The organism is Cylindrospermopsis raciborskii Cr2010 (genome assembly GCF_003367075.2).
In the GTDB taxonomy this organism is placed as follows: domain Bacteria; phylum Cyanobacteriota; class Cyanobacteriia; order Cyanobacteriales; family Nostocaceae; genus Raphidiopsis; species Raphidiopsis raciborskii.
Genome location: NZ_CP065936.1, coordinates 1,728,742 through 1,786,412, shown reverse-complemented (window position 1 = coordinate 1,786,412; position 57,671 = coordinate 1,728,742). Strand labels below are relative to the sequence as shown.

At 40.1% G+C, this 57,671-nt stretch carries 54 protein-coding genes and 2 tRNA genes (1 of these 56 running past the window's edge); 20 read left to right on the top strand and 36 right to left on the bottom strand.

All coding sequences use genetic code 11. The features are described 5' to 3' along the window. On the top strand, window positions 1-295 hold the 3' portion of the coding sequence (locus tag C6N34_RS08125; protein WP_181406981.1) for a rhodanese-like domain-containing protein. 245 nt of this gene lie to the left of the window's left edge; the window shows 295 of its 540 coding nt (coding positions 246-540); its start codon lies beyond the left edge, outside the window; it ends in the stop codon at window positions 293-295. Between the two features lie 70 nt (window positions 296-365). Further along, window positions 366-1,328 carry a sulfite exporter TauE/SafE family protein gene (locus C6N34_RS08120; protein WP_236107484.1) on the top strand — a complete coding sequence of 321 codons (963 nt, stop codon included), beginning with the start codon at window positions 366-368 and terminating at the stop codon, window positions 1,326-1,328. On the opposite strand, the gene C6N34_RS08115 is transcribed toward C6N34_RS08120, so the two are convergent. Continuing rightward, entirely contained in the window at window positions 1,301-1,867 is a 567-nt protein-coding gene (locus C6N34_RS08115) for a DUF1634 domain-containing protein (protein WP_115539293.1), read from the bottom strand. The two genes, C6N34_RS08120 and C6N34_RS08115, sit on opposite strands and share 28 nt — an antisense overlap. Before the next feature lie 4 nt (window positions 1,868-1,871). Then, window positions 1,872-2,708 carry a sulfite exporter TauE/SafE family protein gene (locus tag C6N34_RS08110; protein ID WP_115539314.1) on the bottom strand — a complete coding sequence of 279 codons (837 nt, stop codon included), beginning with the start codon at window positions 2,706-2,708 and terminating at the stop codon, window positions 1,872-1,874. 655 nt (window positions 2,709-3,363) lie between these two features. Here C6N34_RS08110 and C6N34_RS08105 point away from each other — a divergent pair. Then, window positions 3,364-4,152: a sulfite exporter TauE/SafE family protein gene (locus C6N34_RS08105; protein WP_115539292.1), complete on the top strand. Its 789-nt coding sequence runs from the start codon at window positions 3,364-3,366 to the stop codon at window positions 4,150-4,152. An 8-nt stretch (window positions 4,153-4,160) separates the two neighbouring features. On the opposite strand, the gene C6N34_RS08100 is transcribed toward C6N34_RS08105, so the two are convergent. Continuing rightward, complete coding sequence (locus C6N34_RS08100; RefSeq protein WP_115539291.1) at window positions 4,161-6,023, bottom strand: ABC transporter ATP-binding protein; 1,863 nt, start codon at window positions 6,021-6,023, stop codon at window positions 4,161-4,163. A 28-nt stretch (window positions 6,024-6,051) separates the two neighbouring features. On the opposite strand from C6N34_RS08100, the gene C6N34_RS08095 reads away from it, so the two are divergent. Further along, window positions 6,052-6,474, top strand: a complete 423-nt coding sequence (locus tag C6N34_RS08095; RefSeq protein WP_181884055.1) for a trypsin-like peptidase domain-containing protein — start codon at window positions 6,052-6,054, stop codon at window positions 6,472-6,474. 97 nt (window positions 6,475-6,571) lie between these two features. Further along, window positions 6,572-7,009, top strand: a complete 438-nt coding sequence (locus C6N34_RS08090) for a peroxiredoxin (RefSeq protein WP_115539289.1) — start codon at window positions 6,572-6,574, stop codon at window positions 7,007-7,009. Window positions 7,010-7,094: 85 nt separating this feature from the next. Here C6N34_RS08090 and C6N34_RS08085 read toward each other — a convergent pair. The 5 genes from C6N34_RS08085 to petM form a co-directional block, all read right to left on the bottom strand. Beyond that, window positions 7,095-7,178: transfer RNA gene (locus C6N34_RS08085), tRNA-Leu, on the bottom strand. A gap of 71 nt (window positions 7,179-7,249) precedes the next feature. Beyond that, window positions 7,250-7,936, bottom strand: a complete 687-nt coding sequence (nblR, locus tag C6N34_RS08080; protein ID WP_057179059.1) for a response regulator transcription factor NblR — start codon at window positions 7,934-7,936, stop codon at window positions 7,250-7,252. A gap of 47 nt (window positions 7,937-7,983) precedes the next feature. Continuing rightward, window positions 7,984-8,901 carry an NAD(+) kinase gene (locus C6N34_RS08075; RefSeq protein ID WP_006276012.1) on the bottom strand — a complete coding sequence of 306 codons (918 nt, stop codon included), beginning with the start codon at window positions 8,899-8,901 and terminating at the stop codon, window positions 7,984-7,986. 83 nt (window positions 8,902-8,984) lie between these two features. Then, the gene (locus tag C6N34_RS08070; RefSeq protein WP_057179058.1) at window positions 8,985-9,980 is read right to left on the bottom strand and encodes an SDR family oxidoreductase; all 996 of its coding nucleotides are present in this window, start codon (window positions 9,978-9,980) and stop codon (window positions 8,985-8,987) included. A 138-nt stretch (window positions 9,981-10,118) separates the two neighbouring features. Next, window positions 10,119-10,223 (bottom strand): cytochrome b6-f complex subunit PetM, encoded by a 105-nt coding sequence (gene petM, locus C6N34_RS08065; RefSeq protein ID WP_040008135.1) that lies wholly within the window; start codon window positions 10,221-10,223, stop codon window positions 10,119-10,121. A gap of 231 nt (window positions 10,224-10,454) precedes the next feature. Here petM and C6N34_RS08060 point away from each other — a divergent pair. Next, a tRNA-Pro gene (locus C6N34_RS08060) sits at window positions 10,455-10,528 on the top strand. Between the two features lie 31 nt (window positions 10,529-10,559). Here C6N34_RS08060 and C6N34_RS08055 read toward each other — a convergent pair. Then, the gene (locus C6N34_RS08055; RefSeq protein WP_006276008.1) at window positions 10,560-11,078 is read right to left on the bottom strand and encodes a GNAT family N-acetyltransferase; all 519 of its coding nucleotides are present in this window, start codon (window positions 11,076-11,078) and stop codon (window positions 10,560-10,562) included. 286 nt (window positions 11,079-11,364) lie between these two features. On the opposite strand from C6N34_RS08055, the gene C6N34_RS08050 reads away from it, so the two are divergent. Beyond that, entirely contained in the window at window positions 11,365-12,225 is an 861-nt protein-coding gene (locus tag C6N34_RS08050; protein WP_057179057.1) for an alpha/beta fold hydrolase, read from the top strand. On the opposite strand, the gene tsaD is transcribed toward C6N34_RS08050, so the two are convergent. Continuing rightward, on the bottom strand, window positions 12,222-13,265 hold the full coding sequence (gene tsaD / locus C6N34_RS08045; protein ID WP_115539288.1) for a tRNA (adenosine(37)-N6)-threonylcarbamoyltransferase complex transferase subunit TsaD: 1,044 nt from the start codon (window positions 13,263-13,265) through the stop codon (window positions 12,222-12,224). The two genes, C6N34_RS08050 and tsaD, sit on opposite strands and share 4 nt — an antisense overlap. A 340-nt stretch (window positions 13,266-13,605) precedes the next feature. Between tsaD and C6N34_RS08040 the strand changes: the two genes are divergently transcribed. The 3 genes from C6N34_RS08040 to C6N34_RS08030 all read left to right on the top strand — a co-directional run bounded on the left by C6N34_RS08040 (window position 13,606) and on the right by C6N34_RS08030 (window position 14,941). Beyond that, entirely contained in the window at window positions 13,606-14,100 is a 495-nt protein-coding gene (locus C6N34_RS08040) for a photosystem I reaction center protein PsaF, subunit III (RefSeq protein WP_009341979.1), read from the top strand. 40 nt (window positions 14,101-14,140) lie between these two features. Then, window positions 14,141-14,290 carry a photosystem I reaction center subunit IX gene (gene psaJ / locus C6N34_RS08035; protein WP_006276004.1) on the top strand — a complete coding sequence of 50 codons (150 nt, stop codon included), beginning with the start codon at window positions 14,141-14,143 and terminating at the stop codon, window positions 14,288-14,290. Window positions 14,291-14,419: 129 nt separating this feature from the next. Then, complete coding sequence (locus tag C6N34_RS08030) at window positions 14,420-14,941, top strand: photosystem I reaction center subunit XI (RefSeq protein WP_006276003.1); 522 nt, start codon at window positions 14,420-14,422, stop codon at window positions 14,939-14,941. 97 nt (window positions 14,942-15,038) lie between these two features. Here the strand turns inward: C6N34_RS08030 and gmk are convergent, their stop codons facing one another. From gmk to C6N34_RS08015, 3 genes are all read right to left on the bottom strand, one after another. Beyond that, window positions 15,039-15,644 (bottom strand): guanylate kinase, encoded by a 606-nt coding sequence (gmk, locus tag C6N34_RS08025; protein ID WP_115539287.1) that lies wholly within the window; start codon window positions 15,642-15,644, stop codon window positions 15,039-15,041. A 21-nt stretch (window positions 15,645-15,665) separates the two neighbouring features. Further along, window positions 15,666-15,932 (bottom strand): extracellular matrix/biofilm regulator RemA, encoded by a 267-nt coding sequence (gene remA, locus C6N34_RS08020; protein ID WP_006276001.1) that lies wholly within the window; start codon window positions 15,930-15,932, stop codon window positions 15,666-15,668. 254 nt (window positions 15,933-16,186) lie between these two features. Further along, a complete protein-coding gene (locus C6N34_RS08015; RefSeq protein ID WP_006276000.1) occupies window positions 16,187-16,837 on the bottom strand; it encodes an LON peptidase substrate-binding domain-containing protein in 651 nt (216 codons plus the stop codon). A 173-nt stretch (window positions 16,838-17,010) separates the two neighbouring features. Between C6N34_RS08015 and C6N34_RS08010 the strand changes: the two genes are divergently transcribed. Next, window positions 17,011-17,703 (top strand): IS1 family transposase, encoded by a 693-nt coding sequence (locus C6N34_RS08010; RefSeq protein ID WP_141302948.1) that lies wholly within the window; start codon window positions 17,011-17,013, stop codon window positions 17,701-17,703. An 87-nt stretch (window positions 17,704-17,790) separates the two neighbouring features. On the opposite strand, the gene rpsJ is transcribed toward C6N34_RS08010, so the two are convergent. From rpsJ to C6N34_RS07970, 8 genes are all read right to left on the bottom strand, one after another. Then, on the bottom strand, window positions 17,791-18,108 hold the full coding sequence (gene rpsJ, locus C6N34_RS08005) for a 30S ribosomal protein S10 (RefSeq protein ID WP_009341974.1): 318 nt from the start codon (window positions 18,106-18,108) through the stop codon (window positions 17,791-17,793). A 114-nt stretch (window positions 18,109-18,222) separates the two neighbouring features. Further along, entirely contained in the window at window positions 18,223-19,452 is a 1,230-nt protein-coding gene (tuf, locus tag C6N34_RS08000; RefSeq protein WP_115538209.1) for an elongation factor Tu, read from the bottom strand. 18 nt (window positions 19,453-19,470) lie between these two features. Continuing rightward, on the bottom strand, window positions 19,471-21,549 hold the full coding sequence (gene fusA, locus C6N34_RS07995) for an elongation factor G (RefSeq protein ID WP_006275997.1): 2,079 nt from the start codon (window positions 21,547-21,549) through the stop codon (window positions 19,471-19,473). A gap of 143 nt (window positions 21,550-21,692) precedes the next feature. Next, the gene (gene rpsG, locus C6N34_RS07990; RefSeq protein WP_040008105.1) at window positions 21,693-22,163 is read right to left on the bottom strand and encodes a 30S ribosomal protein S7; all 471 of its coding nucleotides are present in this window, start codon (window positions 22,161-22,163) and stop codon (window positions 21,693-21,695) included. A 155-nt stretch (window positions 22,164-22,318) separates the two neighbouring features. Continuing rightward, the gene (gene rpsL, locus C6N34_RS07985; RefSeq protein ID WP_006275995.1) at window positions 22,319-22,702 is read right to left on the bottom strand and encodes a 30S ribosomal protein S12; all 384 of its coding nucleotides are present in this window, start codon (window positions 22,700-22,702) and stop codon (window positions 22,319-22,321) included. A 102-nt stretch (window positions 22,703-22,804) separates the two neighbouring features. Then, entirely contained in the window at window positions 22,805-23,131 is a 327-nt protein-coding gene (locus C6N34_RS07980; RefSeq protein WP_006275994.1) for a HesB/IscA family protein, read from the bottom strand. Between the two features lie 55 nt (window positions 23,132-23,186). Continuing rightward, window positions 23,187-23,606: a cupin domain-containing protein gene (locus C6N34_RS07975; protein WP_006275993.1), complete on the bottom strand. Its 420-nt coding sequence runs from the start codon at window positions 23,604-23,606 to the stop codon at window positions 23,187-23,189. A gap of 125 nt (window positions 23,607-23,731) precedes the next feature. Continuing rightward, entirely contained in the window at window positions 23,732-25,573 is a 1,842-nt protein-coding gene (locus C6N34_RS07970; protein WP_115538208.1) for a phosphodiester glycosidase family protein, read from the bottom strand. 406 nt (window positions 25,574-25,979) lie between these two features. On the opposite strand from C6N34_RS07970, the gene C6N34_RS07965 reads away from it, so the two are divergent. Further along, a complete protein-coding gene (locus tag C6N34_RS07965; RefSeq protein ID WP_115538207.1) occupies window positions 25,980-30,620 on the top strand; it encodes a glutamate synthase-related protein in 4,641 nt (1,546 codons plus the stop codon). 38 nt (window positions 30,621-30,658) lie between these two features. Here the strand turns inward: C6N34_RS07965 and C6N34_RS07960 are convergent, their stop codons facing one another. From C6N34_RS07960 to C6N34_RS07950, 3 genes are all read right to left on the bottom strand, one after another. Beyond that, on the bottom strand, window positions 30,659-31,564 hold the full coding sequence (locus tag C6N34_RS07960) for a polysaccharide deacetylase family protein (RefSeq protein WP_057179051.1): 906 nt from the start codon (window positions 31,562-31,564) through the stop codon (window positions 30,659-30,661). A gap of 269 nt (window positions 31,565-31,833) precedes the next feature. Next, window positions 31,834-32,202: a DMT family transporter gene (locus tag C6N34_RS07955; protein ID WP_057179050.1), complete on the bottom strand. Its 369-nt coding sequence runs from the start codon at window positions 32,200-32,202 to the stop codon at window positions 31,834-31,836. Between the two features lie 44 nt (window positions 32,203-32,246). Beyond that, window positions 32,247-33,197 (bottom strand): glycosyltransferase family 2 protein, encoded by a 951-nt coding sequence (locus C6N34_RS07950; protein WP_057179068.1) that lies wholly within the window; start codon window positions 33,195-33,197, stop codon window positions 32,247-32,249. Between the two features lie 53 nt (window positions 33,198-33,250). Here C6N34_RS07950 and C6N34_RS07945 point away from each other — a divergent pair, with 53 nt between their 5' ends. Then, window positions 33,251-35,791 (top strand): hypothetical protein, encoded by a 2,541-nt coding sequence (locus C6N34_RS07945; protein ID WP_115538205.1) that lies wholly within the window; start codon window positions 33,251-33,253, stop codon window positions 35,789-35,791. 176 nt (window positions 35,792-35,967) lie between these two features. On the opposite strand, the gene C6N34_RS07940 is transcribed toward C6N34_RS07945, so the two are convergent. Further along, entirely contained in the window at window positions 35,968-37,638 is a 1,671-nt protein-coding gene (locus tag C6N34_RS07940; RefSeq protein ID WP_057179048.1) for an ArnT family glycosyltransferase, read from the bottom strand. Window positions 37,639-37,802: 164 nt separating this feature from the next. Here C6N34_RS07940 and C6N34_RS07935 point away from each other — a divergent pair, with 164 nt between their 5' ends. Next, window positions 37,803-39,410 carry an ArnT family glycosyltransferase gene (locus C6N34_RS07935; RefSeq protein WP_236107482.1) on the top strand — a complete coding sequence of 536 codons (1,608 nt, stop codon included), beginning with the start codon at window positions 37,803-37,805 and terminating at the stop codon, window positions 39,408-39,410. Further along, window positions 39,407-40,669: a hypothetical protein gene (locus C6N34_RS07930; protein ID WP_147290737.1), complete on the top strand. Its 1,263-nt coding sequence runs from the start codon at window positions 39,407-39,409 to the stop codon at window positions 40,667-40,669. Before C6N34_RS07935 ends, C6N34_RS07930 begins: the two co-directional genes overlap by 4 nt. Window positions 40,670-40,677: 8 nt before the next feature. On the opposite strand, the gene C6N34_RS07925 is transcribed toward C6N34_RS07930, so the two are convergent. Further along, complete coding sequence (locus C6N34_RS07925; RefSeq protein WP_057179045.1) at window positions 40,678-42,231, bottom strand: hypothetical protein; 1,554 nt, start codon at window positions 42,229-42,231, stop codon at window positions 40,678-40,680. A 54-nt stretch (window positions 42,232-42,285) separates the two neighbouring features. Beyond that, entirely contained in the window at window positions 42,286-43,629 is a 1,344-nt protein-coding gene (locus C6N34_RS07920) for a mannosyltransferase family protein (RefSeq protein WP_235529021.1), read from the bottom strand. Between the two features lie 440 nt (window positions 43,630-44,069). Here C6N34_RS07920 and dxr point away from each other — a divergent pair, with 440 nt between their 5' ends. Beyond that, window positions 44,070-45,260, top strand: coding sequence for a 1-deoxy-D-xylulose-5-phosphate reductoisomerase (gene dxr, locus C6N34_RS07915; RefSeq protein WP_057179044.1), 1,191 nt, complete (start codon window positions 44,070-44,072; stop codon window positions 45,258-45,260). A gap of 82 nt (window positions 45,261-45,342) precedes the next feature. Here the strand turns inward: dxr and C6N34_RS07910 are convergent, their stop codons facing one another. The 5 genes from C6N34_RS07910 to C6N34_RS07890 all read right to left on the bottom strand — a co-directional run bounded on the left by C6N34_RS07910 (window position 45,343) and on the right by C6N34_RS07890 (window position 48,965). Next, on the bottom strand, window positions 45,343-45,840 hold the full coding sequence (locus C6N34_RS07910) for an acyl-CoA thioesterase (RefSeq protein WP_115538203.1): 498 nt from the start codon (window positions 45,838-45,840) through the stop codon (window positions 45,343-45,345). Window positions 45,841-45,858: 18 nt separating this feature from the next. Continuing rightward, window positions 45,859-46,200: a DUF1815 family protein gene (locus C6N34_RS07905; protein ID WP_006275977.1), complete on the bottom strand. Its 342-nt coding sequence runs from the start codon at window positions 46,198-46,200 to the stop codon at window positions 45,859-45,861. A 262-nt stretch (window positions 46,201-46,462) separates the two neighbouring features. Further along, a complete protein-coding gene (locus C6N34_RS07900; RefSeq protein WP_057179042.1) occupies window positions 46,463-46,678 on the bottom strand; it encodes a DUF2839 domain-containing protein in 216 nt (71 codons plus the stop codon). Between the two features lie 100 nt (window positions 46,679-46,778). Beyond that, the gene (locus tag C6N34_RS07895; protein ID WP_115538210.1) at window positions 46,779-48,341 is read right to left on the bottom strand and encodes a helicase C-terminal domain-containing protein; all 1,563 of its coding nucleotides are present in this window, start codon (window positions 48,339-48,341) and stop codon (window positions 46,779-46,781) included. A gap of 27 nt (window positions 48,342-48,368) precedes the next feature. Then, on the bottom strand, window positions 48,369-48,965 hold the full coding sequence (locus C6N34_RS07890; RefSeq protein ID WP_006275974.1) for a hypothetical protein: 597 nt from the start codon (window positions 48,963-48,965) through the stop codon (window positions 48,369-48,371). A 126-nt stretch (window positions 48,966-49,091) separates the two neighbouring features. On the opposite strand from C6N34_RS07890, the gene C6N34_RS07885 reads away from it, so the two are divergent. Next, window positions 49,092-49,715, top strand: a complete 624-nt coding sequence (locus C6N34_RS07885) for an RNA polymerase sigma factor (protein ID WP_057179041.1) — start codon at window positions 49,092-49,094, stop codon at window positions 49,713-49,715. A gap of 22 nt (window positions 49,716-49,737) precedes the next feature. On the opposite strand, the gene C6N34_RS07880 is transcribed toward C6N34_RS07885, so the two are convergent. Next, complete coding sequence (locus tag C6N34_RS07880) at window positions 49,738-51,156, bottom strand: sensor histidine kinase (protein ID WP_115538202.1); 1,419 nt, start codon at window positions 51,154-51,156, stop codon at window positions 49,738-49,740. Window positions 51,157-51,321: 165 nt separating this feature from the next. On the opposite strand from C6N34_RS07880, the gene ppk1 reads away from it, so the two are divergent. Then, window positions 51,322-53,517 (top strand): polyphosphate kinase 1, encoded by a 2,196-nt coding sequence (gene ppk1 / locus C6N34_RS07875; protein WP_115538201.1) that lies wholly within the window; start codon window positions 51,322-51,324, stop codon window positions 53,515-53,517. A gap of 66 nt (window positions 53,518-53,583) precedes the next feature. Here ppk1 and C6N34_RS07870 read toward each other — a convergent pair whose 3' ends face one another. After that, window positions 53,584-53,766: a hypothetical protein gene (locus C6N34_RS07870; protein ID WP_006275970.1), complete on the bottom strand. Its 183-nt coding sequence runs from the start codon at window positions 53,764-53,766 to the stop codon at window positions 53,584-53,586. A gap of 227 nt (window positions 53,767-53,993) precedes the next feature. On the opposite strand from C6N34_RS07870, the gene C6N34_RS07865 reads away from it, so the two are divergent. Next, the gene (locus C6N34_RS07865; RefSeq protein ID WP_057179038.1) at window positions 53,994-54,548 is read left to right on the top strand and encodes a DUF2854 domain-containing protein; all 555 of its coding nucleotides are present in this window, start codon (window positions 53,994-53,996) and stop codon (window positions 54,546-54,548) included. Window positions 54,549-54,566: 18 nt separating this feature from the next. Here C6N34_RS07865 and C6N34_RS07860 read toward each other — a convergent pair whose 3' ends face one another. Together C6N34_RS07860 and C6N34_RS07855 are read right to left on the bottom strand one after the other, a co-directional pair. Then, a complete protein-coding gene (locus C6N34_RS07860; RefSeq protein WP_040008099.1) occupies window positions 54,567-54,827 on the bottom strand; it encodes a chlororespiratory reduction protein 7 in 261 nt (86 codons plus the stop codon). Window positions 54,828-54,864: 37 nt separating this feature from the next. Then, window positions 54,865-56,070, bottom strand: a complete 1,206-nt coding sequence (locus C6N34_RS07855; protein ID WP_177169538.1) for a histidine kinase — start codon at window positions 56,068-56,070, stop codon at window positions 54,865-54,867. Window positions 56,071-56,286: 216 nt separating this feature from the next. Here C6N34_RS07855 and C6N34_RS07850 point away from each other — a divergent pair, with 216 nt between their 5' ends. After that, entirely contained in the window at window positions 56,287-57,648 is a 1,362-nt protein-coding gene (locus C6N34_RS07850; RefSeq protein ID WP_057179037.1) for an S-layer homology domain-containing protein, read from the top strand. Window positions 57,649-57,671: the final 23 nt, after the last annotated feature.

The window sequence follows — 57,671 nt, the reverse complement described above, 5'->3', positions numbered from 1 at the left end:
ATTAATAGAATTTGGATTTAGGGATTTCAGTCAATTGGAGGGAGGAATTAGTGCTTGGAAAAAGTCAGGGTATGTAACTAATAGGAATAAAAATGCTCCTATAAGTATAATGAGACAAGTGCAAATAGTGGCAGGAACTTTGGTAGTTGCTGGGACAGTTTTAGGAGTTTTGGTTTCTCCTTGGTTTTTAATTTTAAGTGGTTTTGTAGGGAGTGGTTTGGTATTTGCTGGGTTAACTAATACTTGTGCCATGGCTATGCTATTGAAGAAATTGCCCTATAACCAAAGAGGTTGAAAATACTAAGACTCCCTACAGGGGGTCTGTTTTTAAAAATTGGTGGATTGCAAGTGGGGTATAAGAAACTATGATGTGGATCTTAGGACATATTTTGGCGACTGGAATAGGTATTAGCTTAGGGTTAATAGGTGGTGGTGGTTCAGTTTTAGCCCTACCGGTTTTAGTGTATGTGATGGGGGTGCCAACCAAGTCAGCAATTGCCATGACCTTAATCATTGTTGGTACGGTCAGCTTGATTGGATTAATTCCTCACTGGAAAAATCGAAATATCAATTTTCGTAAGGCGTTTATTTTTGGCTCCGCTACCATGTTAGGTGCTTTTTTAGGTGCTAAAATTGCAGGTTTACCATTTATTACTGACAATTTACAAATGCTGCTTTTTGCAATTGTGATGTTGATAGCAGCATTCCTTATGATCAGAAGAAGTAGGCAAAATCCAGATAAATCATCCGTAAAATACCAAAAGGATTTACAAGCAAGAAAGGATAGATCTTTCGATTTAGATCGGGGTTATCCACCACAGGATGAAGATATTTGTCAAGATGATGTTTACGAGCATATTTACCAACCCCCAGTTTGCAAGTATTGCTGGTTATGGTTGTTAACCGAGGGGTTGGGAGTGGGAACATTAACTGGGTTGATAGGGGTTGGAGGCGGTTTTGCCATTGTCCCTGCTTTAGTAATTTTAGGTAAAACACCCATGAAAGAAGCCATTGGTACTTCTTTGTTAATTTTAGTAGCTAATGCAATGGCAGGTTTTTTGGGTTATTTGGGACGTGTGAATTTGGATTGGAATTTAATAGGTAGTTTTATTCTTGCTGCTAGTTTAGGTAGCTTTTTTGGTGGTTATCTGTCTGGGTTCATTGATGGAAGAAAATTACAGAAGTATTTTGGTTATTTTTTAATAGCTGTTGCTGCTTTTGTACTGTTTCAAAATCAGACTGCTGCTACAGGTAAAAAAACTGCCACTGGTCTAATAAAAAGTGCAAGTATTTCTCCGTATTACAAAGAAGCACTTACCAAACTATAACTAATAGTAGCAAGTACCAGGAAGGTCATCACCACGTAAGTAAATTTTCTCTGGAACATAAAAACCAAAAAGGAAATAACCACTCGCAAAATAGGGACAGAGATCAAGATTAGAAGTCCTAGTTGAATTATCCCCCTTCCACTACCAGAAAAAATCGCATTTATCACACCCACTGGTGAACAAAACTGGGATGGTGTACCTCTAAATGTGTTATACTCAGCAGGTTCAAAACCATGACGGATTAAATATAACATCCCTCCCGCAAACACAACAGTGCTAGCAATTAACACACCATGTCCGAGTAAATTACTCAGGATGTTTTCTAGTTGTTGTTCAGATTGCGACTTATTTGGATGGTAAAAACTAGTAATTTCACCAGAAAAGTTAGTATTATTTATACTGTTACTTTGATCCAGCTGCTGTTGCTCTAATTGTTCAATATCAGAATCGGTTTCTTCTGGAATCAGAACCAGTCCCATTAATTCGATTTCTATTTCCGCTGATGAAGTCCATCTAAAACCAGAATTTAATTTATACATGTTATTATACTCCCCCTGTTAAACCGTTATAGACCATTTTTAGTGCCATCACTACTAAGATGATACTGAAGATAATTCTGAGGGTTTGAGTTTTGGCACCAATTAAAATTCTGGCCCCTAAAAAAGCACCCGGTAAAACTCCCAACAGTACGGGCATAGACAAGCCTGGCTCAATATATCCCCTACTTAGATATATGCCAGCAGAAGCTGCTGCTGTTACACCAATCATAAAATTGCTAGTGGTAGTGGAAACTTTAAAGGGTAAACCCATTGCTTGATCCATGGCTAAAACTTTAAATGCTCCAGACCCAATACCTAGTAAACCAGAAAGAATTCCTGCTAGTAACATAATGCTAAAACCAGCAGGTAGGGAGTTTACTTGATAAGACATTACACCATCATTTATGGGGTAAGTACCATTTAATTGGAGGTATTCAGCTAGGGGATCTGATTTGACAACCTCAACACATTCCGTTTTTGGTCTTTGGGATAAATATGCTGAATAAATTAGCACAAATGCTAAAACGATAGTGAGGAATTTAACTGAAACAATGGTAGCTATGGATGCACCAACAACCGCACCAATAGTACTAGCAACCTCTAAAAACATTCCTAGTCGAATATTAGTAAATCCCTTTCTAATATATGTCGATGCTGAACCTAAGGATGTAGCAATAACTGAAACCAAGGAAGCACCAATAGCGTAACGAATATCAACCCCAAAAACGGAAGTTAATAGCGGAACTATGACAACACCCCCTCCTAAACCGGTTAAGGAACCTACTAAACCAGCACTAAAGGATCCCATCCAAACTAATGCAGAAAATGCCAATATACTCAAGTTTTCCCCCATTTGTTGATTAATAGTTGCTGATTAGTGGTTAATATGTTTATGTTGGAAAGTAATTGGATAAGTTCAACAGACCAAGACTGTTTTTCCTGATCACAATAAAACTTGTTATTAGGATATATGGGTTACACTGTGTTACGGTTTATCCTACATTATTTTTTTTGATTATGCAAGTCTTTTCCAATATTTTAACAATTTATTGATCATTGTTAAGACACTCAATAACGTGGGATTGGGGGGAAATTAGCTATTATAACCATCCCCAACTCAGGTTATCCCAGAACTCCTCTCCAGTAATCACTTTTACCCAAATAAATCCATATTAAGAAATGTATACCTTGGTGAATTTTCAATAATTATTTAATCATCACCAATTTGATAGTTTTTGCTTGATTACTTTAATAAATAATCACCCAAAAGAGTAGTTTATATTTTCACTTCTGGGGAAAATCACCACTGAAATATCCACACAACCCAGACTTGGAAAAACAAGAAAATAATCCTTCTCACCTCTTGACATCCGAGGTTTAACCGTGATTAAATACGGTAATCCAGTCGAGTTTTAGTAATTTACTGGGACTTGAAAGATGTATGTTAGGATACTAATGCACCATATACTATTATTTTGATGTAGATGAGGGGAAGGATGGACTACTTACTGCTACCAGTTTTCAGCTTTTTTATTGGCACCATTGTGGGTTTGACAGGAGTAGGAGGCGCATCCCTGGTTACTCCCATGTTGATTTTCGTTTTTCAAGTTCCACCTTCTATTACTATCAGTTCAGATGTTGTAGCTGCTACGCTAATGAAGGTAGTGGGTGGGGTTAAACATTGGCAACAAAAAACCCTAGACATGGAAGTGGTTAAATGGTTAGCCATGGGTAGTGTTTCTGGATCGCTGGTAGGTGTAGGTGTTTTACATCAACTTAGAACTAATGGGTATGAGATGGATAGTCTCTTATTGAAGTTATTAGGAATAATGATTTTGATAGTGACACTAACAGCATTAGCACAAATGGTAATAATCACACTGTTCCCCCAGCTCAATTTGCCCGAACCCCCTAAATTAAATGTTAAAACCGATCAAGGTCGTTTTTTAACCTTGTTAATCGGGGTCTTTTTAGGATTCTGTGTCGGTATGACTAGTGTTTCATCTGGTTCTATGTTCGCATTGGTATTAGTTACTTTGTTTAGCTTAGATGCACAAAATTTGGTAGGCACAGATATTACCCAAGCAGCAATCCTATTAATATTTACATCCTTGGGTCACTTGACCTTGGGAACGGTGGATTGGAGTTTAGTATTACCAATATGGATAGGTTCAGTCCCAGGGGTGGTACTGGGTTCAAAACTTTGCCAAATTACTCCACAACGTCCACTTAAGTTAATTATCTACAGCATTTTGGTGATGGTTAGTTGGAAGTTAGTAGTTTAATTCAATTGCTAGTAGTTAATATTTCCTTGGGGAATGGCGGCTATTAGTTTTTTTGTGTATTCTTCCCTAGGTTGACGATAAATACTCTCAGACGTACCAACCTCCACAATTTTACCTTCATTCATGACCAAAATGCGATCGCTCATAAATTTAACCACACTTAAATCATGGGAAATGAAAATATAAGTTAATTGAAATTCCTGTTGTAATTCCTTCAAGAGATTTAAGACCTGAGCTTGAACGGAGACATCGAGAGCGGAAACCGACTCATCGCAAATAATAAATTTAGGATTTAGTGCCAAAGAACGGGCTATACAAATACGCTGACGTTGACCACCAGAGAATTGATGGGGATAGCGATTCATATCATTTGCACTTAATCCCACTCGCTCTAAAAGTTGGACAACTATGTCCTGACGCTGTTGTTTGGTTTTCCCTAGGGAATGAATTAACAATGGTTCCATAATTGCTTCACCAATTTTTATTCTTGGGTCGAGGGAACTAAAAGGGTTTTGAAAAATTATTTGCATCTGTTTTCTCAGAGTCTGTAATTGAGTTCCTGCAAAATTAGTGATGTTTTGTCCTTCAAATATAATTTTTCCCGCCATGGGTTGAATTAATCTGATCAAGGTTCTACCCAAAGTAGTTTTACCGCAACCCGATTCTCCCACTAAACCTAAAGTTTCTCCTGGATAGACATCAAAGGAAACACCATTGACAGCTATATTATATCGTTTGTTACCGCCCAACAAACCGCGAACAGGAAAGCCCACCTTGAGGTTGTGAATTTGCAAAAGTGGGGATTTTCTGGTTAAATCATCTATTCGTGTTTCAATTTCTGCTGGGGTAATTTGTCGAGGGATATTCGGTTCTTTTGACTTAATAATCAGCTCTCCATTGGGATATCTTTGTACTATCATGTAGTCAGAAACCGTCAGCAATTTTTGTGGTCGCTGGTTAAGAGTGGGACGACAAGCTACTAAACCTTTAGTGTATGGGTGCTGGGGATGGGTGAAAATTTGTGATGCCAAACCACATTCGACAATTTTACCTTTATACATCACTGCTACTTGATCGGCAATTTCAGCAACTAGTCCTAAATCATGACTGATGAAAATCATAGCCATATTACGACTTTTTTGGAGTTCTCTCATCAGTTCCATAATTGTCGCTTGGACTGTTACATCCAAAGCAGTTGTTGGTTCATCAGCAATTAACAAAGATGGATTACAACAAATTGCCATGGCAATCATGACCCTTTGCAACTGACCCCCTGACAACTCATGGGGGTAGCGTTCTAGCATGGCCATTTTATATTCTTTCACTAGTTGTGCTAATTGATAATCACTGGGTAGTGGCTTTTTGGGATGGGTTTGATGCCAGTTTTCTAAATACTGCTGTTTAATGTTTTCATCCTTGGGTAATAGCTTTACTTCCTGTAATCGGGCGATCGCAATTCTTTTAGCTTCAGCTAGGGTGACATTTTGATGGCGCTCAATTGCTTCTGTTAACTGAAAACCAATGTTATAAACCGGATTGAGGGAAGTCATTGGTTCTTGAAAAATCATTGCCATATCCCCACCACGGTAAAGCTGGATTTCCCGTGAGGGTAGAGCTAATAAATCTAGGGGTTGGGCATTTTTTTGATTGCGGAATAAAATTTGTCCTCCAGTTACCTGACCGGGGTATGGTAATAAACCCATAATTGCCAGAGCTGTGACTGATTTACCACTACCGGACTCACCAACTATTCCCAGGGTTTGACCTTGGAGTACATCAAAACTAATGCCATCGATAGCTTGTACCTGAGCACCATCCCCGGAAAATTCTACTCGCAAATTCTGAACTTCCAGACAATTCCTATGGTACATTTTCCTTCCTCACTGCTAAATGTTATTTATGTGGATTATCTATCGTAGCAATAATGGGTCTGGAGTAATAATTGCCCGGGAGGGAAATACTTACACTGTTCTAACCAGCGCTCATGTAGTTTGCAAAATACCGCAAAAGATTAGTAGTAGCAAGAATAACAAAAACACGTGTACAAAAGAGAATTATACAGTAATTGCCGCTAGTGGACGGGAATATCCCTTAGACAATAGCAGTATAAAATTAGGAGAAGGGGTAGATTTAGCCACAGTAAAATTTAATAGTGGGGAAAACCATCCAGTTGCAACATTTGAGATTTCCCCTGAATTTGCCTCAGCATACTATGAGCGGCGATTTTCTTGTGAATTGGGAGATGAAAATGGAGCTGGTTTTGACTTTCAAAGGGCCTCTGATTTACAAGTTTCACGTCCCAGAATCCTTCCTAAGGATTGATAATAGTGTTTATAAAGATATATAATGGGGTTCAATCTCGCTATACCTCTTGAGGTACAGTAAAATTCAAACTATTCTCACACAGGAAAGGTCAAGTATGGCATTATCAGTTGGTACAAAAGCACCTGCATTTACCACCAAAGATACAAACGGCAACACAGTGTCACTATCTGATTTTGCCGGTAAAACCGTAGTTCTATATTTTTATCCCAAAGATGACACTCCTGGATGCACCAAACAAGCTTGCAGTTTTCGGGATGCTCAAAGTGACTACCAAGGGAAAGATATAGTAGTTCTAGGAGTAAGTGCTGATGATGTGACTTCCCATCAAGCATTCACCACAAAATATAAGCTCAATTTTCCCCTGTTAGCTGATACTGATAAATCTTTAATAAAAGCTTACGATGTAGATGGTGGCGGTTATGCTAAACGCGTTACTTACATCATAGATCCAAATGGCAAGATTGCTCATGTTGACACCACAGTTAATACTTCCACTCATGCTAGTGATGTTTTAGCAGCCATTGGTCTCTAAGCTTTCTCTAAGTTCTTTTAAGCAAGCTGCGCCAGTGTATGCCGGCGTGGCTTGCTCTCCTGGGAAGCATTTTTATTTTCTTTAATGGGCAGAAGGAGAATCGAACTCCTATGACCGCAAGGTCGCCACATTTTGAGTGTGGTGCGTCTACCAGTTTCGCCATCCGCCCTTCTTCAGCAACTTTCCTATTATAGCTTAGTTTTTTGTTTTGGCAATAGGCTAAACAAAATTTTTTTCTAGCTAGGACTCCCTTAATACATATCCCACACCTCGCACTGTTTGAATCAAACGCTTTTGTCCATTTTCTTCGATTTTCAATCGTAAGTAGCGAATGTATACTTCAATCACATTTGACTCACCGACAAAGTCATAACCCCAAACATTTTCCAAAATTTGTTCCCGGGTTAAAACTTCCCGGGGATGTTCCATAAAGAACTTTAATAGTTCAAATTCCTTCATTGTTAAATCAATGGCTTTATTGTTATAGATAGCGCGACGAGTACCAATATCTAAGGCTAGATCTACAAAGCGTAACTGTTCACTACTTTCAACATCTGGTTTTAGATATAGACGAATGAGCTTGGAAAATTCCTCGGAACGGTAAGGCTTAAGAATATAATCATCTGCACCCGCTTCTAGGCAAGCAACACGGTCATCCATCGCATCTCTGGCCATTAATATCAGAACTGGCTTAGTATTGCCAGTGGCACGGAGGTTCTTACAAAAAGATAATCCAGACTCTCCTGGCAACATTCTGTCTACAACTATTAAAGCCGGTTGTAAATCTCGACATTTATGCAAACCGCTATTAGCATCAGTAGCTATAATAGCCTCATATCCAGCCTCTTGAAGATCAAAGCCCAATTGACTAGCTAGAGTTTCATCAGGTTCAATCACCAGAACACGGGAGCCATGAGAAGGCGTCATATTGATTTTTCCAATATAAGGGTTTACTGCTGGATAATGATCAAAAGTTATGGCAACTCCACCGAACTTGGTTTAGCAATATGGGGTAGTCCCCAACCCAATTTCTCCCGTAAAATTCGGAAAAACTCTGGTGGTTGTAAGCGTATAAACCTAGCCTTGTATTCCGAGCGGCGTAAATATACCCGATCCTCGGACAAGACAAAACACCCACCATTACCATCAACGACCATCACCAATCGAGGGATGTTAACCGGGTAAATATTTACTGGTTCATGATCGGGAAACACTAAAGCTCTTGAAGCTAGAGAATGGGGACAAATAGGAACCAACTGCAGTACGGGCACGCCCGGGGCAATCACCGGACCGCCAGCGCTTAAAGAGTAGGCTGTTGAACCTGTAGGAGTAGAAACAATTACACCATCTGCGGCAATATCCACAGCTGCATGACGACCTATTTCAATTTCAAAATGGCACATCGAGGTTAGTGGTTCTCGATGCAATACCATTTCATTTAAACAAAGCGCTTCCCACAGAACTGAGTCTCCCCTCCAGACTTGAACATTCAGCATGGCTCGGTCTTCGATTTCATAGTGACCCTCCATCACCTGCTCCATAGCTGTGGGCAGCTGATTCAGATAGGTCTCCGTCAAAAATCCCATGTGACCTGTGTTTACAGTTAACAATGGTACACCGGAGGGAGCAACTTGACGGGAAGCTGCTAAAACTGTCCCGTCTCCACCTAATACCACTGCAAACCGCATATCTGAGTCAAATCCGGGAGGTGTAAGACCTGATATGGGAGTGTGGCATACGGGACTATCAGGGTTGGAGTAGCCCAATATACCACCAATACTTGCTGTCATACACACATCCCAACCAGCGGCGGTCAGCTGGTCTTTGAGTTCGATAGCGACTCGACCCGCTATCGGTTTTACGTCATTGTAGATAATGCCTGCTTTTGGCACATTAAAACATCCAGGTTTGGGCGCTGCTTGATATTTAGTTATCCTGACACATTTTGGAATAATATAGTCACCGATTGGGAATTTTATTGACTATTAACTTTTGTAGACTGCTTGAAAGGGGTTTTTTTGTCTTTTTTCTTCTCTTTTGCTTTTTGGTAGTCTAACTCTTTTAGCTTTTTCATAATCCTACTAAAATACTCCTGTAAGTAAACTTCTACAGTAGTAATTTGTTGTTTATCTAGTCCAAATGCTGTGTATACTTCGTCCATAGAAGCATTGAGAGGTTTACCACTGGCTAGAACTTCTGAAAAGGCCAGTCTATCAGCCACATTCCACCCCCACTGAAAAAATCGTAGCAGACCCTGAACACCCCGTAGCAGTCCTAAGGGCATTCGTGTGATTTTGGCATCTTTTCCTGACAGGCGCTCACAAATATCAATTATTTCTTCTGCACTCCAAGCACGAGTCCCAACTAGAGGAAAGGTTTGTTTCTCAGTGTCTGGTACAGTCAGAGCCCGAATTGCAAACTTAGCAATATCTTGGGTATCCATATAAGCTACCGGTGAGGACTCACCAGTTACCCACACTGGCTGATTTTCCAAAATAGGAATGCCATATTGACCAATCAACCCTTGCATAAAACCAGCTAGTCTTAAAATTGTATAGTTTAAGCCAGATTCAACTATGAACAACTCTGTACAGCGCTTAATTTCCATCAAGGGGACATTAGGATATTTTTCAGCATCCAAAATTGAGAAGAAAATAAACCGCTCTATACCAGCAGACTTAGCAGCTTGAACTAATGCTACTTTACCTTCCCAGTCCACTTGTTTAATAGTTAATGAATCTGTGGCACGAGAAGTGGAAGCGTCTATTACCTGCGTTACGCCTTCTAAAGCACCCACTAAGGTTTCTGGATAACACAAGTCCCCTTTCACCAGTTCGGCGCCCCACTCTTTCAGAAATGCTGCTTTTTTCAGACTTCTTACTAAACAGCGGACTTTGTAACCCTCATCTACAGCACGACGAACAACTTGTCTGCCAAGAGTGCCAGTAGCACCAACAACTAGTAATGTCATTATGGTCGTTATAAATTTTTATGTTTTGTGATAAAAATTTTAACAGAGTTCAGGTATAGAAATAAAACTTTACATTTTTCACATTTTTGTGGTTGGGATCCCCCACCTTCAGGTGGGGAGTTACCCATTTTTTTGAATCTATTCTCCTGCTCCCTGAATTTTCAGCAGTAGGGCACCGATAGCCCAACCAGCGAAAATCAGTCCGAAGGACAAAATGCCTGCATTTAAAATTTCCCCGCCCATTTGCTGTGATTCTCCTTGTTTTGAATTAGCGTATTTTGTTTGAAACATCTGGGAACTATCCCACAGACTGCCATTGAAAGTTTAACAAATTGTGGAGGTGCAACATGCTCCTTCGACCACTAACTTTCAAAAAAAGTGCAGTTGCTGTTGACAAAACAAAAAAAATAAGTTAGTTTGTATATGGTGTTATATGGTGCGTAAAACTTCCGCCCCACATAAAAGTCCACTTATCGGGATGTAGCGCAGCTTGGTAGCGCGCCTGCTTTGGGAGCAGGATGCCGCAGGTTCAAATCCTGTCATCCCGACTTTTTACATGACCTCCCTTTCCCAGGATCATTAAGGATACCAGAACATCCCCTTAATCCCCTCTGGGTCTGGGATAAACCCCATAGTGCGGTAGAAATCGACCACATGGGCATCAGCAAAAAGAGTCACATTACTAATTTCCTCGTTTCTGAGTTTTTTGAGAACAAATTTCATCAATGCCTTACCCAAACCTTGATTTTGGAAGTCTGGATGAACTACCACATCCCAAATAGTGGCATTAAAAGCATGATCTGACGTAGCACGAGCAAAACCAATTAACCGCTTTTTGCTCCCTCCTATTTGCCACATGGAGGCTACGAGGAAGCTATGGTCAATGGCTCTTTTCACTTTTCTTAGGGGACGGCGCGACCAACCAACCGCATCACAGAGTTCTTCCAGTTCGTATAGATCAATATCTCGTTCAGTGCTGAAGACAATGGTATCGCCACTGACGCTAGAATTACGTCCCCGTGCATACTCATCAAATGTGCCGGTTTTAGTTGTCGCTACAGAGTTGGAATTAGTAAACCAAGTTTTCCAAAAACCCATGCCAATGCGGTTCGGGTAACACGAATAAGTTGTTGATATTTGACAGTGCTTACTAATCCAGAAAAACGCTTATACCATTTAATTTCTGCTCAAGAACCACAGGGGGTAAGTTGAATAGAGGTCAGAAAGGGTAATCGTGATTCTGGATCAGATTTTTCACACACTTTTAACTTTAGCACTTTCTGTTCCTTCCAGTTCCAGATTTTATAGTTGGGCATAGAACAGGTTAAAATAGTCTAGGAAACTTGACTGTAATTGATTTAACTTCCCCTATCAAACCCCGGGTATGGCAAAAATAGAAATACATGGCGTTCCACACGCCTACGAATTAACAGTCCCTACCTCCCACCCTGAAACCCTGGTGTTTATCCACGGTTGGCTAAATAGTCGTAGCTATTGGCAACCGCTAATTTCCCGTATCTCCCTTGATTTTCAGTGTCTGTCATACGATTTGCGGGGTTTTGGGGAATCTCAATGCCAATCCTGTGATCAACCCGATAACTCCCATGAGCATTCTCCCTATTCCACTGGGGCCTATTCTCAAGACCTAATTACTCTCCTGGAATTACTGAGTATTTCTAGAGTTTGGCTAATTGGTCATTCCTGGGGAGGTACAATTGCTTTAAGAACCGCATTGCAATTGCCAAACTTGGTTCAAGGTGTAATTTGTATTAATGCTGGTGGTGGAATTTACTTGAAAGAGGCCTTTGAGCGGTTTCGTGCCACCGGTCAAAAGTTTCTCCAAATACGACCTCGTTGGCTTTACCAACTCCCTTTAATTGATTTGTTTTTTACTAGAACTAATGTGGCACGTCCTTTGGATCGGCACTGGGCCCGTCAAAGAATTATGGATTTTATCATCGCTGATCCTCAATCAGCTATAGGAACACTTATGAGTTCCACAACTGAAGAGGAAGTGAATAGTTTACCTCAGTTAGTTTCACAGATAAAACAGCCAGTTTACTTTTTAACGGGCGCTAATGATAAGGTAATAGAACCTAAGTATGTACGTCATTTGGCCAGCTTTCATTGGCTGTTTCAATATGTTGGCGATAATGTGATTGAAATTCCCAATTGTGGCCACCTGGCCATGCTAGAGCAACCGGATGCAGTTAGTCAACATATTATTTCAATTATTACTGGTTAAACTTTATATAAATCCATCACCTGAGTCACAGGTAGTCGGGAATGAACCCCTAAAGTCAAATTAGACCGGTGACCACGTAACAGATGGTCAGATGCAGCACAACCAATCATAGCAGCATTATCAGTACAGAATTTTAAGGGGGGGAAAAGAACCCGGAGATTATGCTCTCTGGCAGCAGCTTGTAAGTGTTGTCTAAGCCCACTGTTAGCTGCCACACCACCACCTACGGCAATTGTTTTTATACCATAATTATATGCACAGGCGATCGCTCTTTTAGTCAAGGCTTTAGCCAGAGTTGCTTGAAAGCTGGCAGCAATATCTGCTACAGGTATTTTTTCCCCATCTTTTTGAAATTGTTGCACAAGCCTTAACACAGCTGTTTTTAGACCACTAAAACTAGAATTATAGGGGTGATAACCACCTTGGGGCAAAGAAATTTTGCCTTCTGGCAAAGAGAAAGCATGAGGATTGCCCATTTGTGCCAACTGGTCAATAATTGGGCCCCCGGGATAAGCTAAGCCCAATAAGCGAGCCACCTTATCAAAGGCCTCACCTGCAGCATCATCAACAGTTTGTCCTAAAGTTTCGTACTTACCACAATCTTGAACATAAATCAAGCTTGTATGTCCACCAGAAACAAGTAAGCTAAGAAAGGGGGGATTCAAATCAGGTTCAGCCAAATAGGTAGCATAAATATGACCTTCTAGGTGGTGAACTCCCAAAAAAGGCTTTTCATGGACCATAGCCAAAGTTTTTCCAGCAGTGAGACCCACTAATAAAGCTCCCACCAGTCCGGGGGCACAAGTAGCAGCAACACCATCAATTTCTCCCCATTCCATCAAACTGTCATCTAGGGCCTGTGCTATTACCTGATTAATTGTTTCTAAATGTTGTCTAGAAGCCACCTCTGGAACCACTCCACCATACTGCTGATGGAGAGGAATCTGGGAAGCTATGACACTGCTTTTCACGTAACGATTTTTAACGATAGCCACAGCAGTCTCATCACAACTGGTTTCGATAGCTAATATAGTTGTCATAATTTGTTTTAGGTGTGAGAAAATGGGAATGAGAGATCTGTTCAATCCCCCAAGTCGTCAAATCTTACTTTTGGTTGCGAAGCTTTAACTTTTATTTAGTTCAACTTTACTCGATTCCTTGCCAAGAGTATGATGACTTGCTAGTTATCAAAATCCCACACTGTACAGGCCGCTTCGTTTTGTACACCATGGTAACATGAAAAAAAGTATCGACAATATTTGGAGTTGATCCAGATGGAGTCAGTGAGGCGTTTTTGACTGCGCCAAAATGAATTTCCGTCTCTTTAGAGCGGAGAAAAGTCAAAAAACTTACTTTTTTGTAACAAAGGGAAACAACTCCATGCGACGATTGTTTGCTTTGATTTTAGCGATTGGTCTCTGGTTCAATTTTGCCCCTCAGGCCCACGCCCTGGGTGCCAACCTTGTTCCTTGTAAAGACTCTCCCGCTTTTCAAGATCTGGCTCTAAATGCCCGTAATACCACTGCTGATCCCGAATCTGGGAAAAAACGGTTTGAACGATATTCACAGGCTCTATGTGGTCCTGAGGGCTATCCTCACCTAATTGTTGACGGTCGTTTAGATCGTGCAGGGGACTTTTTAATTCCTAGTATTCTTTTCCTTTACATTGCTGGTTGGATTGGTTGGGTAGGCCGTGCTTATTTACAAGCAATCAAAAAAGAAGCTGATAGCGAGCAAAAAGAGATCCAAATTGATCTGGGTTTAGCACTACCCATTATCACCACTGGGTTTGCTTGGCCAGCAGCAGCGATTAAAGAATTTCTCTCTGGTGAATTAACTGCTAAGGACTCGGAAATTACCGTTTCTCCTCGCTAGTTCATCTGCTTCTATCCACTTGTTTTCGGAGACTAAATCCATGGCTGATAAAAGCGATCAATCATCCTACCTAATCAAGTTCATTTCCACAGCTCCCGTAGCAGCTACAATTTGGCTGACTATCACAGCGGGTATTCTCATCGAATTTAACCGCTTTTTCCCTGACCTACTGTTCCACCCCCTACCCTAGGCCAGCTAGACCGAAATATAGTCTTGATCGGTAAACAGTACCATTTAGGAGAGTTAACCATATCTCAACCTATCCTTCACAACTGTTTACCGACCATAATGTTGAAGCAATATTGAGGCAATACAAAACATGGCACAAGCAGCAAATAAATCTAAAAATCTCCCCAGTGATCCCAGAAATCAGCAAACTGTAAGAGCAGCTGGTGGTAATCCCCAGGATGGAAATTTGGAAACCCCAATTAACTCATCCCCTTTGGTTAAGTGGTTTATTGGCAACTTACCTGCTTATAGACCTGGCTTAACTCCTTTTAGACGAGGACTGGAAGTGGGTATGGCACATGGCTACTTACTCTTTGGGCCTTTTGATAAGTTAGGTCCCCTACGTGATTCTGCCAATGCCAATTTAGCTGGATTATTGGGCAGTGTGGGTTTAGTTATCATTCTTACCGCATGTCTGTCTCTGTATGCTAATAGCAATCCTGCTCCAGCGCTAGCGAGTGTAACTGTGACCAAAGTTCCAGGAGACGCATTTAACTCCAAAGAAAGTTGGAATAACTTCACCAGTGCGTTCTTAATTGGTGGTATTGGTGGTGCTGTAGTTGCTTTCTTTTTGACCCTGAACTCTGGAATTATCCAAGGTTTAATTGGTTAATTTCCATAATTTCTGCGCCCGCTTATTAATGTCCACCCAAACCTACTCAGACCTTAACAATCTGGGTAGGTGGAAGGAAAAGATGAAGATCTAAGTCTCAAAGCTGTGAAAAACTTGAAATAGTTTTTAAAATAGTTTCCAGTTCATTTAAGGTTGTAGCGAAGTCATCATTGACAATTTGAATATCAAATTCTGAAGCGGCTTTAATTTCTTCCTTAGCTCGGTTAAGACGACGAGTGATGGCTTCATCCGAATCTTGTCCTCTTGCTCGGATGCGGTTTTCTAATTCTAGAAATGAAGGAGGCAAAATAAAAATGCTTAAGGCGTCAGGGTAAGAAGCTTTGATTTGTCTGGCCCCGGCCAATTCAATTTCTAAAATCACCGATCTTCCCAACTGAATTTGCTGGAGAACAGCAGCACGAGGAGTTCCATAATAATTACCAGCAAATTCCGCCCACTCCAAAAATTCCCCCTGAGCAACTAACTCTTGAAAGCTGTTGGGGGTGATAAAGTAATAACTTTTGCCATCAATTTCTCCCAGACGAGGAGAGCGAGTAGTAGCAGAAACTGAATAATACAATTGGGGATGTTGTGCCAAAAGTTTTTGTATTAAAGTTCCCTTACCAACTCCACTAGGACCTGTTAAAACAATTAGCTTACCGGGGCGGGTAGTAGCACTGGAAATAAGAGGTAAAAATTGCATTGTCTAATTTGGGACTTATTATCAATTGTCAGCTGTGTGATGGTCACGGGAAAGAACAAAACGATTGGCCACTGTTTCTGGCTGAATTGCTGAGAGAATAACATGGCTAGAATCAGTGATAATTACCGCCCTAGTGCGACGACCATAGGTGGCGTCAACTAATTGTCCTCTATCTTTGGCATCGCCAATAATTCGCTTAATAGGTGCTGATTCGGGACTAACAATGGCAATTACCCGATTAGCAGAAACTATGTTGCCAAAACCAATGTTGATTAACTGAATGTCCATAAAAATAGGTGTCCAAGGCAAAAACCAAAGTTTTTGATAAACATATTCTCATGTTATACCCTAAATAATTGGAGTTAGAACGATTAAAGTTTTGATATATTGAGGTTTTTGGTCATAAATAATATGTTTTGGCTTTTTAGTCCCTAAAATGGCTTAAAAATCCCTCCCACGGTACATGCAAAAAATTGCCCACTTCATAGAGAGAACCAGATTTTGCCACCGTCACCCGTTCATCTTAATTTCAAGTTCACATACTACTTTATATCATCAAAGGTATCTTTTAAGACTGAACGTGCGGCTAGATGATTACGAGTAGATGTCAAGATTTCCGACTCCCTGTTTAATCGGGCTTGGGTATCCTGTAATTCCAACAGTGCCTGTTGTTCATCGGCTACACCGTACAGGTTACTGGCTATCCAATAAGATAGCTCCCGTGGTAAATCTGGCAAATCTTCTGGCAATTCAATATCTCTGTCCGTCAATTTGGAAGAGAGACGAACTACATCCCGCAACAGCTGCTCTACTTCCCTAGCTAGAGGTCTTAAATCTAAAGCTGGTGGATTTTCTTCCATCCATTCCACTAAACCTACACGATAGGGTTTTTCTCTCACATATTCAAGCACTCGAAATCTTTGTTGTCCTAAAGTTAAGATTTCCATTCTGCCATCTTCCAATCGCTGATAATGAATTATTTCTGCACAACACCCAACATTGGCTATAGCACCATTAATTGGATTTACCATTAACACCCCAAACCGGCGATCGCTCTCTAAAATAGTATTCATCATAATTCGGTAGCGGAACTCGAACACATGCAGGGGTAAAGGTCTAGTGGGGAAAAGCACCACTTCTGGTAGGGGGAAAAGGGGTAGTTCGCGGACGGCAATTTTGGGAGAAGATGTCATTTTGGGTTAGGGGATAAAGTATATTGTTAAGACTATAAAGGCTATGTATGTTACTGATATTTTACACCCAAGTCTGAGTGAAAGTTTGTACTTGAGATTATTTGAAAATATTCTATCAGAAACAGGAAAAATAAGGCGTTGCATAATAGAGGTATGAATTGAGGTAATCTACTGTGCATTGTCCAAACTGCGGGTCTTCCAAAATCAGAAAGAATGGCAAACGTCGAGGTAAACAAAATCACATTTGTGTTGATTGTGGTCGTCAATTTATCGATGTCTATAGTCCACCTAAAGGCTATTCAGAAGAAGTTAAACAAAGTTGCCTGCGCTCTTATGTTAACGGTATGGGATTTAGAGCAATTGAACGCGATAAAGGCGTTCATCATACAACTATTATTTACTGGCTAAAACAAATTGGTTCCATACTTCCAGATGCTCCACCAGTTGAGGAAACACCCTTGGTAGGTGAGCTTGATGAGTTGGAGACCTTTGTGGGATCAAAAAAAAACAAAATATGGTTGTGGACAGCAGTAAATCACTTCCGTAAAAATATCCTGGCTTGGGTTGTGGGAGACCACAGCTCACAAGCATTTCAACCTTTGTGGGACATCGTTAAACTCTGGCAATGCTTTTTTTATGTTACTGATGGGTGGAGGGTTTATCCGAGTTTTATTCAGCCAGAGGATCATATTGTGAGCAAAACATATATGACTAGGGTAGAGGGTGAAAATACACGTTTACGTCACTACTTAGCGCGACTACATAGAAAAACGCTATGCTATTCAAAATCTGTAGATATGCTTAGGTATTCAATTAAATTATTACTTCACTATTTAAAGTATGAAGTAATACCCGCGTTTAGTTGATTCATCCCGCAAATATGCAACGCCAAAAATAAAAGTGGAAAAGAGGGGAAGCTACCAACCCCTTTTTTCCACTATTTAGCGTTTTGGCTATAGTTTAACTTCAATATCCACACCGGATGGTAAATCCAACTTCATCAGGGCATCAATAGTTTTAGAAGATGGTTGATGAATATCAATAATGCGACGATGGGTACGGGTTTCAAAGTGTTCACGGGAATCCTTGTCTACGTGAGGAGAACGCAGCACGCAATATATTTTGCGTTTTGTGGGTAAAGGAATAGGTCCAATAGCTGTAGCGTTAGTCCGGTTGGCCGTATCTACAATCTTCTCGCAAGATGTATCTAATAAACGTCGGTCAAAAGCTTGTAAGCGGATTCTGATCTTTTGCTGCTGTAAAGTTGCCATCTTTAGTTTTCCTGGTTCTGTGAATTTTAAATTTAGAGATTGAGGGAAGAAAAAAGAGCAGAGATGAATTTTAACCATCTCCGCTCCATTTTCTTCAGAGCAAAAAGGCGAGTTCTATTTTACAATTTTTGACACCACACCCGCACCGATAGTCCGACCACCCTCACGAATAGCAAAACGCATACCCTCTTCAATGGCCACAGGGTTAATCAGTTCCACAGTCACTTTAATCCGGTCTCCAGGCATTACCATTTCTACATCAGTGCCCTCATCAGAAGTAAAGGCTTTAATAGTACCCGTTACGTCGGTTGTACGTACATAAAACTGGGGACGATAACCAGCGAAGAAGGGGGTTTTCCGACCACCTTCCTTTTCGGTAAGAACATAAACCGCACCTTCAAATTGGGTGTGGGGGGTAATAGATTGGGGTTTAGCAATTACCATACCCCGTTCAATGTCGGCTTTTTGAATACCGCGTAGTAGCACACCCGCATTGTCACCAGCCATACCTTCGTCAAGACTCTTCTTGAACATTTCAATCCCGGTCACCGTGGTAGCGCGAGTATCTCTAATACCTACTAATTCAACGTTATCACCAACCTTCACCTTACCACGTTCAATCCGACCAGTAGCGACCGTACCACGACCAGTAATAGAGAACACATCCTCTACTGCCATCAAGAAGGGTTTGTCTATATCGCGCTCAGGGGTGGGGATATAGGAATCTACAGCATCCATCAGTTCGTAGATTTTATCTACCCAAGGATTTTCGCCTCGTTGAGTCTTAGGATTAGCAGTCATTGCTTGCAGAGCTTGCAAACCAGAACCCTTGATAATGGGGATATTATCGCCATCAAATTCATAACTGGTCAATAATTCCCGCAGTTCCAGTTCTACCAGTTCCAACAATTCGGGGTCATCCATCATATCTTCTTTGTTTAAGAAGACAACCAAGCTAGGAACACCCACCTGTTTTGCAAGAAGAATGTGTTCACGGGTTTGAGGCATGGGTCCATCAGTAGCAGCTACTACTAAAATACCCCCATCCATTTGTGCAGCACCAGTGATCATATTCTTCACATAGTCAGCGTGTCCCGGACAATCTACGTGGGCGTAGTGACGTTTTTCTGTTTCATACTCAACGTGGGCAGTATTGATGGTAATACCCCGAGCTTTTTCTTCGGGCGCATTATCAATTTGGTCATAGCCTTTAGCCACTGCTTGACCCAAAGCAGCCAAGGTCATGGTAATAGCTGCTGTTAAAGTTGTTTTACCGTGGTCAACGTGGCCAACAGTACCAATATTAACGTGAGGTTTGTTCCTTTCAAATTTTGCGCGTGCCATGTATATCTCCTTTTTTAATTATGCGTTCCCTTTGCTTTTTGCGATAATTGCCTCAGCCACATTGCGAGGTACTTCATCGTAATGGCTAAATTCCATGGAAAAAATACCCCGTCCTTGAGTTTTAGACCGGATATCCGTAGCATAGCCAAACATTTCCGCTAAGGGTACTTTAGCAGTTACCTTAGCCAGTCCCTGCTCCGAACCCATGCCCTCAATTTGTCCGCGACGGGAGTTTAAATCCCCCATTACATCACCCAGGAAGTTCTCAGGTACTTCTACCTCAACTTTCATCATGGGTTCTAACAGCACAGGTGAGGCTTTTGCCACAGCTTCTTTCATAGCCATGGACCCAGCAATTTTGAAGGCCATTTCTGAAGAGTCTACATCATGGTAGGAACCATCTATTAGGGTAGCCTTCACATCAATGAGTGGATATCCAGCTAATACACCAGATTCGCAGCATTCTTTCATACCCTGCTCCGATGGTCCAATGTATTCTTTGGGAACCACACCACCAACTATTTTGGAGACGAATTCAAAACCAGTCCCAGGTTCACCCGGTTCCAGGTCAATGACTACGTGACCATATTGACCTTTACCGCCACTTTGACGAATAAATTTGCCCTCGATTCTGTTGACGGCTTTGCGGATGGTTTCTCGGTAGGCTACCTGGGGTGCACCCACGTTGGCCTCTACCTTAAATTCCCGTAACATCCGGTCTACCAGAATTTCTAGGTGCAGTTCCCCCATACCAGCAATTACCGTCTGATTGGTTTCTGGGTCTACACTAACCCGGAAGGTGGGATCCTCTTCTGAAAGAGCCTGTAAAGCTTTGGAAAGCTTATCCATGTCATTTTTGGTCTTAGGCTCTACCGCAACAGAAATCACTGGCTCAGGAATAAATAGGGACTCCAGAATTACTGGGGATCCTTCATCACATAGGGTGTCACCTGTCAAGGTGTCTTTTAACCCTACTGCTGCTCCTAGGTCACCAGCACGCAGTTCTTCTACGTCCTGACGCTCATCCGCTTTTAGCACCACCAGTCTAGAAATACGTTCTTTCTTACCCTTGGTAGCATTAAGTACGTAACTACCTTTCTTCAGCACGCCAGAGTAAACCCGAACAAAGGTAAGTCTTCCATAGGGATCTGCCATAATTTTGAAGGCTAAAGCTGATAGAGGTTGGCTATCCTCAGCTCTCCGCTCTACTGTATCCCCGTTGGGTAGTGTACCTTGAATCGCTGGTACATCTATTGGAGCTGGTAGGTAATCTACCACTGCATCCAACATCAACTGTACGCCTTTGTTTTTGAAGGCTGAACCACAAAGAACTGGTACAATTGTTCCAGCAACTGTTCCCTTTCTCAGGGCACTACGAATTTCCGCTTCGGTGAGATCTTCACCCGCAAAATACTTCTCCATCAGAGCATCTTCTGTTTCCGCTACTGCTTCAATCAGCTTTACTCGATACTCTGCCGCTTGCTCTGCTAATTCAGCCGGAATTTCTGTTTCCTGAATATCTGTCCCTTGGTCATTAGTGTAAATATATGCACGCATCCGCACCAAATCTACAATACCTTGGAACTCGCTCTCGCTACCTATGGGAAGTTGGATGGCTATGGCATTAGCACGCAGGCGATCGCACATTTGCTCATGCACTTTGTAGAAATTCGCTCCTGTGCGATCCATCTTGTTAATGAAAGCTATACGAGGCACTTTATAGCGATCTGCTTGCCGCCATACGGTTTCGGACTGGGGTTGAACTCCACCCACAGAACAAAATACGGCTATCACCCCATCCAACACCCGCATGGAACGTTCCACTTCTATGGTGAAGTCTACGTGACCAGGAGTGTCAATAATGTTAATTTGATGATCTTTCCAACTGGTACTAATAGCAGCAGCGGTGATGGTAATTCCCCTTTCCCTTTCCTGCTCCATCCAGTCGGTTACGGCTGTTCCTTCGTGAACTTCGCCAATTTTATGAATTATCCCAGAGTAAAATAGTATTCTCTCTGTCGTTGTAGTTTTGCCCGCATCTATGTGCGCCGCAATACCGATATTGCGTACCTTCTCTAGCGGGTTTGTGCGTGCCACATTTACCTCCTAATAATTATAGTGCCATGATATCTTGTATATTACTCTTTGTTAAGATTCTATACTTTTACGGAAAACCGTCTTAGGCAGAAATTTAGCGATGTACTCCTCGCAAACTGAGGATATATCGGTGCATATCTCACTTAATAACGGTAGTGTGCAAATGCTTTATTTGCTTCCGCCATGCGGTGAGTTTCTTCCCGCTTACGAATGGCACTTCCTGTTTCGTTAGATGCGTCCATTAGCTCATTGGCCAGTCTACTAGCCATGGTACGACCTGGGCGCGATCTAGAAAACTGCACCAACCATCTTAGAGCTAAAGCTGTTCCCCGGTCCGCCCGGACTTCCATTGGTACTTGATAGGTTGCACCACCTACCCTTCTAGCTTTTACTTCTACTAGAGGGGTAGCATTGCGCACTGCCCTCTCAAATACCTCTAGGGGGCTGCCACCTGTTCTATCTTCAATTGTCTTGAAGGCATCATAAACTATTCTAGCGGCCAGAGACTTTTTGCCATGACGCATTACCCGCCGCATTATCATACTGACAAGGCGGCTATTGTACACTGAGTCTGGCGGAACTGGCCGCTTTTGACTAACACCACGACGAGACATACTTTATCCTTAAACTGGAAATTTTAGTAAACGAAACTACGAGATTATATGTTATCAGAACATCTTCACTCTCTATCAAACACAGAAGGCTTTCTTCCATAACACAGGGTGTTAGTTAGGGCGATTAATCCTAAAGACAATTAATCGCCTAAAACCTATTTTTTCGTTTGTTTCGGGCGTTTAGTTCCATATTTGGAACGTCCTTGCTTCCGGTCTTTCACTCCAGCTGTATCTAGGGTGCCACGGATAATGTGGTATCTGACCCCAGGCAAATCTTTTACCCGACCACCACGAATCATCACCACCGAGTGTTCCTGCAAGTTGTGACCAATTCCCGGAATATAAGCCGTCACCTCAAATCCGGAGGTCAGTCTCACCCTTGCCACTTTCCGCAGAGCTGAGTTGGGCTTTTTGGGGGTGGTTGTATATACCCTGGTACACACTCCTCGACGTTGAGGACATTGCTTCAGAGCAGGGGACTTGGTTTTCTGACGCGCTAGTTCGCGCTCACTACGTATTAGCTGCTGTATTGTTGGCATGAGTTACAGCGCATTAAGCTGCCTATTTTTTATTTTAACAAATCCTGATTATAACTTTTTTTTGGTTTTTCCGTCAATTATTTTTTTGTAATTAACGGTGAGTTAAGATTTCATGGAAAAGGAATTACCGCAGCTACAGGTGGAGGTGGCCAGGGGATTGTGGAAACGAAAACCCCCACCCATAAGGTCTTCAGAATAATCAATGGTTAAACCGTTGATATACTTTATGGTTTCCTGATCCATGACCAGTTGCAGGTTGTCAATATCAAACACTTGATCTTCTGGGTTAATTAACTGGTCAAAGGAGATATGGTATAACCACCCGGAGCAACCACCTGGTTGCACCCGCACCCGGAATAAACTATGGGGCTGATGTTTGGATTTTAAGCGTCCAATTTCATTGGTAGCTGCTGAACTCAAGCTAATCATGGCAGGGAAGTGGCTAATTAAGGTTTAAGTGGTTAAGGCTTTATCCATACCATTCTCAATGATGATCACGAGCATAATCATCTTGGTAACGAATAATATCATCTTCCCCCAAATATTCTCCATTTTGGACTTCTATTAAAATTAAGGGAATGACACCGGGATTTTCTAAGCGGTGCACTGTACATTGAGGCACGTATGTGGACTGATTATTACTCAGGAGGATTTCCCGATCTCCACACACAACTTTAGCTGTACCAGAGACGACTATCCAGTGTTCACTGCGGTGGTGGTGCATTTGCAAACTAAGACGATGTCCGGGTTTAACCTCAATACGTTTAATTTTATAGCCTCTTCCTTCCTCTAAAACGGTGAATGATCCCCAAGGACGTAATTCACCAGCAACGATTCCCTTATGGTCAGCAGTGGTGCTGAGACTAAGTGCATTGTGGGAAAGTTTTTCTGTCAATTGAGCCATACTAATCTCCAAATTAATCTCCAAACTAATCTCTAAATTAATCTCCCATCACCATACTAAATTAAAACCTAATGGTCTACTGGAGCTAAAAAATCCCTGCTCCACATTAACTCTTCATAATTCATTTATTTTAAGAAAACACCAATGCCATTATGAACACGAGCAGCAGTGTTGGGGAACCGGTCTAGCAATTGTCCACCTAGATATAAGCTTGTAGAACTACCCCCATCTAGATTAAGGGCATTTGTACAACCTATTTTTTGCATGAGCTGGGCATGTTCTTCTAATGTTGGTCCCCATCCACCGACACGGTTATTAACTGCAGCAAGAATTAAATTGTCATTGTTAGTGGTGCATATAGCACTACGAACCGCTCGTTCCTTGATGAAAGCCTGACTGAATTTTTCAGCTTTGGCATCAACAACAATTCGCTGATTTTGAATTAATAACGGACCTGCTCCAATAATGTGGGGATAGGTATTAAACTCACCCGGTGTGGTGGAACTTTCCAAATTTACTTTTGTGCCAACACTTAACAGAGAAGTTTTACTCACAGCAGTTCCCCGCAAGATGAGTAAATAGCCATCCCCAGGTATAGAAATTGCCCCCCCTGGTGGGGACTGTTTAGTAATCTTACCATTTTGAACTGTTATGATAGTTTCATTGTTGGTTAGTGGTACATAGTTAGGTCCCCAAGCAAATGTATAACGAGCTATGCCATTTTGTACATAGCCACTATTCAAAAACAAAACTGGGAGAGATGTTTGTTTATTATCCTGATTGACAATTAGTGTTTCGTTTAAACTCAACCTACCAAAATAAAACTCCCCTTGATCATTCCATGCGATCGCACCTCGATTGAGTATAGGTCCTGAAATCCACTGGTCATTTTGGCGTACTGCACCTAATGGTAGCTGATTATTACGATTAAAGTAACCACCATTAATTGCCGCCATAGCTGAGTAGCGTTGTGCAGTTAATGTTAGTGGTGCTGTGCCTGTTTGTGTCTGAGGATTGGGTAATATGGGTTGTAAATTTAACCGTGATGTTTTCCGATTAATTTCCAACCAAACTACAGGAAAGCTGTCTTTGCCGAGATTAATAAATCCTTGTTGCCAACGGAGTCCTTTACTCCAAGTAATATCTCTAGGAACCAAAGCATCCTGACGCACATCAATAACCAAGCGGTTAGGGTTAGAAAGGGTAGTAACGCGGGGAGATGAACCAAAGGGTAAAGTTAAATGTATATTGGTCTGCTGTGTATTTTTCACCCGGTTAGTGATCTGAATTTTTCGTATGAGGGGATTTGGACTAGATGTAGCCAGATACTTTTTGACCAGTGCGTCATTTGCTTTACCATCTATACTAACAATCCATTCCCGATTAGGTTGTACAGTGGCTTGGCCCGGTGCTGAATTAGGAACAATGGATCCTGAGTTAATAGGTTGACCAGGTCTTACCTTCCAAGGTGCAGCATAATCCATATCTATGACCAAACGGTCTCCCCAAGACCCCTTACCCTGACGGATATCATTGATTGTTACCGAGGGGGTAGAAATCATCAAATTAGCACCGTTGGTTTGAATTTGCCACTTATTTTTTTCCGCCAGGGGGGAAATTTCTAAATAGCGATATCCCCCTAAAATTGTGGCTTTCAGAGGTTTCACAGGTACGTTAGAATACCAATCAACCGGTTGTAATTCCGGATTGGTAGTGTTTAGTAAATCCACCCCTACAAATTGGCTCAAAGCCGCATCACTCAAATATGTGATTATTTGGTCACCTTCCCGTAATTGCATCCAAGATGCTGGCAACTTACTACCATTGAGAGTAATTTGATTACCTGAAGAACCTGTGGGGGGAACAACTTGGGCAGTACCGGTAAAACCCAAATTAGCGGTTGTCATCAGAACTGAGGTTACAATTAAACATAAGGATGCTTGTTTACTGGCTGTGATTAGTTTCATAAGCTCTAAATTATGAAGAATAGCAAAATAATGAAGGCAGATTGAAAAAATAGTTGAGAATAATTTTTGAGAATTACTTTTCTAGCCACAAGGATGGTATTATATCTTATAGATACTTGTACTTTTTGACCACGGAAAAAGGATTCACTATCAACCTATAGAAACCATAACCTAATGTCAGGTAAAACCATATTCCGGCTCAGGTTTTATCCTTTAGCAGGAAAGACACTCGCTGTCCCAAACCACCAACAAAAACCGGGTATGAACTAATATAGGTGAGTAGATATAAGCACTAAACTGCCAAAATAGGGCTAGATTTATATCAATATAAAAATTGATATGTTTTGTCAACGAATTTACCATTACTTCCGGTAACAACACTCAGTAAAAGAACGAGAACCAAAATATGAATGATCAATCATCAAATCAAGCTCAAAATATCACAATGTTGGATGAAGAAAATAGGGAAATTTATCAGGGACAAAGGTGGTTGGTAGAAGAGCGAGATGCTTGTGGAGTGGGATTTATTGCCCATAGGAAAAACTATGCCAATCATGAAATTTTAACCAAGGCGTTAGACGCACTAACCTGTTTAGAGCATCGGGGAGGGTGTAGTGCGGATAAAGACTCAGGAGATGGAGCGGGGATTTTAACAGCTATTCCCTGGCAATTGTTAGCAGAAGAAGGATGGACTGATAACACAGGTAATATAGCTGTAGGAATGATATTCTTACCCAAAGAGCAAGAATCCGCCAGAAAAGCCAGACAACTATTTGAACAGGTGATCACTGAAGAAAAGTTAGAGGTTTTGGGTTGGCGAGCAGTACCCGTATCTCCAGAGGTTCTAGGAAAACAATCGCGGGAAAATCAACCCCATATAGAGCAGGTATTTGTCCGTTCCGCAGATAAAAGCGGGGATGAATTAGAAAGAGAAATGTATATAGTGCGTCGTCGGATAGTGAAAGCTGCAAAACAGCTAAGAGAATTAGAAGATGACTTTTATGTTTGCTCCCTCTCCAGTCGCACCATAGTTTATAAGGGTATGGTACGCTCAGCCGTTTTGGGCAGTTTTTATCAAGACTTAAAGAATCCAGCCTTTAAATCTGCTTTTGCCGTATATCATCGTCGTTTTAGTACCAATACTATGCCTAAATGGCCTTTAGCTCAACCAATGCGGTTGCTGGGTCACAATGGGGAAATTAACACCCTACTGGGCAATATTAACTGGATGAGGGCGAGGGAATCTATTCTAGTACATCCCCTTTGGCAAGGTAGGGATGAAGAATATAAACCTTTAGTTAATTCAGATAGTAGTGATTCGGCAAACTTAGATAACGTCCTAGAGTTATTAGTACGCTCTGGGCGTAGTCCTTTAGAGGCGTTGATGATAATGGTGCCAGAAGCATATAAACATCAACCTTCCTTAAAAGATCACCCAGAAATTGTGGATTTCTACGAATATTACAGTGGACTGCAAGAAGCTTGGGATGGACCTGCTCTCATAGTATTTAGTGATGGTAAAAGTGTAGGGGCGACCTTAGATAGGAATGGACTGAGACCAGCGCGTTATGTAATTACCAATGATGATTATATTGTGGTCGCTTCAGAAGCGGGTGTGGTGGATTTTCCTGAAGCAAGTATTGTGGAGAAGGGTAGACTCGGTCCAGGACAAATGATTGCGGTGGACTTGATTAGCAATGAGGTGTTAAAGAACTGGGAAATTAAACAGCGGATTGCTAAGTTACATCCATATAAGAAATGGTTACAAAAACACCGTCAAGACTTAAAGGATTTATTACCATCCAGTGCAAATGGGAGTCTCAGTTGGGAAGTACCAGATAGGGAAACTCTGTTGCAAAACCAGATTGCGTTTGGCTACACAAGTGAAGATGTGGAAATGATTATTCACGTCATGGGTAATACGGGAGCGGAACCAACTTTTAGTATGGGTGACGATATTCCCCTAGCAGTTTTATCGGCCAAACCCCATCTGCTCTACGATTATTTTAAGCAGCGTTTTGCCCAGGTAACTAACCCCCCCATTGACCCCCTACGGGAAAAATTGGTGATGTCCTTAACAGTGGAACTAGGGGAAAGGGGAAATTTATTAGATCCTCAATCGGGAGGAGATCAAAGATTAAGATTAGACTCACCCGTTTTGACCGATGGGGATTTGGAAGCAATTAAATTGTGTGGATTTGGTACAGCTGAAATATCTACCCTATTTGCTATTGATGGAGGTCCGGAAGGATTAAAGGTAGCTGTGGAGTCTTTGCAAAAACAAGCAGCAGAGTCTGTGCGAGCAGGAGCAAAAATCCTAATCCTGAGTGATAAAATTGCTCTGGATGGTCAAAAAGGAATTAATGCTAATTTAAGTTATATTCCACCATTATTAGCTGTGGGTGCGGTACATCACTACTTAATTAGCCAGGGAATCAGAATGAAAACCTCCTTGGTGGTGCACACCGCCCAGTGTTGGAGTACCCATCATTTTGCCTGTTTGTTGGGCTACGGTGCGGGTGCGGTTTGTCCATATATGGCCTTGGACACGGTGCGTGATTGGTGGCTTGATCCTAGAACCCAGCAGTTGCGAGAGCGGGGTAAGTTAAATGATATTTCCCTGGAGCAAGCAGTTGCCAATTATCGTCAAGCGGTGGAGTCCGGTTTGTTGAAGATCCTTTCTAAAATGGGAATTTCCCTGCTTTCTAGTTATCAAGCAGCACAAATTTTTGAAGCCATTGGTATTGGTGAGGATCTAATTAAGTTAGGTTTTAAAGGCACTACATCGCGTATTGGTGGTATCAGTTGTGGGGAATTAGCTCAGGAGGTGCTTTCTTTCCACAGTAAGGCCTTCCCCGAATTATCAACGAAGAAGTTGGAGAACCTGGGATTTGTTCAGTTTCGCCCCGGTGGAGAATATCATAGTAATAATCCAGAATTGGTGAAAGCTTTACATAAAGCTGTAGATGGTAAGCAGTATGACCATTATCAGGTTTATAAACACCACTTGCAAACCAGACCAACTACCGCTTTGAGAGATTTATTGGACTTTAATAGCGATCGCTCGAAGATAGATTTAGAAGAGGTGGAAAGTGTCAGTGATATTGCTAAACGTTTCTGTACTGGTGGGATGTCTTTAGGAGCATTATCACGGGAAGCCCATGAAAATCTAGCCATTGCCATGAATCGTATTGGTGGTAAGTCCAATTCTGGGGAAGGTGGGGAAGATCCAGTGCGTTATGGGGTGTTAAAGGATGTGGATGAAAATGGGCATTCACTGACTTTACCTCATTTAAATGGCTTGAAAAATGGTGATACGGCTTCCAGTGCCATTAAACAGATAGCTTCCGGTCGTTTTGGCGTAACACCGGGATATTTAGCCAGTGCTAAACAGTTAGAAATCAAAATTGCCCAGGGTGCAAAACCCGGTGAAGGTGGACAGCTACCCGGACCGAAAGTGAGTCCTTACATTGCTATGTTGCGACGTTCTAAACCGGGTGTAACTTTGATTTCTCCACCCCCCCATCATGATATTTATTCGATTGAGGATTTAGCACAGTTGATTTTTGACCTGCATCAAATTAATCCCAAAGCAAAGGTTTCGGTAAAATTGGTGGCAGAAATTGGTATTGGGACAATTGCAGCAGGTGTGGCCAAAGCTAATGCTGATGTTATCCAAATTTCTGGTCATGATGGAGGTACTGGAGCTTCTCCCTTGAGTTCTATTAAACATGCGGGTAGCCCATGGGAACTCGGATTAACCGAAGTGCATCGGGTACTGATGGATAACGGGCTGCGCGATCGCGTAGTTTTAAGGGTTGATGGTGGCATCAAAAGTGGTTGGGATGTTGTAGTTGCTGCTTTAATGGGTGCAGAAGAATTTGGTTTTGGGTCTATAGCAATGATTGCCGAGGGTTGTATTATGGCGCGGGTGTGTCATTTAAACACATGTCCCAAAGGTGTAGCTACCCAAAAAGAAGAACTACGTCAAAGGTTTACGGGTATTCCCGAACATGTGGTAAACTTCTTCTATTTTATAGCAGAAGAGGTTCGGAGTTTACTGGCCAACCTGGGATATCGTTCCCTAAACGAATTGACTGGTAGAGCAGACCTATTAACTAAACGTTCCCATGTCCAGTTAACCAAAACCCAATCTGTCAATTTAGACTGTTTAACTAAGTTACCAGATACTAGATCAAATCGTACTTGGTTAACCCATGAAGAAGTTCACAGTAATGGAGAAGTTCTAGACAACAGAATTTTGGCTGATGAGGATATTCAAACAACCATCACCAATCAAGCTACAGTCACCAAAACCTACAAAGTTGTAAACACCGATAGAACCGTAGGATCAAGATTAGCAGGTGCGATCGCATCTAAATACGGTGATTCTGGTTTTGAAGGGCAGATAAACTTAAATTTCCAAGGTAGTGTAGGACAGAGTTTTGGAGCGTTTATTTTGCCTGGGATAACCCTAACCCTAGAGGGGGAAGCTAATGATTATGTAGGTAAAGGGATGCACGGTGGGGAAATTATTATTAAACCCCCAGCGGGAGCTAACTATGATGCAGGTAAAAACGTGATTGTTGGTAACACCTGTCTTTATGGTGCGACTGGAGGAGCTTTATTTGCTAGTGGTTTAGCTGGTGAAAGGTTTGCAGTGCGTAATTCCAAAGGTACAGCAGTAATTGAAGGAGCTGGAGACCACTGTTGTGAGTATATGACAGGTGGGGTAGTGGTAGTTTTGGGCAAAGTAGGGCGTAACGTTGGTGCGGGAATGACTGGAGGACTGGCCTACTTCTTAGACGAAGATGGTAGCTTCCCCGACTTAGTGAATAAGACAATAGTTAAACTTCAGCCCGTAGTAACCGAAGCAGGCAAAAAACAGTTGTATGACCTAATTAGAGCCCACTGCGATCGCACGGGATCTCAAAAAGCGCAATTAATTCTCAATAAATGGGAAGAATACCTACCTAAATTCTGGCAAGTAGTACCGCCATCGGAAGCAGATAGTTTAGAAGCTAATGCAAAAGAAATGAGAACGTAGGTTGGGTTCAAGTCATGGGGGAAGTTAGATTCCCCTGTTCATTTCTTCTTAGCAACTACCTGTTTTGGTTTCTCCTGCATTTCTAGCAATTGTGGAACAGTGACAAAACTGTAGCCCTGCTTGCGAAACTTATTAATAATTTGTGGTAAAGCTTTAACAGTATGAGAGCGATCTCCTCCTCCATCATGCATTAACACAATTCCTCCAGATTGTGCTGTTTTAAAAACATTACTAATAATTTTCTTAGGATTAGGACGAGAGTAGTCTATGGAATCGGAAGACCACATAATAACAGCATATTGATTATTTTTAGCATAGGATGCGACTCCATTAGTCATAGCACCACCGGGGGGACGAAACAGTCCTGTTTTCACTCCTGTAGTTTTGAATATAATATCTGTAGTGCTTGCAACTTCGTATGCAGCAACTTGAGGATTCATGGCGTGATACCAATGATGCCAAGTGTGATTAGCTATAGAATGACCCTCATTAACTATACGTCTAGTTAAATCGGGATAGCGCTGGACATTTTTTCCAACTACGAAGAAAGTGCCCTTAATATCATTTTTGTTGAGAATATCCAGAACCTGGGCCGTACTTTTGGGCCAGGGACCATCGTCAAAGGTAAGCGCTATAACCTTTGTATTAGAAGGTAAGATAGCTGACTTAATAACTTTTCCTTGGAACTGGGAAGGTACGTCAGGAATTATCCCCTTAGATTGTGCTTCTTTGTGCCAAGTAGTGAGCATGGTAGTCTTAAACCTATCCAGAGATTTTCCATTAGTAAACTTAGAAGAAATTCTGGGAGGAGTATTATTATCATTTTGAGGTGGAGAAGCAGTTGTTTTTAAAAACAACACTAACCCACTTCCCAAAGCACCAATTAAGCACAGTAATATAACTAATACTCCCTGTGGACAAAAAGATATCCTTTTATTTTCCACTCCATAGCTCCTTAGTGTTTAAAATAAAATTGATAAGTAGGGAGGCGCAATTATTTGTAGGATGGGTTGGCGATAGGGGTGTTGGGTTTCATACTTCAACCCAACCTACGTTCATCTTATATTTAATTTCACCCACCTACTTAATGTTGATAATGATATTTTGCAATAACAACTGGTGATGAAGTTGTACCCTTCATTACCTTCTTTATGATTACATCTTATTCTTCACAAGATTGATCTATCCATCCGCAAAATTACTAATAAGAAGATCAATTAGGTCTAACCAATAATATTACTCCTGTGACAATAAAACCCAATCCTAATATACGGGTAAGAGGCATAGATTCTTTAAACACCAGAAGACCTATCATTACTGAAAAAATATAACCCACGGAGACAGCGGGACCAGCGATACTGAGATTAACGCGGGTAAGCAGTAAAATATATGCTATTGCTCCCACACCATAACATGCGAGTCCCAACAATAGTTCGGGGACAGTAATCATGTTGAGAATATGAGTAATAAAGTTCCCCGCGTGAACCTTACCTAGTTTCAGGGCTCCTGTTTTCAGGAGAAATTGTCCGGTAACACTAATGAGAACAGAGAACAGGAGTAAAGTAAATTCTTGAGGTGACACAGGAATTATCCTCAAATATTGTTTATGGGTTAATATAAACTGAATTAGATATTTAGCGGGTCAAAACCACCAGTTTCTTTTAAGGTATACAAAGGACGAGCTTTAACTTCCTCATAAATCCTACCAATATATTCTCCCAAAATCCCGATACAAATCAGCTGTACTGATCCCAGGAAAAATATAGCAATTGTAATCAGACTGTACCCGATTAATTGGGAAACAGGAGCAAAGATTCGCCAGTATAGAACCAGGAATATCATGATTAAAGCCACAGTAGCTGAAATAATGCCCAGATAAGTTGCGAGTCTTAATGGAACAGTAGAAAATGAAATAATACCATCAATTGCTAGAGAGAGGGACTTACTAAAGGTATATTTAACTTTTCCTGCATAGCGGGGACTTCTTTCAAACATTACAGATGTTTGTTTAAATCCTACCCAAGCACGTAAACCACGAATATAGCGGTTACGTTCTGGCATCCCATTGAGAATATCTACGACTTGTTTATCCATTAGGCAAAAGTCTCCCGTATCTACAGGAATGGTTACTTTAGCTAGACGTTGTAAAAGGCGATAAAATAGGTATGCTGTGAGACGTTTGAACCAAGTTTCTTTATGACGGGATATGCGTTGAGCATAAACCACCTGATATCCTTCATGCCATTTATCAATCATAGAAAGGATTAATTCAGGTGGGTCTTGCAGATCAGCATCCATAACAATAATGGCTTGACCCTGAACAAAGTTCAATCCTGCGGTAACCGCGATCTGATGACCAAAATTTCTAGCTAGACTCAAGTAGCGAACTCGACTATCATGATGATGTAGTTTTCGAATCATGGTCAAAGACTGGTCTCGACTACCATCATCTATTAAAATCAGTTCAACTTCGCCTTGCAACTGGGCCATTACATTGCTCAGACGGCGGTACATTTCTTCAATGTTTTCCTCTTCATTGTAAATGGGGACAACTAAGGAGTAGATGGGGGAGTGGATGGGATGATTCACGCTAAAATATTGTTGCTGATTTATTGACTGGGAAGTAAGTAATGAAACGGGTGTATCTGAAAGCTAACAAGGACTATATCATCCTTTTCTCAATTTGGTTCATAGGATTAATTATAGACAGAACATGGTTGTTACTAGACGAGTCTATTCCTGCTTGGGATCAAAGTGCCCATCTAACAGCAGCACTACATCATTATCGGGTCTTTCAGGATGTAAATATTTTCTCAGGTAATTGGTGGTTATCCTTGTGGGAGTTAACGCCCAGTTACCGAGCTCCATTTATATATATTTGTACAGTACCATTTTTTTTACTGTTTGGTAGGGGATATGACCAAGCTACTTTAGTAAATTTATTCTATACAGGTATAATTATATTTTCCGTATATTATTTGGGGAATTATTTATTTCCTCATGGGAAAGTTGGGATTACAGCTAGTATATTTTGCTTGTTATTTCCCATTTTGGGAATCATGCGGACAGATTATTTACTAGATTATGGTTTAACAGCAGTTGTGATCTTGACATTTACGATTTTAACATTGTGGAAAGATCGTCATACTGGATTTTTATCATGGATCCTAACGGTGATTTTGGGGATAGGAATAGGATTGATCATGTTATCAAAACCAACAGGATTTATCTTCCTTTTTGTTCCGGGTGTTTGGACATTAACTGGTTTTCTTTGGAATAGAAAAGCTCCTAAATTAAAAGTCCCTGAAAAAATCACCAAATTGATTCAAGCAGGGTTGTCTTTGCTAGTTGCTTGGTTGATTTGTGGATTTTGGTACAGATTAAATTGGTTAACCATTATCACTTCCGCATTAAATGCCAACAATGTGGGTAAAAACGAAGGAGATCCCACTTTTAACACCATTGCTGGATGGATGTATTATCCCCAAACTATTCCTGAAAGCGTGGGATATCCCATATTATTTATTAGCATTGGTGTTTTCTTGGTGTTTATTATTAAACAGATCACCAAACAGATTGGTGAACATGACCTTAACCATATTAGTAAAAATCCTATAAATAACCTATCTAACCTATCTCATTTAACCTTTAATCAAGCATCCGTAAATTGGTTACTTATTTTTCTAATTAGCAGCTATATAATTTCTTCTCTGGGTACAAATAAAGACATTAGATTTATTCTTCCTTGCCTTCCAGTAATTAGTGTAATTCTTGCTTATTTCTTTAATTTAGTTCAAAATATATGGTTTGATAGATTGAGATTATTAACTATAGGATTAGGGAGTCTTGTTTTAATCAATAATTTATTTCCCCTCCCCCTGATTCAGAGTTGGGGTGGAAGACATTTGCCCAGCGACGAGAGTAAAAAGTATCCCCTGGGCGAGCTAATTACAACAATCAACCAAACCACACCATATTTAAGAAACACCTTGGGAGTAATACCAGTTTCAACAGCAGAAGTTAATGAATTTACCCTGGATTATTTTGGGACCTTGGCTGACTTTCGGGTATATGGAAGAAAACTAACGATGAAATTATCTCAAATGGATCAGGATTTACAGTATTTGTCCTGGTATGTAACTAAGGAAAATGAACCAGATGAACCAGGAGAAAGGGGAGAAACTAAACGTCAACTCAAATTTTTGGTAGAGTCTTCTCCCGACTTAAAATTGCAGAGCGATTGGCTATTACCCCAAGGAAATAAACTACGACTGTATCATCGCGTAAATCCCCACATAGTCGTTGAGAAACTGGGCTATGATCAAGCTGATCAGAACCCAGTTAACCTAGAAACAGTCATTTTCAACGATGAGTTTACTGTCAATCAAAATAACCCCATAACCTATAAAATAACCGGTTCATGGGATAAGTTACAAAATGGCGTGTTACTGCTAAAATGGCAAAATGGAAAATCAGCATGGTATCATGACCACGGAATTGCCCTAGGAAATTTATATTGTGGTATAAAATGTGATCCTGGGGGAAATTTCCGCGTCACAGAGAATCTATCTACCTTTGTTCCTCAAACATTACCAACCGGAAAATATCAACTTTCAGCACTTTATGTAGATAGAAAAAGTGGAAAAATTACACCCCTAAATAACATCAATTATACTGTGAACATTCAAAAGGATATCACGTCTCCCAAAAAAATAAACAGAACCCCACCTTTGGATTTAGTTTCTCGCATGTCCCAATTGGCAATGGAATTTCAGCAGGGTAAGTTAGAGAACCTATTTATCCAAATAGACAACTTCAACCAGTATGATCCAACCCAAGATTACCTCAAGCAGATCAAAACTGCTGCCAATTATTATTTACAAGCTGAACCCAATAATCTAAATTGGCGGTATACCCTAGCCCTATCACAACTTTTGCAGCGTCAAGTACCAGAGTTAATACAGAACTTAACTCAGATAACTCAATACGATTCCCAAAATCCCTATGCTTGGATTTATTTGGGATTTGTGCATCTCTATAACTTTCAACCAAGACAAGCAGAAAAAAATCTAGTTACAGCGGAAAAACTCCAACCAGATATACCAGAGTTAAAAACTTTAAAAACAATTACAAATGTCATGAAGTTTCTACCAATTGTTGGAAATTTCTAATTTCAACTATCAAATTCATCCAATGGAATGATCTACTTAAAATCACATGTTAAAATTTCCAAAACAATCTCAAATAGAAATGAGTTACCCATGGGGGTGTTGGGTTTCGTTCCTCAACCCAACCACAGATTAAAAAAACGGTCTCCGAACCTGTCCAGTTAAGTTAGAGCTTTCATTTAACCATAGGGTCTGGGATAGGGTTTGAGCATGGGGGAAGCACGATAGACTGGGAAAATCTGAACAGCTTGCCCACCTCGCTTAATGGCGATATCAGCAATCTTTTCTAAGGATTTAAAGTAACCTTTATATTTATCTAGCGGTTGCGGAAAGTGCTCATCCATCATAAACTGCTCAGAAGTGACATACAGAGAAGTTTTGCCAACAAAATCTGTGGCCTGACTCCAATAAGCAAAACCTCTCAAATCCTCGTCGAAACAGGTCACTTTTTTGCCGAGAGGCTCAATCGCCATACCCACTTGTCCCGCTACAAAGAAATTATTGCTAAAGACAAAATCTGCTTTTTCTAATTCCGCTTTTAAGTCAGGTGAATCCAAAAATGCTTGTCGTAACTGTTCAATATCAATCATTTGCGTGGAAGGATCATCCTTAGCTTCCCAGAATCCGCCGGCGATCGCCACATTGCCTCCCTTCTGCGCGATACCCCAATGGATATGGAGCAAGCTAATGAGCAACAGTGGCAAAATTACCATTCCCGAACCCCAAAGCCAATTGCGGATAAATTTGGGACGCTTGACTTGCACTAATGCTGCACGTTCGCCTAACAAAAGTGTGGCCCCAAAAAATCCGGGCATATGCCATGAGGGAAGGATTTGGATAAAGCCACCCATAAAGGTAAAACCAAAGAAGATTGGCATCGACACACATAATATCAGCAAGCGCTTTTGAACCACTAGATCATGAGCAAGCTGATTTATCATGATCGCCTCTGGTTCTATGTTCTTAGTATGAGCATAATTAGAAGGGGTTTGAGATTTATTGAAGGGTAACCACTCCCAAAAGGTACGGAAACTTGTCCACCAGATTGGAAAGCCAAAAGTAGGAAATAGATAGCCAATCCCCACTAAAATTGTGACTAAAAGACGTTCCAGATTATAGCCAACAGAAGGAACTGCACGACCACTTTGGAATCGAAAAGAAGTCCATTCATGCTGTGAGTTCCAATACAGCACGGGGGAAATGGCAATGAGAAATAGCACGACTGCTACCAATGTCCAGATGGAGAATAGAGCGCAACGGTATCGATTACTAATCAGGCAAAACAAAACTAAGCCGCAGCCTAGCAATGCTCCATGATACTTCCCTAAAAATGATAGGCCCACTAGCAAGCCAACAAGCGCAAGTTTATAAGTGGGTCTATAGGGCCTTGTGTCATAAATAGGGTCATAGGACTCACCAGAGGGAAAAAATTCAGTAGCACACAGCCACAAACAGATACTCCAGAAAAACATTAAGGCGTTGTCTGGTAGTGTGAGAATCCCAAAGGCAATTTGGAAAATCGGAATAGTCGTCAAAATTACTAAAGTTAATGTGGCGACGCGATCACCAAATAGTTTGCGACTAGCTAAATAGGAAAAAATTAGGGTTCCTGTATACAGTACAACTCCACCAATTCTGATCGTAAATGGTGTCACTTCACCTGTCAGCCATACGCCTATTCCTGTAGTAAAAGCGACAAGGGGCGGATGATCGAAATAGCTCCAGTCGAGATTTTGGGTATACAGGTAATAGTAAGCTTCGTCAAGGCCTGTATTGAGATAGATCGCACAAGTCATCCGAAAAACAAAACCCCACAATAATATGGCGATCGCCCATTTATGAATTTTCACTCTAATTCCTTTCCCAGTTCAGTCAGCACGGTGTAGTTGTATCCTATCCTGAATCTCTTGCTTCAACTGCTATAATGATTTATTGACTGGGAAGTAACTAATGAAACGGAAATTTCTAATTTCAACCATCAAATATATCTAATGGAATAATCTACTTAAATCAAATGTTAAAATTTCCAAGACAATCTCAAATAGAAATGGGTGACAAATGGATAGTGCTAGGATTATTATTCCTCTCACTGACCTTATGGCTAGTAGGTTTAGGGAACCTACCATTAAGAGACTGGGATGAGGGAACATACGGTATAGTTGCTAGAGAAATTTACCGTACTGGTAACTGGTTTTATCCCACCTTACAGAGGTCTCCTTTTTTGCTCAAACCCCCTTTAATGCAATGGTTAATAGCCATCTGTTATCACCTAGGGGGAGTGGGAGAATTTACAACCAGATTTCCCGCAGCGTTTTTAACTGCTTTAGGAGTTCCCCTAATCTACTTAATTGGGAGATTAGTGTTTTTAAAAACCCCACCAGCTTTATTTTCCAGCCTAGTTTATTTAACATTATTACCAGTGGTACGTCATGGTAGACTGGCAATGTTAGACGGAATGGCAATTTCCTTTTTTCTAATGCTTTTATTCTGTGTTTTAAAAGCAAGAGATAATAAAAGATATGCTATTGGCATAGGATTTTGTCTAGGGTTAGTTACTCTGACAAAGGGTATGTTGGTAATGGTATTTGTGCTAATTAGTGGGACATTTGTCATTGCTAATAAACAACTAGATCTACTGAGAAACCCATACTTTTGGATAGGGATATTTTTAGGGAATTTTCCTGCTTTAGGTTGGTATATAGCCCAATGGCAACATTATGGTGATACCTTTCTCAAGGTGCATTTTGAAGATCAGGCTTTTGATAGACTAGGAACAGCAGTGGAGGGTAATACTGGCCCTGTTTGGTATTATTTACTGGAGATAATTAAATATGGTTTTCCCTGGCTGTTATTTTTCCCCGGAGGATTATATTTAAGTTGGAAAAACCGTCAAACTCCTTGGGGATCTTTAGTATTTATTGGTACGGTCATTTATTTTACTATAGTTTCTTTAATGAGTACCAAATTACCTTGGTATATCATGCCCATATATCCATTTTTGGCTTTGGCAGTTGGTGTTAATTTAAGTTATACCTGGGAGGAACATAGTCTTGGTAAGTTTTTAAAAACCCCATTAACAATTAAATTTTTAATAGGATTTTTTATATTTTTATCAGTTGCTGGTGTGGGGGGTTGTATTTATTTTAGTTTATTTGACCGCCAGGTTCCATTGATTCTTATGAGCGTGGTGTTGACAATCAGTATGGTTATCACATCGTGGTTTATTTCTCAGCACAGTCGTCAATTTATCCCGGTTTTATTTGGGGGAATGTATTTGGTTTTAACACTGCTGATGATTTCCCAATCTTGGGTGTGGGAATTGAATGAAAAATTCCCTGTCCAACCAGTAGCAGGTTTAATTCGTCAACATATTCCAGCGGGGCAAAAAATATATACTTCTTTTCCTGATAGTCGTCCCAGTTTGGATTTCTATAGTGATTGTCAGATTATCCCCACCTCTCTTGGGGATTTAGTAGATAAGTTTTCTTCTCACTCTTTTTTGTTAGTGAATGAAGAGGATTTAGGTAAAATCAACTTAAAAAATAGTCGAGTCCTAGGAAAATCCCAAGGATTTAGATTAATTGCGCCAACGAGTCCAAGTTCATCTACCAATAAACTATGATGAAGTATTTAGTCAACAAAGCGAATAAGTCCTATTTTCCCTTCTTTATGTGGTTATCAAGTCGCATAATTATTTGGGTATCAATGCTGGGAATAGCACCATTACTACCTCAACCGGTTAAAGACATTAGGGCGACTTTTTCCTGGGATGTTTTTATTAGATTTGATTGTAACTTTTATTTGAATATAGTTGAACATGGTTACCAATTTGCTAATGATGAAAAAGGTTATAATGTGGCATTTTTCCCCTTATATCCCACTCTGATATATTTCAGTAAACTTATAGGTTTTGAACCTAAGATAGCAGGAATTATAATTAGTAATACAGCTTTTCTAATTGCCCTAATTATTTTATTTCACTACTTAGCAAAAAAACATGACATAAATATAGCTAAATGGACTATAGCATTTTTATCTTTCTGTCCGATTTCATTATATTGTAGTGTGGTCTATACAGAAGGTTTATTTTTATGCTTGAGCACCTTGACCCTAACTTACTGGACGAAACCAGATGTTTTAAAGTCGTCTATTTTTGGAATGTTATTAACAGCAACTAGACTAAATTCTTTGGCTATAATTCCTACATATTTAATTGTTTGTTGGCAAGAAAAAAGAAAATTAACCGCTTATATCGCCGCCCTGTTAACTGGATTAGGTTTAATCTTTTATATGGGGTATTTAAAAATTAAGTTTGATCAACCTTTGGCATTTTTATTAGTACAAAAAGCATGGACTCAAGAAGGACAGGAAAAGTTGGGTTATTTGTGGTTAAAAATATTCTTACCCATGTTTTTCGGTTGGGCAAATTATAAATCAGGTAGGTTGGTTGATATTATCTATCCTCTTATATTTGCTCTTGGTGTGGGTTTAATTTATTATTGTTGGTGGAAAGTTAGGCGGACAGGTAATTACAAATTCAGCTATGGTATGATTGCTGGGATAATTGTTTTATGGCTTTTGTCGGGTGATGAATTTTTCAATTCTTTACTAGTTTTTGGTGGTGCTTATTTATTATGGCATTATCGTCAAATAATTTCCCCGACTATCCTATTTTATGGAATATTTAGTTTATTTATTATTTTTGCTACCGGGAGAACAATGTCCATTAACAGATTCGCTTATGGTTGTGTTTCTTTGGCAATATGTTGGGGAATATTTTTATCCCGTCATGTTAAACTGAACTACTTCATTATATTGTGGTTTATAATTATGTTAATTACTTCATCAATTAGATTTGCCCAAGGTTTATGGGTAGCTTAATAAAAATCTTACTCAACAGTTCGTTTTGTAACAGAGTACAAATAATATCGCTCATCATAAATAAACCCCTTAGTAAACTTCTCAATCAAATCAATCTTCAATTTAGCATGGTTGAGTTCCAAAGGTCTATTTAAAATCAAAAGTAATGGATTTAATTCTTTTTGGCATATTTGATTTACTTGGCTTAGAACTTCTATATGATTAATCTCCTTCCTCTTAGTGGTGAATAAAACAAAACTGCCCATTTTTGAGATTTCCGGGTAATAAATCTGACGATTAATATATGCAGAAATTGGGGATATGGCATAATCTCTACTACCAACAATAAACAAGTCATTTAATTTATCTTGATATTGGTCTTTGATATAAGCAGATGCTTCCTTACTAGATGAGAAAGGAATAATAATATCTCGACTAAAAGCAAATACTCCCCCTACCATTTGGCAATATAAAATTACCATAATTGCTATATTATAATATGACTTTTTCAGTTTTGCTGCTTGAACTACTGTTTTTGGTAAAACAGTTACGCTTGATAAGGAAAATAATGAATGATAATAACTACTAAGCCAGATACAGACAATTAACAAAATATATAAATGTCCATAATGACGTGGGCTACCTAAAAATTTAACATAAGTAAATACAAGTATCTCCATTGTTCCCACTATGTAAAGAAATAAAATAATTGGTCTGACTATGAAAGAAATGCTGAAAACCAGAAAAAATATTATGGACAAAACAGAAAGTAGAATGAGACTGAATTGTTCAGATTCATTAGCTAAAACAACAATAATATAACTATTCCATAATCTAACTAAAGTCTTAGTTAAATGGTTAAAGTCAAAGTTTAATACAAACCCGGATAACCCTCCAGCCAAGTTACTATCTTGGGGCGGAATCAGCTGTAGAAATGAGATAATAATACCCAGGGAAATTATTAAACTACTTACAACTATATCATGTTTTTTAGCCACAAGATTTAGATGTAAAAATTGCCTACAAATATATTCTATTACCAACGTTAGACTAAATGCTATTGCCAATAATAAACAATAAGCATTAACATTAGCCATAAAAAATAAAACCACTGCCAATTTAAGGTAACTCTGTTGACGACTAGAATAGAGACTACAAAATATAAAAACTAGTAATAGTCCTATAGCATAATTTCTGCTGATTAGTAAATATTCATAAAAAGGAATATAGCCCAAGCAAAACAACAATTTTTGAAAATAACTAAATGGTGAATATCTGGTAAACACATAGACTGACAATGTGGCTAAACACAAGTGAAATACTTGCATGATTACAGGATTAGTTGTAAATTGTCTTAAAATCGCTAAACAAACATACCAAACAAAAGGATGTCCCTCATAATGAATGTGATGGAATAATTCCAATAAGGACTGACTTTCCCTAACAATCAACCAAACATTCAGTTCATCACGCCACATAGCATGATGAAGTATAGCAGGTAGTCCAACTATAAAAAATAACCCTGTTAGAATTTTGGCAAATACAGTATTATTCTGAGTCAGCAGATTCCAAAAAAAATTCATGTTTGATTTATACTCACTCGAATCAATAATTAAACTTCAATAAGCTTCCATACTTTAACCCACCCAATGATGTTGAGCGAATCCTATAGCTAACCTAAAGAGTAAAACCACAAATAAACCGACAGATAGATAAGCTTGACGGGGAAATCGGGACAACCAAGCACCAATAGCAATGCTTAAAGGAACAATACCATAAGCTAGACGACTTAAAGAGATGGTTCCTCCAGAAGCTAATAATAAACCGACTCCACACAAACTATAAATGACCATGACAGGTGTGAGTTTGCGACGAAAATGCCACACTAAATAACTACCACCTACCACCATTAAAACATTGAGCAAATTGTTGATCACCCTCTGATCCACTAAAATCAATAACACTGCTAATGTGGTATAAACCAAATATATCATGAAGGGATGCCAATATTTTTGCCGCAACCACAAAGTGACTGTGCCATAAACCATAAAACCAAAAAATACGGGATACCAAGGATCCCTAATTCCTCCATCATCGTTCCATACCCACCCAAAATTCCAATTTCTCCCCAAAATAATTTGCATCAACATATTTAACCAACCTTGCCAATCAAAACCAAGAGATGGTCGCCATCCTTTTTGAGCAGCAATAAAGGCTAAGGGATCATGAAAATTAATCGCACAATATATGCTAAATAATATTAACCCAGTAGCAGTTAACAAACTGGTAAAATAGGCTATTTTACCCCGCCTTTGTCTCCAAGCAGTCAGCAATAAAGCAGGAATTAAAGCCATTCCCGTAGGACGTGTAGCAGTTGCCATAGCTCCCCAAAAGGCAGTTAAGCTATATTTTTCTTCATCAAAAGCTCTTAAACAACCAATGCTGAATAATAAATATAATCCTTCTGTGTAAATTACCCCCGTAAACATGGACATGGGACAACAACAAATGACTATAATTGTCCATTGCGCTATCCTTAAACTACAATGTTTTTTAACCCAAAAATATAATAGGTAAACCGCTCCTAAAAAAGACAAATTGTTGATTAATAAACCAGCTATTTCAAAAGGTAACCCGAGTTTCATTAAAACCCAAATGGTTAGGGGAAACATAGGAAAAAAAGCTAGATTATATTGTTGACCATCAGGGTAAAACTCGTAACCACTAGTGGCGATCGCCCGATAATGCACACTGTCCCAAGCGTCAAAAATACTCCATGTACCATGCTCAAAAACGCTGTTATCCGTTATTGATATGCTAGGTGCAATTAGCAACATTCCTGCCCAAATCATGAGCCGACTCAATAGCCATACAACTACAGGGAAATATATGTTATCCCTACCAAGATAATTACTAATGAAGTTGTAACTAAACAGCTTGTGATTAATTGGTTTGTAACCGGCAAATTGACCCTTGGTCATATATAAACAAGAGAATTAAACATAAACAAAACATATTAGATATTACCAAATACTAAAGAATTTATTGCTTTTAATAAAATATGGCTCCTGGATGGGCGTTATAATCCTTGCAGGTGGCTACAGTTATAGAATTGGCTTTAGACAGGAAGTGCCAACGGCGAATTTATTCGCCTTGATATTTAACCGTGATGCGGATCTTCAATATTCCAGTGTTGTCTTTATGTTATTTTGTGGCTGCTATTGACAAGTAAGTCTTATCTGAGGCTATACTTTCGAAATCAACTTAAAGTAGCGGTAATGCTAAGAATTAATTTTAGCAGAATCAGTAGAGGCTGTTTAAGCCAGCCTCAGAAAGTTCGTTTATAGACTCTTCAGAAATCTCCGTGTCTTTAGACCGGAGAAGCTTAAAATTAGGAGTATCCGTAAATTGTTCAATCATTGTGAAAGCTATAACTCTTCTAGGTTCTACTGGTTCTATTGGTACTCAGACCTTAGATATCGTTTCTGAGCATCCAGACAAGTTTCGCATAGTTGGTCTTGCTGCTGGACGTAATGTAGAGTTATTTGCAGCGCAAATCCGCCAGTTTCGTCCCCAAATAGCTGCTATCTCCTGTGCTGATAAGTTACAGGAGCTGGAGGAAGCTATCAAAGATATCTACCCCCAACCTATTTTACTATCCGGGGAAGCAGGTGTGGTGGAAGTCGCTCGTTATGGTGACTCCCAAACGGTAGTTACTGGAATCGTCGGTTGTGCGGGTTTACTCCCCACTATCGCTGCTATTGAAGCGGGTAAGGATATTGCTCTAGCAAATAAAGAAACTTTAATTGCTGGTGGCCCAGTGGTTTTACCCCTAGTACAAAAACACGGGGTCAAGTTATTACCTGCTGATTCGGAACATTCCGCTATTTTTCAATGCTTACAAGGTGTACCCCCAGCTGGTTTAAAAAAGATTTTGTTGACCGCTTCCGGGGGAGCTTTTAGAGATTGGCCAGTGGAACAATTACCTACAGTTAAAGTTGCAGACGCTCTTAAACATCCTAACTGGTCTATGGGTAAAAAAATTACTGTGGATTCAGCAACTTTGATGAATAAGGGGTTGGAAGTTATTGAGGCCCATTATTTATTTGGTATGAACTACAATGACATCGAAATTGTTATTCATCCCCAAAGTATTATTCATTCTTTAATTGAGTTACAAGATACCTCTGTTTTAGCTCAGTTGGGTTGGCCAGATATGCGCCTACCTTTACTTTATGCTTTGTCTTGGCCAGAAAGAATTTACACCAATTGGCAAAGGCTGGATTTAGTCAAATGCGGAACTTTGACTTTTCGCGAACCAGACCATCACAAATACCCTTGTATGGGTTTAGCTTATTCCGCTGGTAGAGCAGGTGGATCTATGCCCGCTGTTTTAAATGCAGCTAATGAACAAGCTGTAGCACTATTTTTAGAAGAAAAAATTGGCTATTTGGATATTGCTCGCTGTATTGAATTGGTGTGCGATCGCCATCAGAACCAGTCTCATCCTTCTTTAGAGGATATCCTGGTAGCAGATAGGTGGGCTAGACAAGAAGTAATTAAAGCCACTGAAAATTTTAGTATACAACCACAATTTATTTCTGTCCGCTAACTGTAACATTTCTGTCTCATATACCTACACCAGTTTTAGCGAAATGGTGTAGGCAAGTGTCTTGACTTTCTTAAACTTATAACTACTTATAAGATGCCGCAATTTTAGCGATCACCTCCTGGAATGTGGCGGGTAACTGACGCATAATTTTACCCCTTTCCCTATCTAATGCTACTAAACTTACTTGAGCAGTTACACATAATTCCTGATTATCAAGGGAGACAATTTTATAGTCCCAGTTGATTCGCACACCTGTAACTTCTAACATGCGGGTTTTGACCAAAGCCATATTCCCTAATTGTAGTGATATATGATAGCGTATAGACAGTTCTACAACTGGTAGATCACACCCCAAGGCTACCAAATCAGCATAATCAACACCAAAGGAGCGTAAACACTCTACTCGTGCCTCCTCCATCCAAGTTAAGTATGTACCATGCCAAACTAATCCTGCATAATCCGTATGATGAGGTTGTACTCTGATGGGATAGTCAAACCAGGTATCAACTTCATTCTTTGTTAACTTGTCAATTGCACTTGCTGGTGGTAAAGTTCCTTGACCTGATGTTGTGTTGCTCATCTATACAAAATAACTTCCTTACTTCCTAATTAGAGCTTTCTGATTTGTACAAGGTTCTATAGACTGTTTAACCAGATTAGCTAGTTCTTGTAATTGTTGGATTGCTTCCGCTCCTTCTAACTTCATCAATTCCCGGTCATCCCTCATTTCGGTCCAGGTAATCCCATAGTCAGACACCAGAAAGCGGATGAGGTGATTATTCCCCAAACCCACCATAAATGAAGCACTGTTCATTTGATCCCCACAGGTGTAGCAAGAAGCTGGGTAACCCTTGCGTTCTAGAACCATGGCCAGAGCTTGTAAGTTCATTACCAACTCTTGCACAAATTGTCTATGTTCGTATGCTAGTCTCAGAAACATTTTTTCCTCCAGACACCACGGTCATTTGAGAATGTTTTATATTTTCTTTAGATTTTCCTGTCCCTTGTTATTGTACTCTATCTCTAAAAGTTTTGGATAAATGCTTAGGTTAGCAATTAGCCTAACCTAAATCTTAGTCAAATTGGCAATAGTTGGATATTACACCTCCATAGGCAATTTTGAGAGGACCTAGCATTATTTCTTAACTATAGCTCCCACTAAGATATTTCCAGCTAGCTTAAATTAAATCATACTCATTAACCTAATCCACTACTTGCCACCATCCAAAAGCGGGTCCGATAAAACGGATAGTCACCCATATAGCTACCATAGTTCCAATACCAATCCATGCTCCGCGAGTGGTTATTTTCACAAAAAGTTCTGCTTGAGACTTAGTAATGGGAACCCATGGCAATATGGGGGTTTCTTGTCCATAGTTCTCCCCCATGGTATTTTTCCGACGTTTTGCTTCACCCATAACAAATAATTGATTTCAGTTAATCTCAGGTTTGATTTCGTTTCACTTACTAGTATATTTAAGGTTTGCTATTAAGGTACTTAGTTTCCTCTCAAATTCATCAATAGTTTTCTGGAGTATGGGAAGAAAAAAGACTGGGATCAAGATAGTCTAAGCGTGCTCGAGGGCTAAGACAAGCAAGAATCTGGGATCCATAACTACGATTGACCACACGACTATCTAATAAGGCCACTATCCCCTGACTTTCTCTCACCGGAGCTAGGGCCCGTTGTAACTCACTCAGCGCAGTGGGTAGTAGGTACAGTCTAAACCAGTCCTGGTGCGATCGCTTGTAATAAGCCACCCTACCAGCTACTAAAGGGTTCTCTAAGGATGGTAGGGGTAAAGTAGCAATAATCAATAACTGGGGTGCAGGCAAAACACTCTGGTGCGATCGCCAAAATTCCCAACCACTAACCAGAATACCATTATCATCCAAACAAGTTTTTTCCACTTGAACTCGTGAACCGAAGTCAGCAGCCAAAATCGCTGCTACTCTACTTTTGAGAGGTACGTCACCGACCAACACTACAGTTAGACCCAAAGCCGTGGTACTCAAACAAATCAGGGTGCGGACTTGATGAATAAACGAAGATTGAAATTCCGGTGTATTGGGCAAAGGTAACTTATGGGGTACATAAAGTTGAATAGCTTCACTGTGATTGTCACTGGAGAACTTCAAACAAGTTACATCTACTAAACCCAATCCCTGGCGAAACAGGGGTGCTTCCGTTTCTGGTTCCAAAGCACTACCAATTAACACCACCGGTTGTCGTTGCCAAATTGGTGCTAATTTCGTCGCTAATTCTACGGGTGCACAATGTAAATAAAATAGACCTTGACGACGAGCAACAGTGGCCCAAAAAAGGGAAGAAGTCAGACCAACAGGTGTTACGGAATTATCAATAGCGTTGTAGAAACATGCCTGAAAACTACGCCATATAGCTGGGAGATGGTCAGGATTTAAAGCAGAAAACAGAGTTTGTAAAATTTCAATTTCCCGTTGGCAAATTAGATAACAGTGGTATGGATTTTCTGGATGCTGAAACAATTCATGAGTTAATTTTACCCTCACTTCCCGGATTAAATCCGCTTGGTGGGGACAAGCCCATATTAGCTGATCCCAGGACTGGGGATCAAGGTTTTGGGTCAGCTGATTACGTACCCAATCTTCTAGATCGTCTACACCATCAATAATAGTAGGAATATGGGGAGGGAAACCAACATGTTCATTACTCAACTGCTCTTTTAGCCACGCTTGAGGAGAGGTTAGTAGTAAACCTTTAAAATCGGGATCAGGCCAAACATCACCTACTCTAATAGATTTAGTTGTTCCTAACCACTGTTCAAGACGAGGTATTTCTATCTTGAGCAATCTTTGCTGGATTTCTGGTAATGCTACGATAATTACTGGACCAGGCCACATTAAAGCGGAGGCAATAAAACTTGTTCGGTATCTTCCTTGATAACCACAAAGAGCTCCAACTTGAATTAAAGCACTACGTCCCAAACGAAAAGCCCTAGCTACCAACCTTGCCATCGTTAGGTGATGAGGCCAAGTTGGAAAACCCACCTGGGAGCGCAGGAAATTATGTAATGACAAATGAACCTCAGCCTCAATCACAGGTCTTTTACCCCATAACAACTTTTCTTAACCAGTCACCTCAGCCATTTCAATAATTCTCCCTTCGTAATCTTTTACCAAAAAGTTCAAAGGTTTTTGATTACGAATCTTAAACTTTAACCCTCTAGTTTCCACCCGCATTAAAATTAAGTCTAAACAATCCCGGTCAAAACAAACATGACGTTGTTGACTTTTACTACCTAGACTTGCACCAGTAATAACGTGTAGTTGGGTATTTTTCTTTAATTGGTACCATAGTCCATCATTGCCATTACTAATAGTCCTATGAGAGAAACTAGGACCAGAAGACATATAAAGCGGATCTATAGCCGTAGCACCTATAGTTTGTTCATAATTGTAGTAGTAGTGTAGAGGTACTTCCGCAGCGGGTAAATCCAACAAACCCTCATATAGTTGTCGGGCAATTTCCAAATCCGAGACCATTACAGTATAGACCTTGGGAGCGCTGGTGAGAAACATCCACATGGCACCAGCATAAGCTGCCAATAGCATAATCATAATCCCCTGGGTGGAAAACAGACTATCCAAGGGTAGGGAGGGTAAAAAAGAGGCAATTGTCACTGGAATATGCAAAAAAGGTATCACATTAGCTACTATAACCATGAATAAATCTAGATTGTATAGTGAATAGGTTTTTAGTATTGTTGCTAAAGACTAGCATATCGCTATCTCTTTAATAGTTTATACTCTAACCAACTTGAGCTGACATTTAAACTCCTTACAACCCCTGTGCAAATTCCCTCCTTTCCCGAAACCAATCACCCCTTGGTGAAATCCTTATTTGAGCAAACCGATCAAGAACTATTAAACCTATTTCAGCGCTATCCTGATAGTGGTCGGTACTTCACAGCCATATTTGCCCGTTATCATCCTATAGTTTACACTCTGATTCAACACTCAGCGAAATCTCCCGTTCAAGCAGACTATTTATTTGCCCTGACTTGGCAACAGATATACTATGAAATGAGGGAACTTTCTCTAGAGCAACCAATAACCGAGAAAGAAGCATTAAGCCTGCAAAACTGGTTAATTAACATGACTGCCTTTTGCATTAATCGAATCAGCGTACCACCAGCAGAAGCAATTCATTACTCCATAAAAGAAACCTCACCTCCGCTTTGGTGCTATTTACAGCAGGCACTGGATAAACTACCACCTGTTCTACGCGTAGTTTTACTGATGGCGCGAACCTTCCATTGGAGTGAAACCCGGATTGCCGCTTATTTACAAGCAGAGGGAGAAAATATTTCTATAGTACAGGTAAGCGATTTATTACAACAGAGCTACCAGATGTTAGAAGAAAAATTAGACCCTGATATTCGAGATATTTATTTAGAAGATGGGAGAAATTAATAGAAAAATTATACTAAAAAAACTAGTAAAATTCACTACTTACAGGTAAGTGAACGACAAAAGTAGTCCCCTGACTAAGAATACTGTGAACTTCTATTTCCCCTTGATGTTGTTCTACAATGGTATGAACAATAGCTAAACCTAAACCCGATCCGGTAGTAGCGTCTCGTTGGGAGCGAGCTGGGTCCACGCGATAAAATCTATCGAATAGTTTTGGTAAAGATTCCCTAGGAATACCTACTCCCGTGTCAATCACTTTAATTTGTAAGCAGGGACCAGGCATTGTCAAAACTCGTGCCAATTCTACTTGCACTTTTCCTTCCCTGGGAGTGTATTGTAGGGCGTTACTAATCAAATTAGTGCATAATCTACCCAGTTGATCCCAGTTTCCCATGAGAGTGAACCAGTTTTCCCGTAATCTGGAGTCAGTTTCCACTGGAGGATCCACAAGGATTAAACTCAGGGAAATTTGTTTTTCTGTAGCTACAAGTTCCTGCTCTTCCACCACTTCCATTAACAAAGCATCCACGGGACAAGGTGAAAACAAGTTAGGACTCATACCACTATCTTGTCTAGCAAGAAACAACAAATCGTTGACCAACCTACCTAAACGCTGGGTTAATCTTTCAACTAACTGCAATTGTTGGCGATAATGGGAATAATTGTGTTCATAGTCATGAGCAGTATAAGAATTTTCCGATTCCAAATCAGCTAATGCAACTTGGACATTGGTTTGAATCAGCGCTATAGGACTTCTTAATTCATGGGAAGCATCAGCAGTAAACTGTTTCAACCGTTGATAGGAATCACCCACAGGTTCCATCGCTTTTCCAGACAAAAACCAACCACTAGCGCCCACAGAAATCACCATTAACCCTATACCTAAACCTAGATCCACAACCAACTTTCGACTTGGTTTAGTGACTTCAAACCAGGGGTGACTGACCCTCAAATACCCTAAAACTTGTCTTCCTATTTCCACTCTATGGGTCACCTGTCGCAGTAATAGCTCTGAGTTACCCCATGCTCCCATCACCCGCACAGTTTCACTTGTGTTCCCACGAATGGGAATGTGTAAGGGTTCGGAAAAGGTAGACCACCTTAACTCACCAGTAGGGGTAAACCATTCTAAATCAATATGATCGTCTTCATTTGTACTCTTATTATTGCGAAAACTTGCTTCTATGTTAACACTAATTGTGTTTTGTTGAGGTATTTTAACTCCTTGATGCCTTAATTTTAGTTGACTTGGTTCCAAGTTAACGTCTTCAATTACTAAGGAACGCTCTACTACCTCTACTACATGATTTAAAGTATCATCAATTCTCTCAATTAATGTGCTGCGGACATACCAATACACTCCAGTGGCAAACAAGAGTAGTAAAATAGCGGTGACAGCGGTGTACCAAAGAGCAAGACGACGACGAGTAGCTTGGAACATACACAGTGGATAATGACAAGGAGTTAAAAATTTATATTTAATTATACCGACCTACTTAGACAAATAATTAGGGGTTCTTAACTTTTTCTTAACCAAAGCTTAACATTATAATTGGATTAATTGACTACCAAGGAAATAGCAACATCTACTAGGTGATAGATAATCATGGCCAAACTCAAAAAAAACAATCCTCCAGTTGTTAGTTTAGATGAACCAATTAATTTAAATGACCCAGAATATTATATTAATAGAGAATTAAGTTGGTTACAGTTTAACAGCAGGGTACTACATGAGGGATGCGATGAACGCACACCACTATTAGAGAGACTCAAATTCCTAGCCATTTTTAGCTCTAACCTGGATGAATTTTTTATGGTGCGTATTGCAGCACTAAAACAGCAGGTAGAAGCAAAAGTAGACCTTCTTACTCCTGATGGGCGCACACCACAACAGCAGTTAGATGATATCAGATTATATTTAAACCCATTAGTGGCAAAACAGAACCAACAGTTTGAAGAAATACTACAACCTTTGTTAGCTAATCAAGGTATTCATATTATAAAATATATAGATATGAATCAGCAACAGAAATTGCATCTGGATGAATATTTTAAAGAACAAATATTTCCCGTTCTCACCCCCTTAGCAGTGGATCCTAGTCATCCCTTTCCTTACATTTCTAATCTCAGCCTGAATTTGGCTGTAGTGGTCAAAAATCCACAGACAGAAGAAGAATATTTTGCCCGGGTGAAAGTACCAAAAGTTCTACCAAGATTTATCCCCTTACCTTCCGAACTAGCAAGTCATAATGGTAAACCAATTTACTGGATTGGTGTACCTTTAGAACAGGCGATCGCCCATAATTTAGATCAATTATTTCCGGGGATGAACATTCAAGAATGCCATCCTTTTCGGATCACTCGAGATGCGGACTTAGAGCTAGAAGAAGATGAAGCAGATGACCTATTACTAGCCATTGAACAAGAACTACGTAAAAGGCGTATGGGTGGGACACCGGTTCGATTAGAAATACAATCACAAACACCGGAAAATTTACGTTCTCGGTTATTAGAAGACCTAGAATTGACTGCTAATGATGTTTACCAAGTAAATGGTTTATTAGGTTTGAGGGATCTAATGTATTTTATGGGATTATCCTTACCAGAACTGAAAGATCCTCCACGTCAATCAGTCATTCCTTCCCGGTTACAGCGGTTAAAAGAACCCTGTTTAGATCCCGATGTTTTAGAAACAGAAGATGGAAAAGATTTCTTTTCTATAATTAGAGAAAAAGATTTATTAGTCCATCATCCCTATCAATCATTTTCCGGTACAGTAGAGCAATTTATTACCCATGCAGCATGGGATCCTCAAGTGTTAGCGATTAAGATGACATTATATCGTACTTCTGGGGATTCACCCATAGTAAATGCCTTAATTGCTGCAGCTGAAAATGGTAAACAAGTGTCAGTTTTAGTGGAATTAAAAGCCCGTTTTGATGAAGAAAATAATATCTACTGGGCCAGACGATTAGAAAAAGTTGGAGTTCATGTAGTTTACGGATTAGCGGGTTTGAAAACTCATAGTAAAATAGTGCTAGTAGTCAGGAGAGAAAAAGATAAAATCTGTCGTTACGTCCATATTGGCACAGGTAATTATAACCCAAAAACAGCCAAACTATACACAGACCTGGGATTGTTCAGTTGTCGGGAAGAACTGGGTGCAGATCTAACCGATGTATTTAACTTCTTAACAGGTTATTCTCTGCAAAAAAACTATCGAGAGATATTAGTTGCTCCGGTGAATATGCGCAACCGCTTTTTAGAACTAATTCACAGAGAAATTACCAACGTACACAATGGATTCTCTGGAAGGATTGTAGCCAAAATGAATGCGCTAGTTGATCCTGAAATCATTGCCACCCTATATACCGCCTCCCGTGCAGGGGTGCAAATAGACTTGATAGTTAGAGGTATATGCTGTTTAAGACCTGGAATGAAAGACATTAGTGATAACATTCGCATTGTGAGCATTATTGGGCGATTTCTAGAACATTCTCGCATTTTTTACTTCCACAACAATGGTCAGGAAGAAATATATATTGGCAGTGCGGACTGGATGCGTCGCAATTTAGATCGGAGAGTGGAGGTTATTACACCAATTAGAGACCAAGAAATTGCCAAAGATCTACAAGAAATCCTCGGGATTATGTTAGCAGATAATCGTCAAGCTTGGGATTTACAACCCGATGGCAATTACATTCAAAGAACGCCCAAAGATAACAGTTCAGAAGCTAACTCCCAAGCGATTCTTATGTCCATGAGCCAAAATAATTACCCAAAGCCGCTTATGCAGAATTGAGAATAAGTTCAAGTAAGCCAAAATAAACTAAAAATAATATCCCCATTTCTATTCTATGTGGGTAGTTTAATTCGTATTTTCATTTGAAAATGTACGATTAAACTCATCCAATAGATCATCTAACTCTTCCAGAGCTTGATTGATATCAACCCTAAGAGTGCCCAAGTTAGGCTGTTCGAGTAACCCTAGTAGGTATTCGCGCTTAGTTTGTACTAAGGAGATTCTTTGCTTTATTGTTTCCAGATCCATAAGTTTTCCTCGTATTTTTAAATACTACCAGTTAAATTTATAGCTTATTACAGATTTTCTGAAAAAGCTAGATAAGATGAACGTAGGTTGGGTTGAAGTATGAAACCCAACACCCCCATGGATTCGCTAACCCATCCTGCAAATAATTGTGCCTCCGCAAATCTCAGATAGCGCCCAAATAGTGTAAAATACTTGCCAATATCAATAAATGATCAGCATCTAAAATCATGTTCGGCAAAATCTCTTTGGGAACACTCGGTTTAACTGTAGGTAGTATATTAACCATTATGGGCTTTATAGCTTATGGGTTGGATAACGCGACCTTGAATTTGGTAGGGTTTTTTTATGGATTTCCCCTGTTATTAGGTGGTTTAGCACTCAAAGCTAATGAACTCCAACCAATACCCTTTAGTGAACCTACCACAGAGTCGGTATTGGAACTCAGGAAGCAGCAAGCTACTATTACCCAAAATAAAATCCGTAAAGATATTACAAGATTTTGCTACGGACAACAAGCCCATTTAGATAGGGCCCTTGAATATTTAGGCTTAAATCCCACGGATGAAGAACGCCCCGTAGTCACCAGTCTGCGAGAAACTTCCCTTGATGGTGCTTATTGTCTAATTCTAGAGTTTGACTCTCCCCTGATCCCTCTGGATACATGGTTGGAAAAACAAGAGAAAATGACTAAGTATTTTGCACCTAATGTTCATGTAAAAATCACTCAGCCCAATGAAGATAAAATTGAATTGGAATTAATTACTGTCAACCATTCTAATTAATCTCATATCAAGACGCTTTTACTTTTCTAATCTGACAGCATACCATTGTAAATATCGCCCTGGTCCCAAATCTAATTCGCAGGTGGTATCAATCAAATGGTTCACCTGTTCTATCAAGGATCCAATTTTTCTCACATCTAAAGGTATATCTTCTATAGGCATTTGACTTAAAGTGTTTTGCAACTTTTCTAACAATTCTAGCTTCGTCAAAAACTGTTCTTCTTGGTTAGTTTCCAGAACAACAAAATTTTCCTCTTCATACATCAATGGGTGTGGCATAGTTAAGAAATGATTAGAAAGATTGAGAATGGCTAAATTAAGAAGGATATACTGGTAAAGTGAAATGAAACCAAGCGCCACCATTAGGGGTAGAATCTACCCAAATCTGACCGTAGTGGGCACGGATAATACGTTGACATAGGGACAAACCAATACCATAACCATCCGCTGCTTGATCTCGTTCTAGACGGAAATGATTTTCAAAAATGTGATCTCGGTTTTCATGGGGAATACCAGGACCTGTATCACCAATACTAAATTGTACCTTTTGTGTTGTCCGATGCAGTCCTGCTAAACTAATTTTACCTTCCTTGGGTGTATACTTGATAGCATTGTCTAACAGATTAATCAAAACTTGACGAATTCTCTCTGGGTCTGCATACACACAAGGCAGATCAGATGGAAGATCAGTCTCTACCGTTTGAGACTTACCAACATAACGGTCTCGTAATTCTTCTAGTACCTCAAAACTGAGTTTGCCCAATTCCAACCTTTGTGGTGCTATGTTAAAATCATTATCGTTTTCGCGTCCGATTTCCAACAGATCGGCTATCATCCTATCAATAATCCGGGTTTGATGACGGGCCTGTTTGAGTAAATTTTCCGTCAAGTTTGGTTTTAGGCGTTGAAACTGACCCAAATCGGAATTATAATCAGATTGAAGAGTGTCTATAGCTATGGCAGCAGCAGTTAAAGGGTTACGAAGGTCATGAGCCAGCATGGCTATGATACGTTCCTTAAATTGTAACTGTTCTTGAAGTTTTGCTTTTTCCTGATTGAGGTAAAAAATCTGGTCTGACAACTTAATTAGCTCAGCAGAAAGGGCCACAGAATGTATAGTAGATGGGGGGTGAATCATAGAAATATCTGGTTCTGGAAGTTCGTGTAAGTCTTTCTGTAAAGCTAGAGATGTATCTATGGCAGTTTGCCACCGTGGCCACCAATTTTGTAATTGGGCAATGATATTACTTCCAGCCAAAGTTTGTTGCGGTTCTGGATGGATTTTGACTAAAGCTGGTGTTGCAACCAGTCTGAAATGTTCTGCTAAATAGGGTTCTTGCCCGACATCAATGATTTGCAGATCAAAACTATAGTCTACTTCCAGATCTTGTAGGTACGCGCATATTCGTTGCACTTGTTGGCGAGACTTGGGTCTTCCATCAACAAAGAGCAACAGTTGGAGTGGAGCCTCAAAATGAATAGGCTGATCCTGGGAAACTTCCATGTAATCTTGTTTCAGCACTGGTAACAACCTGGCAACGCCTGAGAAATAGTAAAATACTGAGTTACTTGGGTAGAATTGTTTAAGTTAGACTAGTTATTTTGTTCATCTCTAGTTTAGCACTCCAGATGTCCATAAATTCCATAAGTTAAAATTTATGGTCGGGGATGGTGTTGTAAGGAGTAAGTTAAGGAATGCTAGTCTAGTAGTTAATATTAAACATACTTGTGATTTTCTGTGGTTATTTATAAACTTTCCACTACTTTTATTAGTATAGCTGTTTCGCTATCTACCTTAACAGCCTGTGCTAACGCACCCGGTGCTAAAAACTGGGAACGTAATTTGGCTGCGGACTCGCGACTACAGGAGAGATCGGGACTTTTTGGTGTTCCTCAGCAGCAACAAACACCCCCGACACCTGTTGTTGGTTTACCTAGTGATTTTCCTAAAATAATTCCCTTATATTCTAATGCTAAGTTAATAGAAGTTGAACTGGCACAAAATAACTCACAATACTCAATAACTCGCTGGGAAAGCTCTGATCCCAGTAATATGATTGCCAGTTTTTATGCTAGTAAACTGCAAACAGAGAACTGGCAAATTTTACAAAAGCCAGGAAGTGATGGAGATGGGATTTTTGAAGCTCGAAAAACCGATCTATTATTGAAGGTGACTGTTAAACCTACAACGGTCACTAGTACCAGTGCAAATCAACCTGGAAGCTCCACTGAATTAACAATTGAATATCAGTTGAATAACAACTTAAACAACACTGATTTAGGAGCCACTATAACGTCTCAACCTGAGCCATCACCGACCATAACTGATTCAACCAACACCACTCAACAATCTACAGCGCAAATTGACTACAATCAAAATTTCCATCCTCTGGAATTTACCGATTTACCACAAGTACCATTAGAATGGAGAAAACCAATTGAGGATTTAGGCAAGTTGGGAGTTTTGTCCATAGATAATAAAGTGCTGGGGAATAATCAACAGACTAAAAACTATTCTGGGCAACCACAAAAACTGGAACCCAACAAAATAATTACACGTCGAGAGTTTGCTAGATGGTTAGTAACTGGTAACAATGTGATCTATGCTAATAAGCAGGCTAAAAAAATCCGTTTACCATCCCCAGGTTCCCAACCCATCTTTAAAGATGTTCCACCCACTGATGTTGATTTTCCCTTTATTCAGGGTTTAGCAGAAGCTGGACTAATTGCCAGTCCTCTCTCAGGAGATGCAACGGAACTCTTGTTTCGTCCCGATGCACCTCTAACCAGGGAAAACCTCCTAATGTGGAAAGTTCCCTTAGACACTCGTCAATCTCTCCCCAATGCTAGTACGGAAGCGGTCAAGCAAACCTGGGGCTTTCAGGATACAGCAAAGATTGACCTAAAAGCTCTTAGACCAGTCCTAGCTGACTTTCAAAATGGGGAACAATCAAATATTAGAAGGGTTTTTGGATATACAACCCTATTTCAGCCTAAAAAAGCTGTGACCAGAGGTGAAGCTGCTCTGACTATATCCTATTTTGGTTCTCAAGGTGAGGGAGTGTCAACGACGGAAGCACTAAAGTTAAAGAGTGAGTAATAGTGATTTATACAAGGTGTGTT

What these genes read in the sequence shown, in the direction of transcription:
- C6N34_RS07910 (WP_115538203.1), bottom strand. Translation starts at nt 45,840, where the DNA reads ATGAGCAACACAACATCAGGTCAAGGAACTTTACCACCAGCAAGTGCA.
- tsaD (WP_115539288.1), bottom strand. Translation starts at nt 13,265, where the DNA reads ATGACAACTATATTAGCTATCGAAACCAGTTGTGATGAGACTGCTGTG.
- C6N34_RS08055 (WP_006276008.1), bottom strand. Translation starts at nt 11,078, where the DNA reads ATGGGTTTTTGGAAAACTTGGTTTACTAATTCCAACTCTGTAGCGACA.
- C6N34_RS07860 (WP_040008099.1), bottom strand. Translation starts at nt 54,827, where the DNA reads ATGCCACACCCATTGATGTATGAAGAGGAAAATTTTGTTGTTCTGGAA.
- C6N34_RS07870 (WP_006275970.1), bottom strand. Translation starts at nt 53,766, where the DNA reads ATGGATCTGGAAACAATAAAGCAAAGAATCTCCTTAGTACAAACTAAG.
- remA (WP_006276001.1), bottom strand. Translation starts at nt 15,932, where the DNA reads ATGGACATTCAGTTAATCAACATTGGTTTTGGCAACATAGTTTCTGCT.
- C6N34_RS07890 (WP_006275974.1), bottom strand. Translation starts at nt 48,965, where the DNA reads ATGGTTATAGTAGCTAATGTGATACCTTTTTTGCATATTCCAGTGACA.
- ppk1 (WP_115538201.1), top strand. Translation starts at nt 51,322, where the DNA reads ATGGCCAAACTCAAAAAAAACAATCCTCCAGTTGTTAGTTTAGATGAA.
- C6N34_RS07925 (WP_057179045.1), bottom strand. Translation starts at nt 42,231, where the DNA reads ATGAATTTTTTTTGGAATCTGCTGACTCAGAATAATACTGTATTTGCC.
- C6N34_RS07980 (WP_006275994.1), bottom strand. Translation starts at nt 23,131, where the DNA reads ATGATTAGCTTGAGTTCAGCAGCTACCAATGAAATTGGACGCTTAAAA.
- C6N34_RS07970 (WP_115538208.1), bottom strand. Translation starts at nt 25,573, where the DNA reads ATGAAACTAATCACAGCCAGTAAACAAGCATCCTTATGTTTAATTGTA.
- C6N34_RS08105 (WP_115539292.1), top strand. Translation starts at nt 3,364, where the DNA reads ATGGACTACTTACTGCTACCAGTTTTCAGCTTTTTTATTGGCACCATT.
- C6N34_RS07965 (WP_115538207.1), top strand. Translation starts at nt 25,980, where the DNA reads ATGAATGATCAATCATCAAATCAAGCTCAAAATATCACAATGTTGGAT.
- C6N34_RS08015 (WP_006276000.1), bottom strand. Translation starts at nt 16,837, where the DNA reads ATGACATCTTCTCCCAAAATTGCCGTCCGCGAACTACCCCTTTTCCCC.
- C6N34_RS08120 (WP_236107484.1), top strand. Translation starts at nt 366, where the DNA reads ATGATGTGGATCTTAGGACATATTTTGGCGACTGGAATAGGTATTAGC.
- tuf (WP_115538209.1), bottom strand. Translation starts at nt 19,452, where the DNA reads ATGGCACGCGCAAAATTTGAAAGGAACAAACCTCACGTTAATATTGGT.
- C6N34_RS08090 (WP_115539289.1), top strand. Translation starts at nt 6,572, where the DNA reads ATGGCATTATCAGTTGGTACAAAAGCACCTGCATTTACCACCAAAGAT.
- C6N34_RS08040 (WP_009341979.1), top strand. Translation starts at nt 13,606, where the DNA reads ATGCGACGATTGTTTGCTTTGATTTTAGCGATTGGTCTCTGGTTCAAT.
- C6N34_RS08100 (WP_115539291.1), bottom strand. Translation starts at nt 6,023, where the DNA reads ATGTACCATAGGAATTGTCTGGAAGTTCAGAATTTGCGAGTAGAATTT.
- C6N34_RS07930 (WP_147290737.1), top strand. Translation starts at nt 39,407, where the DNA reads ATGATGAAGTATTTAGTCAACAAAGCGAATAAGTCCTATTTTCCCTTC.
- psaJ (WP_006276004.1), top strand. Translation starts at nt 14,141, where the DNA reads ATGGCTGATAAAAGCGATCAATCATCCTACCTAATCAAGTTCATTTCC.
- rpsL (WP_006275995.1), bottom strand. Translation starts at nt 22,702, where the DNA reads ATGCCAACAATACAGCAGCTAATACGTAGTGAGCGCGAACTAGCGCGT.
- C6N34_RS08095 (WP_181884055.1), top strand. Translation starts at nt 6,052, where the DNA reads ATGTGGATTATCTATCGTAGCAATAATGGGTCTGGAGTAATAATTGCC.
- gmk (WP_115539287.1), bottom strand. Translation starts at nt 15,644, where the DNA reads ATGCAATTTTTACCTCTTATTTCCAGTGCTACTACCCGCCCCGGTAAG.
- C6N34_RS07920 (WP_235529021.1), bottom strand. Translation starts at nt 43,629, where the DNA reads ATGACCAAGGGTCAATTTGCCGGTTACAAACCAATTAATCACAAGCTG.
- C6N34_RS07865 (WP_057179038.1), top strand. Translation starts at nt 53,994, where the DNA reads ATGTTCGGCAAAATCTCTTTGGGAACACTCGGTTTAACTGTAGGTAGT.
- C6N34_RS07935 (WP_236107482.1), top strand. Translation starts at nt 37,803, where the DNA reads ATGTTAAAATTTCCAAGACAATCTCAAATAGAAATGGGTGACAAATGG.
- nblR (WP_057179059.1), bottom strand. Translation starts at nt 7,936, where the DNA reads ATGACGCCTTCTCATGGCTCCCGTGTTCTGGTGATTGAACCTGATGAA.
- C6N34_RS08115 (WP_115539293.1), bottom strand. Translation starts at nt 1,867, where the DNA reads ATGTATAAATTAAATTCTGGTTTTAGATGGACTTCATCAGCGGAAATA.
- petM (WP_040008135.1), bottom strand. Translation starts at nt 10,223, where the DNA reads ATGGGCGGGGAAATTTTAAATGCAGGCATTTTGTCCTTCGGACTGATT.
- C6N34_RS07905 (WP_006275977.1), bottom strand. Translation starts at nt 46,200, where the DNA reads ATGTTTCTGAGACTAGCATACGAACATAGACAATTTGTGCAAGAGTTG.
- C6N34_RS08050 (WP_057179057.1), top strand. Translation starts at nt 11,365, where the DNA reads ATGGCAAAAATAGAAATACATGGCGTTCCACACGCCTACGAATTAACA.
- C6N34_RS07945 (WP_115538205.1), top strand. Translation starts at nt 33,251, where the DNA reads ATGAAACGGGTGTATCTGAAAGCTAACAAGGACTATATCATCCTTTTC.
- C6N34_RS07900 (WP_057179042.1), bottom strand. Translation starts at nt 46,678, where the DNA reads ATGGGTGAAGCAAAACGTCGGAAAAATACCATGGGGGAGAACTATGGA.
- rpsJ (WP_009341974.1), bottom strand. Translation starts at nt 18,108, where the DNA reads ATGGCAACTTTACAGCAGCAAAAGATCAGAATCCGCTTACAAGCTTTT.
- C6N34_RS08070 (WP_057179058.1), bottom strand. Translation starts at nt 9,980, where the DNA reads ATGACATTACTAGTTGTTGGTGCTACTGGCACTCTTGGCAGACAAGTT.
- rpsG (WP_040008105.1), bottom strand. Translation starts at nt 22,163, where the DNA reads ATGTCTCGTCGTGGTGTTAGTCAAAAGCGGCCAGTTCCGCCAGACTCA.
- C6N34_RS07975 (WP_006275993.1), bottom strand. Translation starts at nt 23,606, where the DNA reads ATGGCTCAATTGACAGAAAAACTTTCCCACAATGCACTTAGTCTCAGC.
- C6N34_RS08030 (WP_006276003.1), top strand. Translation starts at nt 14,420, where the DNA reads ATGGCACAAGCAGCAAATAAATCTAAAAATCTCCCCAGTGATCCCAGA.
- C6N34_RS07880 (WP_115538202.1), bottom strand. Translation starts at nt 51,156, where the DNA reads ATGTTCCAAGCTACTCGTCGTCGTCTTGCTCTTTGGTACACCGCTGTC.